51 protein-coding genes (1 of these 51 only partly in view) are annotated in these 57,671 nt (G+C 63.0%); 31 read left to right on the plus strand and 20 right to left on the minus strand.

Features of this window, described 5'->3' with window-relative positions; all coding sequences use genetic code 11:
• Positions 1–609: 609 nt before the first annotated feature.
• The gene (locus QMG25_RS09035; protein ID WP_283459441.1) at positions 610–1,137 is read right to left on the minus strand and encodes a DUF2127 domain-containing protein; all 528 of its coding nucleotides are present in this window, start codon (positions 1,135–1,137) and stop codon (positions 610–612) included.
• 40 nt (positions 1,138–1,177) lie between these two features.
• On the opposite strand from QMG25_RS09035, the gene QMG25_RS09040 reads away from it, so the two are divergent.
• Together QMG25_RS09040 and QMG25_RS09045 are read left to right on the plus strand one after the other, a co-directional pair.
• A complete protein-coding gene (locus QMG25_RS09040; protein ID WP_283459443.1) occupies positions 1,178–1,750 on the plus strand; it encodes a Chromate resistance protein ChrB in 573 nt (190 codons plus the stop codon).
• Positions 1,751–1,761: 11 nt separating this feature from the next.
• Positions 1,762–2,964 carry an MFS transporter gene (locus QMG25_RS09045; RefSeq protein WP_283459445.1) on the plus strand — a complete coding sequence of 401 codons (1,203 nt, stop codon included), beginning with the start codon at positions 1,762–1,764 and terminating at the stop codon, positions 2,962–2,964.
• Here the strand turns inward: QMG25_RS09045 and QMG25_RS20520 are convergent.
• Complete coding sequence (locus QMG25_RS20520) at positions 2,941–3,330, minus strand: cation transporter dimerization domain-containing protein (RefSeq protein WP_502866373.1); 390 nt, start codon at positions 3,328–3,330, stop codon at positions 2,941–2,943. The two genes, QMG25_RS09045 and QMG25_RS20520, sit on opposite strands and share 24 nt — an antisense overlap.
• Positions 3,331–3,608: 278 nt before the next feature.
• Between QMG25_RS20520 and QMG25_RS09050 the strand changes: the two genes are divergently transcribed.
• On the plus strand, positions 3,609–4,019 hold the full coding sequence (locus tag QMG25_RS09050) for a hypothetical protein (RefSeq protein ID WP_283459447.1): 411 nt from the start codon (positions 3,609–3,611) through the stop codon (positions 4,017–4,019).
• Positions 4,020–5,181: 1,162 nt separating this feature from the next.
• On the opposite strand, the gene QMG25_RS09055 is transcribed toward QMG25_RS09050, so the two are convergent.
• From QMG25_RS09055 to QMG25_RS09065, 3 genes are all read right to left on the minus strand, one after another.
• Complete coding sequence (locus tag QMG25_RS09055; protein WP_283459449.1) at positions 5,182–5,667, minus strand: Clp protease N-terminal domain-containing protein; 486 nt, start codon at positions 5,665–5,667, stop codon at positions 5,182–5,184.
• A gap of 349 nt (positions 5,668–6,016) precedes the next feature.
• Entirely contained in the window at positions 6,017–6,550 is a 534-nt protein-coding gene (locus tag QMG25_RS09060) for a cupin domain-containing protein (RefSeq protein WP_283459451.1), read from the minus strand.
• A 164-nt stretch (positions 6,551–6,714) separates the two neighbouring features.
• Positions 6,715–6,981, minus strand: coding sequence for a hypothetical protein (locus QMG25_RS09065; protein WP_283459454.1), 267 nt, complete (start codon positions 6,979–6,981; stop codon positions 6,715–6,717).
• A 565-nt stretch (positions 6,982–7,546) separates the two neighbouring features.
• On the opposite strand from QMG25_RS09065, the gene QMG25_RS09070 reads away from it, so the two are divergent.
• Together QMG25_RS09070 and QMG25_RS09075 are read left to right on the plus strand one after the other, a co-directional pair.
• Positions 7,547–7,771, plus strand: a complete 225-nt coding sequence (locus QMG25_RS09070) for a helix-turn-helix domain-containing protein (RefSeq protein WP_283459684.1) — start codon at positions 7,547–7,549, stop codon at positions 7,769–7,771.
• Positions 7,768–9,003: a type II toxin-antitoxin system HipA family toxin gene (locus QMG25_RS09075; protein WP_283459455.1), complete on the plus strand. Its 1,236-nt coding sequence runs from the start codon at positions 7,768–7,770 to the stop codon at positions 9,001–9,003. The genes QMG25_RS09070 and QMG25_RS09075 overlap by 4 nt, the downstream gene beginning before the upstream one ends.
• Positions 9,004–9,308: 305 nt before the next feature.
• On the opposite strand, the gene QMG25_RS09080 is transcribed toward QMG25_RS09075, so the two are convergent.
• The 4 genes from QMG25_RS09080 to QMG25_RS09095 all read right to left on the minus strand — a co-directional run bounded on the left by QMG25_RS09080 (position 9,309) and on the right by QMG25_RS09095 (position 13,222).
• A complete protein-coding gene (locus QMG25_RS09080; RefSeq protein WP_283459686.1) occupies positions 9,309–10,385 on the minus strand; it encodes a glycosyltransferase family 4 protein in 1,077 nt (358 codons plus the stop codon).
• Between the two features lie 17 nt (positions 10,386–10,402).
• Entirely contained in the window at positions 10,403–11,332 is a 930-nt protein-coding gene (locus QMG25_RS09085) for an alpha/beta fold hydrolase (protein ID WP_502866374.1), read from the minus strand.
• Between the two features lies 1 nt (position 11,333).
• Positions 11,334–12,167, minus strand: a complete 834-nt coding sequence (locus tag QMG25_RS09090) for an aldo/keto reductase (RefSeq protein ID WP_283459459.1) — start codon at positions 12,165–12,167, stop codon at positions 11,334–11,336.
• A 92-nt stretch (positions 12,168–12,259) separates the two neighbouring features.
• A complete protein-coding gene (locus QMG25_RS09095) occupies positions 12,260–13,222 on the minus strand; it encodes a sugar-binding transcriptional regulator (RefSeq protein WP_349307124.1) in 963 nt (320 codons plus the stop codon).
• A 224-nt stretch (positions 13,223–13,446) separates the two neighbouring features.
• Here QMG25_RS09095 and QMG25_RS09100 point away from each other — a divergent pair, with 224 nt between their 5' ends.
• The 8 genes from QMG25_RS09100 (at position 13,447) to holA (ending at position 25,461) form a co-directional block, all read left to right on the plus strand.
• Positions 13,447–15,165, plus strand: coding sequence for a glycerol-3-phosphate dehydrogenase/oxidase (locus QMG25_RS09100; RefSeq protein WP_283459463.1), 1,719 nt, complete (start codon positions 13,447–13,449; stop codon positions 15,163–15,165).
• An 80-nt stretch (positions 15,166–15,245) separates the two neighbouring features.
• Positions 15,246–15,986 (plus strand): MIP/aquaporin family protein, encoded by a 741-nt coding sequence (locus QMG25_RS09105; RefSeq protein ID WP_283459464.1) that lies wholly within the window; start codon positions 15,246–15,248, stop codon positions 15,984–15,986.
• A gap of 68 nt (positions 15,987–16,054) precedes the next feature.
• Positions 16,055–17,569 (plus strand): glycerol kinase GlpK, encoded by a 1,515-nt coding sequence (gene glpK / locus QMG25_RS09110; protein ID WP_283459465.1) that lies wholly within the window; start codon positions 16,055–16,057, stop codon positions 17,567–17,569.
• Positions 17,570–17,838: 269 nt separating this feature from the next.
• Positions 17,839–20,343 (plus strand): leucine--tRNA ligase, encoded by a 2,505-nt coding sequence (gene leuS, locus QMG25_RS09115; RefSeq protein ID WP_502866375.1) that lies wholly within the window; start codon positions 17,839–17,841, stop codon positions 20,341–20,343.
• A gap of 116 nt (positions 20,344–20,459) precedes the next feature.
• A complete protein-coding gene (locus QMG25_RS09120; protein ID WP_283459467.1) occupies positions 20,460–21,521 on the plus strand; it encodes a DegV family protein in 1,062 nt (353 codons plus the stop codon).
• 60 nt (positions 21,522–21,581) lie between these two features.
• A complete protein-coding gene (locus QMG25_RS09125) occupies positions 21,582–22,478 on the plus strand; it encodes a ComEA family DNA-binding protein (protein ID WP_283459468.1) in 897 nt (298 codons plus the stop codon).
• On the plus strand, positions 22,475–24,376 hold the full coding sequence (locus QMG25_RS09130) for a ComEC/Rec2 family competence protein (protein WP_283459469.1): 1,902 nt from the start codon (positions 22,475–22,477) through the stop codon (positions 24,374–24,376). The genes QMG25_RS09125 and QMG25_RS09130 overlap by 4 nt, the downstream gene beginning before the upstream one ends.
• A gap of 77 nt (positions 24,377–24,453) precedes the next feature.
• Positions 24,454–25,461, plus strand: a complete 1,008-nt coding sequence (holA, locus tag QMG25_RS09135; RefSeq protein ID WP_283459472.1) for a DNA polymerase III subunit delta — start codon at positions 24,454–24,456, stop codon at positions 25,459–25,461.
• A gap of 112 nt (positions 25,462–25,573) precedes the next feature.
• On the opposite strand, the gene rpsT is transcribed toward holA, so the two are convergent.
• Both rpsT and QMG25_RS09145 read right to left on the minus strand, forming a co-directional pair.
• On the minus strand, positions 25,574–25,834 hold the full coding sequence (rpsT, locus tag QMG25_RS09140; RefSeq protein ID WP_283459474.1) for a 30S ribosomal protein S20: 261 nt from the start codon (positions 25,832–25,834) through the stop codon (positions 25,574–25,576).
• 179 nt (positions 25,835–26,013) lie between these two features.
• Complete coding sequence (locus tag QMG25_RS09145; protein WP_283459476.1) at positions 26,014–26,589, minus strand: type II toxin-antitoxin system PemK/MazF family toxin; 576 nt, start codon at positions 26,587–26,589, stop codon at positions 26,014–26,016.
• 253 nt (positions 26,590–26,842) lie between these two features.
• Between QMG25_RS09145 and lepA the strand changes: the two genes are divergently transcribed.
• Entirely contained in the window at positions 26,843–28,699 is a 1,857-nt protein-coding gene (gene lepA / locus QMG25_RS09150) for a translation elongation factor 4 (RefSeq protein ID WP_283459478.1), read from the plus strand.
• Positions 28,696–29,925 (plus strand): radical SAM family heme chaperone HemW, encoded by a 1,230-nt coding sequence (gene hemW, locus QMG25_RS09155; RefSeq protein ID WP_283459480.1) that lies wholly within the window; start codon positions 28,696–28,698, stop codon positions 29,923–29,925. The genes lepA and hemW overlap by 4 nt, the downstream gene beginning before the upstream one ends.
• A gap of 175 nt (positions 29,926–30,100) precedes the next feature.
• On the opposite strand, the gene QMG25_RS09160 is transcribed toward hemW, so the two are convergent.
• Together QMG25_RS09160 and QMG25_RS09165 are read right to left on the minus strand one after the other, a co-directional pair.
• The gene (locus tag QMG25_RS09160) at positions 30,101–30,493 is read right to left on the minus strand and encodes a DUF4870 domain-containing protein (RefSeq protein WP_283459482.1); all 393 of its coding nucleotides are present in this window, start codon (positions 30,491–30,493) and stop codon (positions 30,101–30,103) included.
• A 51-nt stretch (positions 30,494–30,544) separates the two neighbouring features.
• Positions 30,545–31,393 carry a DUF3097 domain-containing protein gene (locus QMG25_RS09165; RefSeq protein WP_283459484.1) on the minus strand — a complete coding sequence of 283 codons (849 nt, stop codon included), beginning with the start codon at positions 31,391–31,393 and terminating at the stop codon, positions 30,545–30,547.
• Between the two features lie 227 nt (positions 31,394–31,620).
• Between QMG25_RS09165 and hrcA the strand changes: the two genes are divergently transcribed.
• From hrcA to QMG25_RS09180, 3 genes are read left to right on the plus strand one after another with little or no spacing between them, the layout of a single operon-like run.
• Positions 31,621–32,634 carry a heat-inducible transcriptional repressor HrcA gene (hrcA, locus tag QMG25_RS09170; RefSeq protein ID WP_283459487.1) on the plus strand — a complete coding sequence of 338 codons (1,014 nt, stop codon included), beginning with the start codon at positions 31,621–31,623 and terminating at the stop codon, positions 32,632–32,634.
• Positions 32,635–32,668: 34 nt separating this feature from the next.
• Positions 32,669–33,802 carry a molecular chaperone DnaJ gene (dnaJ, locus tag QMG25_RS09175; RefSeq protein ID WP_283459489.1) on the plus strand — a complete coding sequence of 378 codons (1,134 nt, stop codon included), beginning with the start codon at positions 32,669–32,671 and terminating at the stop codon, positions 33,800–33,802.
• Between the two features lie 4 nt (positions 33,803–33,806).
• The gene (locus QMG25_RS09180; RefSeq protein WP_283459490.1) at positions 33,807–34,610 is read left to right on the plus strand and encodes a 16S rRNA (uracil(1498)-N(3))-methyltransferase; all 804 of its coding nucleotides are present in this window, start codon (positions 33,807–33,809) and stop codon (positions 34,608–34,610) included.
• Between the two features lie 52 nt (positions 34,611–34,662).
• Here the strand turns inward: QMG25_RS09180 and QMG25_RS09185 are convergent, their stop codons facing one another.
• Complete coding sequence (locus QMG25_RS09185; protein WP_283459492.1) at positions 34,663–35,295, minus strand: hypothetical protein; 633 nt, start codon at positions 35,293–35,295, stop codon at positions 34,663–34,665.
• A gap of 135 nt (positions 35,296–35,430) precedes the next feature.
• Positions 35,431–36,348: a GerMN domain-containing protein gene (locus QMG25_RS09190; RefSeq protein WP_283459494.1), complete on the minus strand. Its 918-nt coding sequence runs from the start codon at positions 36,346–36,348 to the stop codon at positions 35,431–35,433.
• A gap of 433 nt (positions 36,349–36,781) precedes the next feature.
• On the opposite strand from QMG25_RS09190, the gene QMG25_RS09195 reads away from it, so the two are divergent.
• The 5 genes from QMG25_RS09195 (at position 36,782) to QMG25_RS09215 (ending at position 42,401) form a co-directional block, all read left to right on the plus strand.
• Positions 36,782–37,855, plus strand: coding sequence for a PhoH family protein (locus QMG25_RS09195; protein WP_283459496.1), 1,074 nt, complete (start codon positions 36,782–36,784; stop codon positions 37,853–37,855).
• Complete coding sequence (gene ybeY / locus QMG25_RS09200; protein WP_283459498.1) at positions 37,852–38,325, plus strand: rRNA maturation RNase YbeY; 474 nt, start codon at positions 37,852–37,854, stop codon at positions 38,323–38,325. The genes QMG25_RS09195 and ybeY overlap by 4 nt, the downstream gene beginning before the upstream one ends.
• Positions 38,322–39,707 (plus strand): hemolysin family protein, encoded by a 1,386-nt coding sequence (locus QMG25_RS09205; protein WP_283459501.1) that lies wholly within the window; start codon positions 38,322–38,324, stop codon positions 39,705–39,707. The genes ybeY and QMG25_RS09205 overlap by 4 nt, the downstream gene beginning before the upstream one ends.
• Positions 39,700–40,665 (plus strand): GTPase Era, encoded by a 966-nt coding sequence (era, locus tag QMG25_RS09210; RefSeq protein WP_283459503.1) that lies wholly within the window; start codon positions 39,700–39,702, stop codon positions 40,663–40,665. Before QMG25_RS09205 ends, era begins: the two co-directional genes overlap by 8 nt.
• Positions 40,666–40,796: 131 nt before the next feature.
• A complete protein-coding gene (locus tag QMG25_RS09215; protein WP_283459506.1) occupies positions 40,797–42,401 on the plus strand; it encodes an LCP family protein in 1,605 nt (534 codons plus the stop codon).
• Between the two features lie 178 nt (positions 42,402–42,579).
• Here QMG25_RS09215 and QMG25_RS09220 read toward each other — a convergent pair whose 3' ends face one another.
• Entirely contained in the window at positions 42,580–44,544 is a 1,965-nt protein-coding gene (locus tag QMG25_RS09220) for a M13 family metallopeptidase (RefSeq protein WP_283459508.1), read from the minus strand.
• 257 nt (positions 44,545–44,801) lie between these two features.
• Between QMG25_RS09220 and leuA the strand changes: the two genes are divergently transcribed.
• The 3 genes from leuA to QMG25_RS09235 all read left to right on the plus strand — a co-directional run bounded on the left by leuA (position 44,802) and on the right by QMG25_RS09235 (position 48,243).
• On the plus strand, positions 44,802–46,544 hold the full coding sequence (gene leuA, locus QMG25_RS09225) for a 2-isopropylmalate synthase (protein ID WP_283459510.1): 1,743 nt from the start codon (positions 44,802–44,804) through the stop codon (positions 46,542–46,544).
• Between the two features lie 93 nt (positions 46,545–46,637).
• Positions 46,638–47,390 (plus strand): DNA repair protein RecO, encoded by a 753-nt coding sequence (gene recO / locus QMG25_RS09230; RefSeq protein ID WP_283459512.1) that lies wholly within the window; start codon positions 46,638–46,640, stop codon positions 47,388–47,390.
• Positions 47,391–47,394: 4 nt separating this feature from the next.
• Positions 47,395–48,243: an isoprenyl transferase gene (locus tag QMG25_RS09235; protein ID WP_283459514.1), complete on the plus strand. Its 849-nt coding sequence runs from the start codon at positions 47,395–47,397 to the stop codon at positions 48,241–48,243.
• 112 nt (positions 48,244–48,355) lie between these two features.
• Here QMG25_RS09235 and QMG25_RS09240 read toward each other — a convergent pair whose 3' ends face one another.
• On the minus strand, positions 48,356–49,585 hold the full coding sequence (locus QMG25_RS09240) for an alpha/beta hydrolase (RefSeq protein WP_283459516.1): 1,230 nt from the start codon (positions 49,583–49,585) through the stop codon (positions 48,356–48,358).
• Positions 49,582–51,255 (minus strand): FAD-binding dehydrogenase, encoded by a 1,674-nt coding sequence (locus QMG25_RS09245; protein ID WP_283459518.1) that lies wholly within the window; start codon positions 51,253–51,255, stop codon positions 49,582–49,584. Before QMG25_RS09245 ends, QMG25_RS09240 begins: the two co-directional genes overlap by 4 nt.
• A 115-nt stretch (positions 51,256–51,370) precedes the next feature.
• On the opposite strand from QMG25_RS09245, the gene QMG25_RS09250 reads away from it, so the two are divergent.
• Positions 51,371–52,438, plus strand: coding sequence for a quinone-dependent dihydroorotate dehydrogenase (locus QMG25_RS09250; RefSeq protein WP_283459520.1), 1,068 nt, complete (start codon positions 51,371–51,373; stop codon positions 52,436–52,438).
• Positions 52,439–52,606: 168 nt separating this feature from the next.
• Here the strand turns inward: QMG25_RS09250 and QMG25_RS09255 are convergent, their stop codons facing one another.
• Together QMG25_RS09255 and QMG25_RS09260 are read right to left on the minus strand one after the other, a co-directional pair.
• Positions 52,607–53,611, minus strand: coding sequence for an aldo/keto reductase family protein (locus QMG25_RS09255; RefSeq protein ID WP_283459523.1), 1,005 nt, complete (start codon positions 53,609–53,611; stop codon positions 52,607–52,609).
• Positions 53,612–53,894: 283 nt separating this feature from the next.
• Positions 53,895–54,497, minus strand: coding sequence for a DUF3043 domain-containing protein (locus tag QMG25_RS09260; RefSeq protein WP_283459525.1), 603 nt, complete (start codon positions 54,495–54,497; stop codon positions 53,895–53,897).
• Between the two features lie 70 nt (positions 54,498–54,567).
• Between QMG25_RS09260 and QMG25_RS09265 the strand changes: the two genes are divergently transcribed.
• The 4 genes from QMG25_RS09265 to ctaD all read left to right on the plus strand — a co-directional run.
• Positions 54,568–56,022, plus strand: coding sequence for a dipeptidase (locus QMG25_RS09265; RefSeq protein WP_283459527.1), 1,455 nt, complete (start codon positions 54,568–54,570; stop codon positions 56,020–56,022).
• Positions 56,023–56,099: 77 nt separating this feature from the next.
• Positions 56,100–56,483: a HesB/IscA family protein gene (locus QMG25_RS09270; protein ID WP_283459529.1), complete on the plus strand. Its 384-nt coding sequence runs from the start codon at positions 56,100–56,102 to the stop codon at positions 56,481–56,483.
• Between the two features lie 183 nt (positions 56,484–56,666).
• Positions 56,667–57,539, plus strand: a complete 873-nt coding sequence (gene ctaC, locus QMG25_RS09275) for an aa3-type cytochrome oxidase subunit II (RefSeq protein WP_283459532.1) — start codon at positions 56,667–56,669, stop codon at positions 57,537–57,539.
• Between the two features lie 12 nt (positions 57,540–57,551).
• Positions 57,552–57,671: the start of an aa3-type cytochrome oxidase subunit I gene (ctaD, locus tag QMG25_RS09280; protein ID WP_283459534.1), read on the plus strand. It continues 1,590 nt past the right edge of the window; 120 of the gene's 1,710 nt are visible here — the first part of the coding sequence; its start codon is at positions 57,552–57,554; its stop codon lies beyond the right edge, outside the window.

A 57,671-nucleotide genomic window follows, 5' to 3' on the forward strand; every position in this document is an offset into this window, starting at 1 on the left:
AGGATTCACCGTGCCGCGGACTGCGCGCTCGAGGCCGTCGCGGCCCGGAATCAAGCACCGGCCAGGGGCCCCTGCGGGATCTCTAGCTCCGTATAGGAGCCCACGCTGACTGTCACCACAGAATCCTCCTGACCTGCGGTGATGCAACGGCCCAAGTCACGACAATTCTCCGTTTCGTGTCACTTTCCCTGCGCCCAGTATCATCTGTTGATGGAACTAGGCGCACCTGACCCGCTCAAGCTACCCTGGATCCGTTAGAGCACGGCAAGAACCGAGACAACGTGTCGATGGGTCATGGCGGGTCCCCACATGAGTTCGTCACCCGTCCCGTATGGGGCACAGGCACAGGACGGATCAACGGACGGGGCAAACGAAACGGTCAGCAGCCAGTGCTTGCAATGATGCAGGCCACACGTGGGCGTGTTCTGTCGAGGACCCGTCTTATGGGACGATTTTAAACGTCTATACGGGACACGCTTCAAGGACGCCGAATCTGCAGATTGTGCAACAAACTCGCACTGGCTGTCGGCTGTCGGACACGCAATCGCAGTGCAGACGACTTTGGACATGCAGTGCAGTCGTCTTCGGCAAACGACAAGCTCTCCGGTTTCACTGCTGGCCGGGTTGGGTTTGGGCGCTTCGGGTTTTGTGTGCACGGTATTCGTGGATGGTGAGGAAGACGATGAAGATGTCAAAAGCGGTTAGGAGCGCCATTCCGATGTTGAAGCCGACGACCAGCTGGTAGCCCTGGTAGGCGATGAAGACCAGCAGGAAGGCGACCATCCATGGGTAGGCCCAGACTTTGTCCTTGAGCACCGCCCAGACCAGCGCGATTTTCACGAGCCCGTGGAGGAGCAGGTATACGGCCCCGAACAGGGAGGCGGAAACGGTCAGGGTCCCGGCGTAGTGCACCAGCATATTGGCAATGAGGTCATGGGGGTCCTCGGAGAGCTCATGCTGGGTCAGGAACCGGGCCACAGAGCCGAGCTGGGCCGGGGAAACCAGCAACAACAGAATGCCACCAATCAATTCAAGGACCCCGTCCAGGCCCTTGAGGATAAGGCTGACCTGGAAGGTCTTATCGAGCAGGGCCCGGTCCCCGGTTGCCTCTTTCGGTGCATTGCTGATTTCTCGCATTACTTCACTTCCTAAAGTAACGGCTGTTACAATCCTTATTGTGGCACAGAATATTGAGTGGGTCCTGATTATTGTTCAGATACCGTCCGAGCCCTCGCGGCACCGGGTGGCCGTGTGGCGCCAACTGCGCAAGACCGGAGCCGTCCCGGTGTCTTCCGGCGTTTGGACGCTCCCGGCCGGCCCGGTGTTTCAGGCGGAGCTGGACCGAGCTGCAGAATTGAGCCGTAAAGGAGGTGGAACGTTCGCTGTGATCGATGCGGCCCCGCGGGATGAAGCCGCAAGGGCTTTGCTGCACGACACCTTCAAGGCTGCCCGCGTGGACGAATGGGCTGAATTTACCGCCGATTGCGGCAAGTTCGAGGCCGAGCTCGCCAAGGAGATCGCCAAGGAAAAATTCACCTTCGCGGAACTGGAGGAAGAAGAGCAAAGCATGGAGCGGTTGCGGCGCTGGTACCGGGACTTGAAGAAACGCGATGTCCTGGACCTCCCCGAGGCCCGGGACGCCGACCGGCACCTGCGCGTATGCAACAACGCTCTGGATGGGTACGCGGAACTGGTGTACCAAGCTGTCCACGGCACGGCGGAGGACACCGACCGAATCACCGGAGGGTGACGAACATGCCCATGCCGCCCCCTCAAGCCGGCATCGCGCCCATCAAAAACCACCGTCCTTCGGCACGGGGCCTGGCTCCGTTGTACGCGGCAGGATTCACCACAGCTTTCGGTGCACACAGCATTGCCGCCGGAATCGGCGCCGAGTCCCACAATCTCGGCATTGCTCTGTTGACCTTCGGGGTGCTGCTGGCCGCCTACGACCTGGCCGAGGTCATCCTCAAACCAGTCTTTGGTTCCCTCAGCGACCGGATCGGGGCCAAGCCAGTCATCATCGGTGGCCTGCTCGCCTTCGCGGTCTTCTCCCTTCTCGGGATCTTCGCAGCCACTCCCGCCGCGCTGGGCTTGGTCCGTTTGGGCCAGGGTGCCGCGGCGTCCGCGTTCTCCCCGGCCTCTTCTGCCGCCGTCGCCCGCTTGGCGGGTCCCGCTGCTGCCGGACGCTACTTCGGTAAGTACGGGTCTTGGAAGGGGCTCGGCTACGTGCTGGGGCCCGTGATTGGGGCAGTACTGATCCTGGTCGGTGGACTGCCTGCCCTGTTTCTGGCCCTGACTGCCATCTCCTGCGCTGCGGCACTGTGGACACAATTTGCGATGCCGGAACTTCCGGTGCTGCCACGCCCCCGCTACACCGTCATCGACCTCGCCCGACAGACCGGGCAGCGAGGATTTCTCATCCCGACCATGGTACTGGCCGGAGCCACCGGAGCCTTGGGAGTCGCCGTCGGCTTCCTGCCACTGCTCGGCACTTCCCTGCACCTGTCGCTCTTTGGAAGCATGTCCGTCGTGGCGCTTCTTGCCCTGTCCTCCACACTTATCCAGCCCTGGGTGGGTCGGCTCAGGGATGAAGGGGATGTTTCCACCGGGGCGGGAATGGCGGTCGGCCTGGCCCTGATCGCCGCCGCGCTCTGCACCTTGACGCTGGTGCCGGGCGTCGCCACCTTGTACCTGGCCGCCGTCGTCCTTGGTGCCGGGATCGGCATCACCACCCCGCTGGGATTTGCCCACTTGGCCGCCACCACGCCGCCCGAACGCATGGGACAGACCATGGGGACAGCGGAAATGGGACGTGAAATCGGCGATGCAGGCGGCCCGCTTCTGGTGGGCGGGATCGCCTCAGTTGCCAGCCTGGCCGCGGGATTGGGAACCCTCGCCATTGCACTGGCTGGCATGGCCGCGCTGTGTGCCGTCCTCCTACGCCAGCGGCCCAGCCGCTAATCGGGTGGCTGGCAGGGAAACCTGGCGAATACAGCCGTCATCGCACTGACTTGCCCTTCCGTCGGCCCTGCCCCTGGGCAGGCGGATTGTTGCGCAGTTCCAGGAGCACACAGTCCCTGCATCGGGCCGTTCACGGCAGCACTTCAGCTGCTTTTTACTGGGAAGGACTTCGGTGAGGCGGTGTTCGGCTTCATGGGCAATTGTCTCCGCGGCCGAGAGCGGCCCTTCGGCGACGACCAAGGTGGCTGCACCGTGGAGTCGACGGCCCACCCAGCGCAGCTGCAATCTCCCGACGCCGAGAACGCCAGGGGTATGCTCCAGCGCGGGCTCGGCTCGGTCGAGAAGTGAGGGCTCATTACCGTCCATGAATCGGCGGCCAAATGCTGCGCACGGTACCCCACAACAGGACCAGGATCGCCGCACACTCCGCAACGTAGAACACGACCACCAGAATGGACATGAAAACCCGGACCTTGAAGCGCCCGATCACTGACGGGTCGACAACCGACAACTGTTCCCGCAGAGCGTTGGGCTTGAGAAACTAGGGAAGTGCGCGAACTGGCCGGTGCCGACCCGCCTAGGGTCATGTCGTGTGAACCGGGATCCTCTGGAATCGACCAGCGTGTCACGGTAGTCTTTCGTGCATGCGCCCATTGATTCATGAAGATGATCTGAGCCCGGCTGAGGCTGTCGCCAAGCTGCTCGACGCCAAGGGAGACAGAATTACGTCGGTGATCCCGCCCGGCTACGAATCGTATGTGCGTATCCTCAATCCGATCGAGCTTCGAGACGGCTCCACTGTCTCCTGGACGGATGTCGAGAACAGGAACGGAGTCGAGCCTCGGGCATGGATGCAGTGGCCCGAGTTCGCGGCCATTAAAGGTGCTGTGCTTCCCGAGGGCTACTGGAGGGAACCCGATATGGGGAATCCACCCGTCAGTCTCGCAAAGCGACTCATCGAAGCACTTAATCCGGATCAGAGCACCCATTATTTCGCGTCCTGGGCCGGGTATGCCATGGAAATACTGCAACCGAAAGTGATGTTCTCCCCGTAGCAACGCGAGATGGTGCTCTACTCCGGAAGTTTGATCGATGAGCATCGCGCTCTACTCCTGCCGACCACGCCGACTGGGCGTGTCCCGATGTAGTGGTGGCTTTCGGATCTTCGCTGGTGCGTCGGTCAGGACATCTACGCGCGAAGCCTCTTCGTCGGATGCACCCGGAGCACAGCGCAAACGATCTTCGAGGATCCCGATCTTGATGCATATCCCATCAGCCGCTCAGATACCGTCCCCACCGAAGAGTTTTGACGGGACGGCATCGGTCAGATCGACACTCTCTTCCCAACTCGGCCGTCTCAAAACCTATAGGTCGCGAGACACCATTGATTTAGGCAGGTTTCCCGCAGAGCGTTCCTGCTCCAAAAAATCCCTCTCTTGCCTTGCATCTCTGCAGCAGCGAGCATGGACGCATGGTAATCGTGGAAGATATCTTGCTGGCGGCGAAGCCTGCGCTTGAGGAAATTCTGACTCCAGATGAGCTCGGCAAACCCGGGTGGACGTGGTGACGGCGAAAATGAGCCGGTCCTGCCAGCAGCGCCCCTCAGGGAGAACTTGCTTCTGAGAGTCATTGTGCACGATGAGCAACTATGAATCTGGCTATATCCCGCCGAAGACGCAATCGACTTCAAGGCCCGTCTCCGCAGCGATTTGCAGGATTTCGTTGCGGAGAGCGGCTTCGGCTGGGGAGAGCTTCGCGGGTGATGTCCGGTACGGGGTCCCCTGTGGGCGGGGGAACTGATGTGCTGACGACTTCTGACATTCTGTGCAGTCGCCTTCTGAAAACGACATACCTCTACAAGTGGACGGTACAGCCGGGGACGGGGGTACAGGTAGCTGGCAATATGTTGACGGCGACCAGGTGAGCATCGCATCTGGACAAACCAAGCACGCCTTCCCATTCAAGACGTGCAACGGCCTGGGCAGTGGTAGCTGGCTGTCTGAGATTCCCGGCGTCAATCAAGAGTTTGCCGACCTTGCCTGCGGGTAGTACCCTCGCCCCGACCACTGGCCCACGTCCCAGTGGAGGTGGGCCAGGTCCCGGACAGCTCGGCCAGTTCGGCGCTGGTATGCCGACCGGCGCGCCACAGCGGGCTGGAGTTAGGGCTGCCGACCGCGCAGCTGGCAACCTTCATCTCCGGGGCTCATCGTGATCAGGTTAGCCGGACGTGGGCGGGGGATCGTTGCCTGTCGCCCAGCCCTGACCAGCCGATCGCCCCTGCGTAAGCGCCGCCATTATCCGCGTTTGCGCACCGTCTCGATCCACACCCGCAGCGACCAGCGCCCGATCCAGGCGGTCGCCATGGACACTCAGCACCCCGAACAATAGGTGCTCGATCCCGACGTGATCGGAATGAAGCGCCCGCGCTGTGCGCTGCGCCGCCTCGAGGGCGTCCAGAGACCCGCGGGTGAACGGCAACGATTCTGAGGTGTCTTGCGGACCAGGGGAGGCGAAACTCATTATCGCAACACGCACCTCGTTCGACCGGACGCCCAGCGCCACATCCACCGCGTCCGGATCAGCGTGCAAAAGCCCCAAGAGAAGATGCTCGGGACCGATGAACGAGTCATGCATCATCCCCCTTGACTCTTCCTGAGCCAGGACCACCGCCCGCCGGGCATCGTCGGTGTAGTTCTCAAACATCTTCGAACCGCTCCTGCCCTTAAGCGTAGTCTTCGCGGCGCGCCAGCACCACGCGCGCGCCTCCCGATGCGCGCATGCGCGGAAGAGCGCACGTCCCGGCACGCGCCGTCATGAGCGTGGTCCGCCGGTGCGGTAGCTTGCAGGCGCCGCGGGACAACGACAGCGTGTCCATGAGGTTGGTGGAGTCGACCTGGGGCGCGGTGCCGGGATTGCTTTCGGTCCGTCTGCCGAGGCCGCTCGCCGAACCCTCCATACCGGTCCCTCGGCAACAAGCCTTCACGGTGATTGCCGTTAGGCGTGGATGGGCAGGAGCCAGGAGCCGGGAGCCCGGGATCCTGCTACCGCGGTATCAGTAACGGGTGACCGGCACCGATGCGATGTTGAACAGCTCGATCCCGTCCGCTGTCGGTCTGCGCCACCGGCCGTTGGGGCCGGCGAGGTGACGGCGGACGTCCTTCCAGTTCCAGCGGTGCAAGTGCTTCCACCACCGGATCACCCTGTGCCCTGCGACGTTCTCCGGTGAGCCCAGGGTGTGTTTGCAGACTGCCTGCCGGAAGTAGTTGGCCCAGTCGCGCCTGATCCGGCTGAGCCGGATCAGCATGTGGACTTCTCCCTCAGTGATCGGGCAGTGCTCCACACCCTGGGGAACGATAAAGAGCTGCCCTGGATTGAGGGTGACGTTCCCGTCGCGCAACTGGATCGTCAGCTCGCCGGCAACGACGAGGAGCAGCTCGTCGGTGTCCTGATGGGCGTGCCAGACGAACTCGCCTTCGAGCCTGACGACCTTGATCTCGTAGCCGTTGAGCCGCGTCAACGCCTTGGGCTGCCAATGCTCGAAAAACAAGGACAGCCTCTCGGCGATGTCCAACGCTTCGCTGGCCATGGTTCAATCCTCGCGCGTCTGAATACGCGTCGGCCAGTTCCAGCCCGCAAGCCGTTCCCAGTGACACACCAAACTTCTCCGCGTGGCTTTCCGGTTTTGGTCCTGAGCCCACGTCCGTAGGGGCCGGACCAGCAGAGAATTCCGGCTCGTTGTAGCGGTGGCGCCTATGGGGAAGGTCGCAACTCGACCTCCCCATTCAGAATGACAAGTTGCACCTCTGGACAAACGGGCCCGGCAACCACAACTTTCTGACCCGAAGCGAACTCGACGATGACGTCGCCCGGGGTACAGCCATAGCCGAGGATGCTGGCGCCGCCCCATGCTGACACTGTGACTTCTTCTTCGCCCGTTGAGACGGTCACGTCGACAGGGCTTTCATTGCTGATGGTGAGGTCGCCAGCGCTGCTACACGCCGTCAAGGTTGCTGCCATGGTCAAAATGACTAGCCCACTTCGTAGGAACCCGTTCCAGTTTCTCATCGAATCCTTCGCCAATGGTTGCCCAATCATTTCGTTGATGTTCATTCTATGGGGCCTCAAATCGTCAGAGGCACGATAGAAGCCATGCCCTTAGGCGAAGGAACGAAGACCGTTGAGCCTTCCCCTGCGAAACGGTGTGAACCGAGAGTCATTGCGTTTGGCGTTGCGACATTTATCGCTGCAAAGAATGTGTATTTGATTTGTTGGCTAAAACTCTGGCCTTCACCCATCCTGCACGGTGACGTCCAGCCTGGAAACCACTCGAATCCGCCCAATTCGAGTACGGGGCCAACGGTCGTCATTGTCGTTGCATAGTCAGTGGCCGCATATGACCAGCTGTGATACTGAACTGCAGAGGTGATGCGGCCAACTATAGTTCCCTGGCGTCGGAATTGATGCAAAAAACCATATCAACGACTATGATCTGAATCTTCGTATCACGGCATCGCCCGTGTTGATCGGGAGGCTCAACGTGTCGAAACAAATAGCGAAGATCCATTCACCGGCTGATCTGGGGATGGCTTTGCAGCAGGCGAGGCTGGCTACAGGGATGTCCCAGAGGGAGCTTTCCGCTCGGACGGGCGTCACCCAGAGCGCTATCAGCAATCTGGAGTCCGAGAGCTACACCCTCTACGCCGCAAGGCTTTTCAAGCTCTTGCGCGAATGCGGTGTGACCATTACTGCTGAGTGGGACGACTGCGCTGAGCCGGTTCGCAGCGCTGAGAGTGGGGGACCGCAATGAGACTTCACGTTGAGTTGAGTGGGCAGTTCATTGGAGAGCTGAACGGTGACGAGCGCACATTCGACTTCACACCGGCACGCGCCGCTATCGATCATTTCGGGTTGGGTAGCCGGGCATTATCCGTCGCTGTGCCATTGGTCGCGCGGCCGAACAGGGCGCATGCGTCGCGGCGGCGGAACTTCTTCGAGGAACTCCTGCCGGAAGGAGACCAGCTTGAGTTCATGCTGGCGATGGCCGGGTTGCGCAGGCGCGATACCTTGGCGTTCCTGGCCCGGTTCGGGCGCGACATCGCGGGCGCGCTTCAGCTCTGGGACGCTGACGATCCTGCGGAGCCACAGGCCCCACAAGCTCGACCGGTGTCGGAGGAGGATGTGCACGTTCTGCTGACTGAGCGCGCAGTGAACCCGCTCGCGAACTCCGGCGTTCAGAGCAAGACGTCGCTCGCCGGCGTGCAGCCGAAGATCGTTCTTGCCCAGCTGGACGGCGGGTGGCACCAAGTCTTCGGCGGTTTCCCGTCGACGCACATCGTGAAGCCGATGGTTTCAAGCCGGCCCACGGAAATATTCGACGAAGAGTACGGGGCGCGATTCACCCGTGCGCTTGGCGTTGCCAGCTTTGACACCCATCTTGCAAACTTTGGCAGAACCGACGCGCTCGTAATCCAACGGCTCGACCGCGATCTCGCAGTTCCCGGTGGGAGGGTTCACCAAGAAGACTTCAACCAGATCCTCGGAGCCGCCGGGAACCAGAAGTACCAGATGCATGGCGGCATCGTGAATCTGAAGCGCATCGCTGACGTGCTGAGAACTCATGGTGAGGCACACGATATGCGGCAGCTTGCCGTCATCACAACCCTCGGCGTCGCCATTTCAAACCTCGACATGCACGCGAAGAACTTGGGTCTCCTACATCATGCCGATGGGCACATTGCATTGGCGCCAGCGTATGACTTTGTTCCTCACGGTCTTCGCGAGGGGCTGGATGGGCAGCTGGCCCTCGCTGTGAACAAGAAGTACCTGCACGCGACCGTCACCAAGGATGATCTCGTCCGCGAGCTGAGTTCGTGGGGCCTCCGCGGCGCTAAAAACATCGTCAACGACACGCTCGAACAGGTGCAAGTCATTGCTGCCAGGGAGGGCCCTGTTGCCCAGGCTGCGGCAGGGTTGGCCGAGAACGCGAGTGCCACTGTGAAGAATCTGCTCGCCGGACGCGCAGCGGGGCAATGGGGATAGAGCAGCGACGACCAGCGACGACAGATGGATGCGTTAGCTCCAGCATGGCGTCTCGGACTTCCAGGCCTCGTTCTAGTTCCCGTGGGCCATGCCTCGAGTCTTGGCCTCCAGCACCTGGCCACCAAATAGCCGACCACGTGTCCCGGTTAGAAGATTGGACATACGGGTTGCGCTCGTGTCCCGGTAGAGGTTCCCTTTAAGGAGCAACCACTAGTTCTGTGCCGTCCGGTTCCTCGATGCGCGTGTGATGGACGGTGGTGACACGAAATCCGGATTGGTAACACGCCAGTGACATGAATTCCGGGTTAGTGACACGCAGCTCCGGGTCTTGCACTCCCCAGTTCCTGGGCAATCGACAGCAGTTCCCGTGCCGAGGCGTCCCAGCTGAAAGTTTCCGCCTGCGCCACGGACGCGGTCGAGCTGGCCGCCCACTTCTCCTGGGAATCCAAGGCGCGCACGGCCGCGGCAAAGTCGTGCGGGGAGTCGGCCGGCACGTAGTAAGCGGCCTCGCCGCCCACTTCGCGGAAGATCTCGGTGTCCGCCACCACCACGGGGGTGCCCAGCGCCATGGCCTCGACCAGTGGCAAGCCGTAGCCCTCGGCTTTGCTCAGCGTGACAAGGGCCGTGGTGCGCAGCAGCAGCTCGTCATACTCGGCGTCCGTGACGCCGTTGTGGAAGACCACTTTCGTCCCGATCGGGACCAGGGCTTCCAACTCCGCGCGCCGCTCGTCAGTGATGCGGCTGAGTAAATTCAGCGTGAAGTCCGGCAGCTCGGCCATGCCGCGGATCAGTGTTTCAACATTCTTGTACGGCATGAAAGAACCCATGTAGGCCAGCGACTTTTCCGGTGCAAGTGAAGGATCGCGCGGGGTGCGCTCGGTTTGGGGTGCGTTGCCAATGATCCTCACGGGGCGCTTGGTGAGCTTGTGCTTGCGCATCAGGGCCAAGGTGGTGTGGCTGATGGTGGCCACCACGTTGGCCCTGTTCAGCAGCACCCGCTGGGGCCAATAAGCCTTGTGATACAGGCGCCAAAGCACCCTGACGGGTGCCGGCAGGAAACCGGGAGGCGCGGGATGTTCATAGTAAATGAGGTCGTGCAGCGTTAGCACCAGCGGGTATTTCCGTCCCCAGCTGCCCATGGTCTGCATGGGACAAAACACCAGATCTGCGCCCAGCTTGTTCACATGCCGGGCAACGAACAGTTCCAGCGGCGACAGCGGGGAGTTGATCTTCACCCACGGCAACGCAGGCAGCAGGGCCAGCTGGCGTTCATCGTGGATCAGCATTGTCACCTCCGCATAGGGCGCGACGGCGGCCATGAGGGAAGCGCCGTAGCGGCTGATGCCGTCGTGGTGGTCCATTCTGGTGAAACGGGCATCCATGACGATCCTTGGCTTGCTCACGGGGCGGGATGCCTTTCCAGAAAGTCGATGATGGCGGCGGCGGCCGGTGCGGGAGTCTCGTAGTGGATCAGGTGGCCGACGTTGTCGATGACCACCAGCTCGGCGTCGGGCAACAGCTTCACCAAGGTGCGTTGGGTGGGGAGCGTGGCAATCTCGTCCAGCTCTCCGGCGATCATCAGTGTGGGCAGCGTGAGCCGGGCAGACACTTCACGTACCGTGCCGCCGGCGGAGGCCTGGAACGCTTCAAGGAGCATGTCCCGGTTGGCGAAGTCGCTGAAGTAGGCGTGGTGTTGGCCGTGGATGAAGGCCAGCAATTCCTTCTCGCGGGTCTTGGCCATGGTGACACTCATCAGGTGGACTATCAGCTTGTTGCGCAGCAGCGCATTGCCCAACGGGTCCGGTAGCTTGGCCGCGGCCCAATAATAGAAGACAGCCAGCTGGGTCATGACGCCCTTGGCGCCCTCCAAGGCGGGGGATGCGATGGGGTTGATGAGAATCAGCGGATGCACGCGGCCGGGGTGGGCGGCCACAAAATGACTGACGACGATTGAGCCGAAGGAATGGCCCAGCAAAACTGTGTCGGGGCCCAAGTGAAGGGCCTGCAGGAAGGCGTCAAGGAAAGCGGAGTAGCCGGAAACGTCGTGCCTGCCGCGGGCAAATGCCGGACTGGCGCCAAAGCCGGGCAGGTCGGCCATGATGATCCGGTAGTCAGGCAGCAGCTCAACCACCCGCTCAAGTCCGTGGTGGTCGCCGCGGAAACCATGCACCATGACAAGGGTGCGCGTGGCCGTTCGCCCGTCAGCCGGGGCATAGTTCCAGTAGTGCACGGCTGTGCCAGCAACCTCCAGGACGTGGGCGGAAATCCTCCCTGCCAGGTCAACGGCGAGGGGTGAGGGATCCGGCGTCGTGCTTCTCTTCACAGCCACCCTAGTTCACCTGGCTGGGGTGCGACCCCGCACGCCGGTCTTGGTCAAGGGCGTCGACCCGGGCCATCGCGGCGTCGTCGAGGGTGAAGGAAAAAACATCCAAATTCTCCCGGATGCGTTGCACGGAGCTGGCCTTCGGGATCACCAAGTGGCCCGACTGGACGTGCCAGCGCAGCACAATTTGGGCAACCGATCGCCCGTTCTCGGCTGCGAGCGCCTGCAGGACGGGGTCGTCGAAAATGGCGCCGCGGGCCAAGGGGCTCCAGGCTTGGGTGGCAATGCCCAGCTGCGCGTGCAGGGTGCGCAATTCGGTTTGCGCCAGCCACGGGTGAAGCTCAATCTGGTTGACGGCCGGAACAACCTCGCAGGCGTCCAGGAGCTGGTGGAGGTGAACAGGCTCGAAGTTGCTCACGCCAATGGCACGCACCCGCCCTTCCCTGTAGAGGGTTTCGAGGGCCTTGTAGGTGGGGATGAAAAGCCCCTGCTCGGGGCAGGGCCAGTGGATCAGGAACAAGTCGAGATAGTCCAGGCCCAGCTCTTCCATGCTGGCGTCAAAGGCCGCCAGGGTGGAGTCGTAGCCCTGCTCGGTGTTCCACACCTTGGAGGTGACGAACAGTTCCTCGCGTGACATTCCGCCGGCCACTGCGCGGTTCACCGCAGTGCCCACACCTGCCTCGTTGCCGTACAGGGCGGCGGTGTCCACGGTGCGGTAGCCGGTGTCCAGGGCGGTGGAGACAAGATCGGCGCAGTCTTCCGCGGGGACCTTGTAGACGCCGAAGCCAAGGACATCAATGTCGACACCGTTGTTGAGCGTGTGTTTGGGGGAGCGATGCATAGCTACGACTTTACCCACTGGCGCCGCGGGTGGCGCATTGCCGCGCGGCCGTCCGGGCTTGCAGCTCTGCCGGCCTGGCGACCCGGCCGGGCCTACAGGCCGTCAAGGCCGTGGAGCAGGCCGAAAATCGGGTCCGACGCGTGGCTGTCCTGTTCCACCAACTCCCGTGCCGTGGTTTCATCCAGGATCAGGTCGGTGGCCAGACCCGCCGCCAACGCGCCGCGCAAGCCCTTGATCTTCTGCCGCCCGGAGACCACGCAGATCCGACGCCGGACCTTGCGCAGGCTTTCCAGGCTGGGTCCGCTGGAGCGGTCGTTGAGCACAATGCCGTCGTCGGAGCCGTCGGCGCGGAAGAACACGGTGGCCACATCCCCGGCCACCCCGCTGGCTTCCAGGGAATCAAGGTCGGTGGAATCGAGGTAGCCGCCGGAGTACACGTGGCTGGGGATTTCAGCATCCATGGATCCCACGCCAAAAATGGCGGTGGTCATGCGCTCTTGCAAGTCGAGGATGCGCCGTACGCTGCGCTCCTGCCACATCAGGGTCTTGGTTTCGGCATGGTCAAAGAACGCTGGAACGGGAAACTGTTCCACCTTGGCCCCATAGGCGGTGCCGAAGCGGCGGATGATTTCCGAGGCGTAGGTGATGCCGGAGGTCTGCGTGTTGCCTGCTCCGTTGAGTTGGACAATGGTGCTGCCGTGGGTGGTCTTGCTTGTCAGGTGCCGGCTGACCGTGCTCAGGGTGGACCCCCACGCCACCCCAATGACCGCATTGGAGTCCACAAGCGGGCCAATGGTGCGTGCAGCCTGCATGCTGACCCGTTCGAGCACTTCGACTTCATTGAGCATGTCGGAGACGGGAACCACGTGCACATCCACGTGGTGGCGCGTGCGGATGACGCGCTCGAGCTCCGGTGCCCGGTCCGAGGGAGTCTTGATTTGTATCTGTACAAGACCGGTTTCGCGGGCTGCGGAAAGCAGCCGGGAAACGGTGGATCGGGAGGTGCGCAGCTCACGGGCAATGGCGTCCATTGTCTGGTCCTGCAAGTAGTACATTTGTGCAGCCCGGAGGGTGTCTTGCTGTTTTGTTCGGCGTGAAGACACAGTATCTCTTCCCTTTCTGCACATGCGTGCACCACTGTTGACTATATTTTCCATCTGTTCAAACAATAATGGGAACAGGCGCGGACAGCGCAATCAAACGGGACTCGAATGAGGTCGATGTGAGAATCATAGGCAACGCTGGCAATAATCATGATTCAACGAACCCGGTGCCTGCTGTGCGCGCACAACTGGAGGCACTCAAGGAACGCCCGCATGCACGGGTGTTGATCATTGGAGGTGGAATCAATGGCGTCGGCACGTTCCGCGACTTGGCCTTGCAGGGCATCGACGTGGCCCTGGTGGAACGCGGGGACTACTGCCAAGGCGCATCGGGTGCATCGTCGCACATGATCCACGGCGGCATCCGCTACCTGGAAAACGGCGAGTTCCGGCTCGTGAAGGAATCCGTGGAAGAACGCAACGGGCTGCTGAAGATCGCACCCCATTATGTCAAGCCGCTGCAGACCACCATTCCCATCTTCAGCACCTTTTCCGGGATACTCAGCGCCCCCATCCGTTTCCTGACACACAAGCAGGGCAAGCCCCAGGAGCGCGGCGCGTTCTTGATCAAGGTGGGCCTGACCCTGTACGACTTCTTCTCCCGCGACGGCGGCACCGTGCCCCGCCACGATTTCAAGTCCCGCAAAAAAGCGCTGGCCGAGCTGCCCCAGCTGCCTGCCGACCTGAAGTACGCAGCCACCTACTACGACGCCTCGGTGCACAACCCGGAGCGGCTCACCCTCGACGTGCTCCAAGACGGTGAGAAGGCCGGCGGAACCACGGCGGGCACCGGACAGGCCCGCCCCAGCAACTACGTTGCCGTCACCGCTGTGAAGGACGACGGCGTCGAACTCACCGACCAGCTCACGGGCGAATCGTTCATGTTCACCGCCGACGTCATCGTAAACACCACGGGCGCCTGGGTCGACATGACGAACTTGGCCATGGGGTCGGAGACAAAGTTCATGGGCGGCACAAAGGGCTCCCACATCGTCCTTGACCACCCGGGCCTGCTGGCTGCGTGCAACGGGCGGGAAATCTTCTTTGAGCACACCGACGGACGCATTGTGCTGATCTACCCGATGGGGGACAGGGTTCTGGTGGGCACCACCGACGTCAATGCCGACATGGCCGCGGACGCCGTGTGCACCGAAGCCGAGATCGACTACTTCTTCGACCTGATCGGTCACGTCTTCCCCAACGTGTTGGTGACCCGGGAGGAGATTGTGTACAGCTTCGCCGGTGTCCGTCCGCTGCCCAGGCACGATGAAACAGCTCCCGGTTTCGTCTCCCGCGACTACCGCATCGAGCGCGCTGACAACACCATTGCCGGGGCCAGTGTTCCCGTACTGAGCCTTGTCGGCGGAAAATGGACCACTTTCCGGGCACTGTCAGAGCACATGAGCAACGACGTCCTGTCGATTCTCGGGGAACAGCGTAAAATCTCCACCGCAAAGTTGGCCATTGGCGGCGGCGTGAACTTCCCCGCAACAAGCGCCGACGTGGAATCCTGGATTGCATCCCACACCAGCGAGTCCGTGGACGCCACGCGTGCCGGGGTTCTTCTCACCCGGTACGGAACACGCGCCGAGGACGTCATTGTCCATCTGTTGGCAGGCAAGGACACGGTGTTTGACTCGACCGGAGAACTCAGCGACCGGGAAGTGGTGTTCATGGTGGAGAACGAGCAGGTGGGGCATCTCATCGACGTCATGATCCGCCGCACCTCACTGGCCTTCCGCGGCCTCGTCACCAGCGAACTGCTTGCCGAAACCGCTGCTGCGCTGGCCGGTCCGCTGGGCTGGAACGAAGCCCGCGTGGCCGATGAAATCAGCCACAGCATTGACATTCTGGCCCGATTCCACGGTGTCCAGGTACAAAGCTTGATTGCCTAAGGCCCCTAGGGCACAGGGGCCTCAAGAAGGCTGCACACAGGTGCGCCTTTCCACGCAGTACCAATCAATGGGAGTCAAAGATGTCTCTTGGAATAGTGTTCGCATCCGAAGTGATGGGAACAATGATGCTCACCCTGCTGGGTTGCGGTGTCGTCGCCAACGTTGCACTGAAAGGAACCAAGGGTAATTCCGGCGGCTTCCTTCTAGTCAACTGGGGCTGGGGTTTGGCCGTTTTCTCAGGTGTTTTCGTCGCCGCGAAGTCGGGTGCCCACCTCAACCCCGCTGTAACTGTCGGAATTCTGGCCAACGGCCAGGCTGAATACGCCCCGGGTGTGGCAGTAACCTTCGCCTCCACCATGACCTACTTCGGAGGTGAAATGGTCGGTGCGATTATCGGTGCAGTGTTCTGCTGGGTTGCCTACAAGCAACACTTCGACGCAGAGCCGGATCCCGCCGCGAAGTTGGGCGTGTTCTCCACCGGCCCTGCCATTCGCAGCTACGGATGGAACGTTGCCACCGAAGTCATCGGCACCTTTGTCCTGGTGTTTGTCATCCTGCACATCTCCAACGGCCCGGCCGAACTCGGCGCGTTGCCCGTTGCGTTGCTGGTTGTTGGAATCGGCGCCTCCCTCGGTGGTCCCACCGGTTACGCCATCAACCCGGCCCGTGACCTGGGCCCGCGCATTGCCCACGCCCTGCTTCCCATCAAGGGCAAGGGCTCCAGCGACTGGAGCTACTCCTGGGTGCCTGTTGTGGGTCCTCTGGTAGGTGGCGCCTTGGGCGGTCTTGGCGCAGCCTGGCTGCCCCTGGTGGTCGGCTAGACCGCGTACCCGAAGAACAAGCAAGTGCTTAGCGTTTTTAATGTGAATCACAAGCAAAGGAAACAATGATGTCTCAGTATGTAATCGCCATTGACCAAGGCACCACGAGCAGCCGTGCCATTGTGTTTGACCACGACGGCAATATCGTCTCCAGTGGCCAGCTTGAGCATGAGCAGATCTTCCCGAAGGCCGGCTGGGTGGAGCACAACGCCACCGAGATTTGGAACAACCTCCGCGAGGTGATTGGCACGGCCCTTGCGCAGGCAAACCTGACCCGCCACGACATTGTCGCCGTTGGCATCACCAACCAGCGCGAAACCGCCGTCGTTTGGGACAAGAATACCGGTGTCCCCGTCTACAACGCCATCGTGTGGCAGGACACCCGCACCCAGAGCATTGTCGATGAACTGGCGGCCGACGGCGGCGTCGAGCGTTTCAAGGCCAAGGTGGGCCTGCCACTGGCCACCTACTTCTCCGGCACCAAGATCAAATGGATCCTTGACAACGTTGACGGGGCCCGTGAAAAGGCTGAGGCCGGGGACCTCTTGTTCGGCAACACCGACAGCTGGGTCACCTGGAACTTGACCGGCGGCACCGACGGCGGTGTGCACATCACCGACGTCACCAACGCCTCCCGCACACTGTTCATGGATCTGGAAACCCTGCAGTGGGATGACGAGATCCTTGGCATCTTCGGGGTTCCGAAGTCCATGATGCCCACCATCAAGTCCTCCTCCGAGGTCTACGGGACCGTCCACGGCAGCCAGTTGCTGCGCGAGGTCCCCGTGGCTGGCATCCTGGGAGACCAGCAGGCAGCAACGTTTGGCCAGGCCGCGTTCGAGAAGGGCGGCGCCAAGAACACCTATGGCACCGGCAACTTCCTGATCGTCAACACCGGCGAAGAAATCATCCATTCCAAGAACGGTCTGCTGACCACTGTCTGCTACCAGCTCGGGGACGCGAAGCCCGTCTACGCCCTGGAGGGGTCCATCGCGGTGACCGGCTCACTGATCCAGTGGCTGCGCGACAACTTGGGCATGATCAAATCCGCACCCGAGGTGGAAGAGCTGGCCAAGACGGTCGAAGACAACGGCGGGGTGTACATCGTGCCTGCCTTCTCCGGCCTGTTCGCACCGTATTGGCGTCCCGATGCCCGCGGAGCCATCGTGGGCCTGACCCGATTCGTCAACAAGGGCCACGTTGCCCGCGCGGCCCTTGAAGCGACGGCGTTCCAGACCCGCGAGGTGCTCGACGCCGCCAACGCAGATTCAGGCGTCGACATGGAAGACCTGAGGGTCGACGGCGGCATGGTCGCCAACGACGCGCTCATGCAGTTCCAGGCCGACATCCTGGGCATTCCCGTCATCCGTCCGAAGGTCACCGAGACGACAGCCCTGGGTGCAGCCTATGCAGCCGGACTGGCAGTCGGTTTCTGGAAGGACACCGACGAACTGGCCACCAACTGGTCCGAAGACAAGCGTTGGGAACCGAAGATGGACCCGGCCGAGCGCGACCGCCAGATGCGCCTGTGGAAGAAGGCCGTCACCAAGTCCATGGACTGGGTCGACGACGACGTGAAGTAGCACGCACACCAGCGGTACGTGCCGCAGCCTACGTCGAGAAGGGGCCCCGCCCGCTACGCGGACGCCCGAAGCCGCACCCGGGCCCCTTCTCGACTGCGGCTGCAACACGGCCCCAGTCCCAGTGCGCTAAAGTGGAGGGGTGCACAACTTTCTTCGCCTTAGCTAACCGCAAACATGATTGCGGTATGCCCCTTGCCTGGTCGAGGGGCTTTTGTGTGTGACGGGCAGGAAGGTGCAAGAAGCCATTGATGAACGAAGAGGCAGGGTACGTGAGCGTGCAGTCCCAGACTGAAGAGAACAGCGAAGAGGGCGTCTACAGTTTCGCCTCGATGGAAGCCAAATGGCCTGCCGTCTGGGATGAACTGAACGTTTTTGCACCACTTGACGACGGGTCAAAGGAGCGCCGCTACGTTCTTGACATGTTCCCGTACCCCTCGGGAGACCTGCACATGGGCCACGCCGAGGCCTTCGCCATGGGCGATGTTGTTTCCCGCTATTGGCGCCAGCTCGGCTACGACGTGCTGCACCCGATCGGCTGGGACTCCTTCGGCCTGCCCGCGGAGAACGCCGCCATCAAGCGCAACGCCCACCCCAGCGAGTGGACATACGCCAACATTGACACGCAGGCGGAGTCGTTCAAGCGCTACGCCGTCTCCGTCGACTGGTCCCGCCGCCTGCAGACCTCCGACCCGGAGTACTACCAGTGGACGCAGTGGCTGTTCAAGCGCTTTTACGAGCGAGGGCTGGCCTACCGGAAGAACTCGCCCGTCAACTGGTGCCCCACGGACCAGACCGTCTTGGCCAACGAACAAGTGGTCAACGGTGCCTGTGAGCGCTGCGGCACGATTGTCACGAAGAAATCGCTGAACCAGTGGTACTTCAAGATCACCGACTACGCAGACCGCCTCCTTGATGACATGGACGCGCTGAAGGGCCACTGGCCCGACCGTGTGCTGGCCATGCAAAAGAACTGGATTGGGCGTTCCGAAGGCGCCCACGTCACGTTCGTGATCGAGGCCGCCGGTGCGCAAAAGCCGGAGCAGGAACTGACCGTTTTCACCACCCGCCCCGACACGCTGTACGGCGCCACGTTCTTCGTGGTGGCAGCCGACGCCCCGCTGGCGCTTGACCTTGTCACGGCCGAAAACGCAGAGGCCCTGAGCGAGTACCGCGAGCAGGTCAAGGCCCTCAGCGACATTGAGCGCCAGTCCACCGAACGGCCCAAGTCCGGCGTGTTCACGGGCCGCTACGCCATCAACCCGCTGACGGGTGAAAAACTGCCCGTCTGGGCTGCCGACTACGTCCTGGCCGACTACGGCACGGGTGCCATCATGGCCGTTCCCGCCCACGACCAGCGCGACCTTGACTTCGCCCAAGCCTTCAACCTGCCGGTTCGTGCCGTGCTGGATACCGGCATGGACGACCCCGCCGAAAGCGGCATCGCCAGCACCGGTGAAGGCAGCTTGATGAACTCCGGAGCGCTGAACGGGCTCTCCAAGGCCGACGGCATCCCCGCCGCCATTGAGATCCTGGACAAGTTGGGCACCGGCGAGAAGTTCGTGAACTTCCGCCTGCGTGACTGGCTGCTGTCCCGCCAACGCTTCTGGGGCACCCCGATCCCCATCATCCACTGTGCCGACTGTGGCGAGGTGCCGGTTCCCGACGAGCAGCTGCCCGTCCGCCTGCCGGAGAACCTGCGCGGCGCGGACCTCTCGCCCAAGGGCACGTCCCCGCTGGCTGCGGTTGAAGCATGGGTCAATGTGCCCTGCCCGAAGTGCGGCGGTGCAGCCAAGCGCGACACCGACACCATGGACACGTTCGTGGACTCCTCCTGGTACTTCCTGCGTTTCGTTTCCCCGGAGTACACCGAAGGCCCCTTCGACCCGGCCAAGGTCAACGACTGGATGCCGGTGGGCCAGTACGTGGGCGGCGTTGAACACGCCATTTTGCACCTGCTCTACGCCCGCTTCTTCACCAAGGTCATCCACGACATGGGCATGATTGAGGCCACCGAACCCTTCAGTGCACTGCTGAACCAGGGCCAGGTGCTCAACGGGGGCAAGGCCATGAGCAAGTCACTGGGCAACGGCGTGGATTTGGGCGAGCAACTGGACAAGTACGGGGTGGATGCCATCAGGCTCACCATGGTCTTTGCAGGTCCCCCGGAGGACGACGTCGACTGGGCGGATGTTTCGCCGTCGGGCTCGGCCAAGTTCCTGGCCCGCGCTTGGCGCCTGGGCAACGACGTGGACAGCGAACCCGGCATCGATGCGGCAGCCGGCGACGCAGCACTGCGCTCACTGACGCACCGCACCGTCCACGAGGCCAAGGCGCTGCTGGAAGGGCACAAGTTCAACGTGGTCGTCGCGAAACTCATGGAGCTCGTCAATGCCACCCGCAAGGTGATTGACTCCGGTGCCGGCGCGCAGGATCCTGCCGTGCGTGAAGCGGCCGAAGCCGTGGCCATCGTGCTGAGCCTCTTTTGCCCGTACACGGCCGAGGACATGTGGAATGCCCTGGGCCACCCGGCCTCCGTGGCAAATGCAGGGTTCCCGGCCGTGGACCAGGCGCTCCTGGTGGAGCAAAGCGTCACCGCGATTGTGCAGATCCAGGGCAAGCTCAAGGACCGCCTCGAGGTGTCCCCGGACATCACCGAGGCCGACTTGCGCGAGCTTGCACTGGCCTCGGACGTGGTCCGAAAGGCATTGGACGGCCGTGGCATCCGCACAGTGATCGTCAAGGCGCCTAAGCTGGTCAATATCGTTCCTGCCTAGGCAGCGCAAGGCCACGGCGTTCAAGTGCCTTCCCCGCCACAGGGCAGGGAAGGCACTTTTGGTTTGCAGGACACGTGGCGGCGGGGTAGCAGGACCGCCCCGGGAAAGGGGGAGTCGTGACGGACACGGCAGCAACGGCGCGGGCATGGCTGCTCCATCAGGTCCAGCGCCTGCGCCCGAAGACTGGCGCTGAAGTTGCCGGTGCGGAGCCTCCGCCGTCTCCTCGGATCGCCATCGTCACCGACTCGGCTGCGGCGCTTCCGGCGGAATGGGTCAGTGAGTTCGTCCAGCACGGCCTGCTGACGGTGGTGCCGATCCCCGTGATCATTGGCGACGACGTCTATTCAGATGACGACGCCGAACTTGAGGCCCACATTTCGCTCGCCTTGGCTTCGGGTACCTCGGTAAAAACTTCACGCCCTTCCCCGGCGCAGTTTGAGCGCGCCTACAAAAGTGCCGCCGAGGCCGGCTTTGACGCCGTTGTCTCGCTCCATATTTCCAGCAAGCTCTCAGGCACGTGCGAGGCGGCAAGAATGGCCGCGGAACGCGCCGGCATTGCGGTCCACGTCATGGATTCAGGCACGGTGGGCATGGGCCAGGGCCGGGGGGTGCAAGCGGCCATTGCCTCCTCCGTCCTGGGCGGCGGTGCCAAGGCGGCAAGGGCGGCTGCGAGCACTGCCCTGGAGGCCACCGCCATTTACTTTTATGTGCCCAGCCTGGAACAATTGCGCCGCGGCGGTCGGATCAGCCTTGCCTCGTCTTGGCTGGGCACAGTGCGTGACATCAAGCCCATCCTGGGCATCAAGGATGGAAAAGTGGTGCCGCTGGAAAAGGTGCGCTCCGCCTCGAAGGCCATCGCCCGCCTGGAAGCCCTCGTTGCCGCTGAGATTGCCGGCCGCGGCGCAAGGGACACGCAAATCAGCGTCCATTACTTTGGCAACGAAGCGCAGGCACGCACACTGGGCGAATCGATTGAAACGGGCAGCCCGGGGTTGGCGGCGGCAACTCTGACGCGCCTGCCAGCCGTGCTGGCCGCGCATGCCGGCCTGGGTGTTTTGGTGGTGGTCGTGGCGGATGTGTTGGCTCCGCAGAACATCGTTCCCCAACCGGAGGTTCCGTCCCCGTCCGAGGGCATGCCACACCGAGATGTTCCCCCACAGCAGGGACCCCGGAACTAGTTGCCCACATCCTGACCAGCGGCCATGCGCCGCTGGTCTTTCCGTGCCTAGCCTTGGGAGATGAACGATCCAGGTGAAGCCGATGTAGACGATGTGGAAAATGCCTGGGCACCGAGCAGGTCCACAACAACAGCACGCGGTGAAGCGGCGGGGCAAGTGCATGGGCCCCGGTGGCTTGTGTCGCTGCGCGCGCTTGTGGTGGCCTTGGCCATGATGGCCGCGGCGTTGGGCGTCATGTGGCTGGAATCGGCGGGCGTCCAGGAAGCCTCCGCGCAATTGGCCACGGACGGCGCCGGCCAGGTTGCCGTGCCGCCGTTGGACGGTTCGGTCACACCAACAGCCGGCGTGGAGGGCACACGCAGTGAGGCGGGAGGAGACCCGTCGCTTCCCGCAGGGCAGCTTCCTTCCTCCTTTGCCCTGCCTGCCCCTGCGCCCCTGTCGTCGGCCGGTCTGCGGCCTTCCGCCGGGAAGCTCCCGGACCGCGGCCTGGTGGTTCATGTTGCCGGGGCGGTGAAAAGTCCCGGAGTGTTCATCTTGAACCCCAACAGTCGCGTCTTTCAAGCCGTGGAGGCCGCCGGCGGCGCGTTGCCCACGGCTGAACTGGCAGCGTTGAACCTGGCCGCACCTGTGAGCGACGGGCTGCAGATTTTGGTTCCCACAAAGGAACAGGCCGCGGCCATGCCGGCGAATCCAGGCATGGGCGGACAGGCTCCGGGACCCGCAGAAAAGGCGGTGCCGGGAAGCGGGCAGGACGGGGCTGCGCACCCGCTGAACCTGAACACGGCCACTGCGGTGGAACTGGAAACTCTGCCGGGGGTGGGTCCTGTACTGGCGGAGCGAATCGTGGTGTGGCGGACCGATCATGGGCCGTATCCTTCCGTGGACGCGTTGGATGCCGTCACCGGGATTGGTGCAAAGCTGTTGGCGGGCCTGCGCGACCTTGTGGTGGTGCAGTGAGGCTCCGTGAACCCCGTTGGGCGCAATTTGCCAAGGCTGCCGTCGGTGACACCGCCCCCGGCCCAGCGCCGCGACGTGGCGGGCGGTTGCGCCGGCAGGCCGGTGATGTTCGACGCCGCCTGGCAACAGCCCGGCAGGACCAGCGGGACAGCACTGGACACCACCGGCCGGACATCAGGCTGTTGCCATCCGTCGTTGCCGTCTGGGCCATGGCAGCTGCCGCCATTGCCTGGTCTGCAGGAACGGTTTTCGCCGTGCTGGTGCTGGTGGGCGGGGGAGGGCTCGGGACCGCTGCCTGCACCTTGTTACGGCGCCGTCCAATACTGTTCCCGCTAACACTTCCGGGCTCGGCGCTGCGAAAGAAGGCGGCACGCGTGCAGCCTGCAGTGTCGACCGCCGTGCCCTTGAAGCGAACCGGTGTGCGTACTTTTCAGGTCCCTGCCGGAACTGGTCCCACAGTGTTGCTGGCGTGTGTGTGCTTGTTGGGCGTGTTGTTGGCCGTGGCGCTGCGCCACCCCGGCGGAGCATCCTCGGAACTTGAACTGGCCGCGTCCCAGGGGGAGGAGCTGGCGCTGACGCTGGAGATGGCGACGGTGCCGCGACGGCTGGAGAGCGGCCACGGTCCGCCGCAGCTCGTCTTTGATGCGTTCGTCATTCACGCCACATCCCGGGGCAGGGCACTGACCGGAAGAATGCCGGTCAGGGTGGTGGCCGCGGCGGCTTGGGCCGGGTTGCAGCCGGGAGACCAGGCGTGGACGGCCGGCAGGATCGGCGCTGCCGGGGCCAGGGACAGCGTGGCGGGCGTTCTTCATCCAGGATCAGCCCCCACGGCGGTGAAGGCGGGAAAAGGTGGTGTGCAAGCGGTCGTGGTGTCCATGCGGCAAGCCTGGAAGGATCGCGTTGACAGTGTCTGGGCCGGCCGCTCCCCGGATACGGCAGGGCTGTTGCCCGGGATGGTCATGGGCGACCGCCAAGGCATGGGCGGTGACCTCAACGACGCCATGAAAACTGTGGGCTTGACGCACCTGACGGCTGTCAGCGGGGCCAACTGCACCCTTGTCCTGGCTTCCCTGGTGCTGGTCCTGCGTTCCATGCACACCCCGCGGCTGGCGGCCTTTGCCGTTTCGGGTGCCGGGCTGGTGGGATTTGTGGTGCTGGTGGGTCCGGACCCCAGCGTCCTGCGGGCCGCGGTCATGGGGGCCATCGGAGCCATGGCAATGCTGGGTGGCCGTCCCAAGCGCACCGGCGCCCTGTTGTCGGTGTCCATCATTGTTTTGCTGGTGGCCGATCCGTGGCTTGCCGTGGACTATGCGTTCATCCTGTCGGTCCTGGCCACCGCTGGATTGCACCTTGTGGGGCGTCGTTGCGCGGGGTGGCTGTCAGCGTTGCTGCCGCTGTGGCTGGCACAGGCGGTGGCCATACCCTTGGCTGCCCAATTGTTTTGTGCCCCCGTCATAGTGCTGCTGCAGGCCAGGCTGACGCCGTATGCCATTGTCGCCAACATGGCGGCTGCCCCCGTCGTTGCCCTCGTGACGACCGTGGGCACCCTGGGCCTGCTGGCAGCCAATGTGCTGCCAGCTTTGGCTGAGCTGTGTGCAGCGGTCAGCGGAGCCGGTGCATGGTGGGTGGGCGCCGTGGCGCGGTGGATGTCCAGTCTTCCCGCGGCAAGCCTGCCGTGGCCCGGAGGCGTCCAAGGCGTGGTGCTGATGGCCGGCCTGAATGCGGCGGTGCTGGGCGGCCTCTACGCCGTTGTCGAGCGCGATCGAACGGCGGGCGCCGCAGCCGCAGCGCTGGGGTGGGTGCCGCCGTGGTGGCGCCGACGTTTTGGATTCACGACGGCTGCCGCCCTTGCCGCCGTCGTTGCCGGGTGGTGGACTGCGGCAGTCCTGCGCTTGTGAGGTGCCACGGGTTGTGGGAATGGGTCGTCGGGGTGGCACAGTAGAGCTGTGAAGAATGAGTGGACAGGAATGAACCAGTGACACCCGCGGCCAGAACCGCCCCAGGGAGTGCCGGAGGAGCCGATTGGCGCGATGTGCCGTTGGCCCCTGTTGTGCTGTTCTTCGGTCCCGAAGACTTCATTGCCAGCCGCGCCACCGATGATGTCCGCAGGAAACTGCGTGCCCAAAACCCCGAGCTTGAAATAACAACCCTCGACGCCGGCCACTACACGGCTGGCCGGCTGGCCATGGTGGCCAGCCCGTCGCTGTTCAGCGAGCCGAAGTTGATAGAAGCGACGGCACTGGCCGCCATGAGCGACGACTTCCTGCAGGATGTGCTGGCCTATATCAAGGATCCGGCGCCCGACGTCACCCTGCTGCTGGTCCATGCCGGCGGCACGCGCGGCAAGAAGCTTCTTGACGCGCTCAAAGCTCTCGGCGCCCCGCGCGTGGAATGTCAGCCGCTTAAAAAAGACAACGAAAAAATGCAATTCGTGAGCACCGAATTTTCCCTTGCGAGGCGAAGAATCGACAACCAGGCAGTGCGTGCGCTGGTGGCGGCAGTGGGGGCAAGCCTGTCCGAGCTGGCCGCCGCCTGTTCCCAACTGATCTCCGACACCACCGGCATGGTCGGCAGCGACGAGGTCGACAAATATTATGGCGGCAGGGTCGAGGCCACAGCCTTCCGTGTGGCGGATGCCGCCTTGGCCGGCAATGCGCCGGTTGCCCTTTCCACCCTCCGGCACGCACTGGCCACGGGGGTGGATCCCGTTCCCCTGGTCGGCGCCCTGGCCATGAAGGTCCGCCAGGTGGCAAAGGTCCACTCAGCGCGTGGCAGCTCGGCGCAACTGGCCCGGGACCTGGGCATGAGTCCCTGGCAGGTGGATTCGGCCCGGCGCGACGCAGGGCACTGGAGCGCGCCGTCCCTGGCCATCGCCATCAAGGTCCTCGCCGAGGCCGACGCCCAGGTCAAGGGCGAAGCCAAGGACCCCGTGTACGCGGTGGAACATGCCGTCATGGTGATCGCGACCGAAGCCAAGCGCTAGGCCACACCCGATAGAAGTCAAGAGTTGGTCGCGGCAGCGGACGTTAACGCCGAAGGACCCCCGCCAATCGGCGGGGGTCCTTCGATAAAGTTGCGAAGCGGATCAGCTTCCCCTAGAGGGCGTTAACCTTCTTGGAGATGGCCGACTTGCGGTTGGCAGCGTTGTTGGCGTGCAAGACGCCCTTGCTGACAGCCTTGTCCAGCTTGCGGCCTGCATTCACCAATGCAACCGTTGCTGCATCCTTGTCAGCCTTGGCCACTGCCGTCTGTACTGCACGGATAGCGGTCTTGACTTCGGACCGTACAGCGAGGTTGCGCTGGCGCGACTTCTCGTTGGTCAGGATGCGCTTCTTCTGGGACTTGATATTAGCCACGTTGTATAACTCTCTTTTGATACGTAAATTCGGTCGTAGAGGGCGTAGCTTGACCGTTGACAGCGGCGTGGGGATGCTCGAAATGTGGTGAACGTCAGGCCAAGCTGTTGTGACCGCCGACCTGCACGGACACACACTCAGAAGAGTTTAGCAGATTTGTTTGGACTCCAATGGCGGCCCTACTTCCATCCGTGTCGCTGTTTGAGCCCCTTGGCCACCACTTTGAATCGCTTGGCATCGAGGATGGCACCTTCCCGGCGCATGTCGGCGGGGGAGACCTGCAAAATCCTGTCCAGTTTCACTTCGCTGGGCCGCCCCTGCCTGTCCCATGAGCCGGTGCCAATGTCGATGTAGTCGTTGTCGCCGCGGCTGTCATTGCTGTGTTCCTTGCTTGTCAGCATGAGGGCCAACAGCCGCTGGCCGGAGCGTCCCACCACCAACACGGGGCGGTCCTTGCCCTGGCTGTAGTCCTCTTCGTAGGGCACCCACGTCCAAACAATTTCCCCCGGGTCGGCGCTGCCGTTGAGTTCGGGGGCGTATTTGACCGTGGAGCTTCCATGGAAGTCCCCCGGGTAGGGGGAGCTGAGACCGGTAAAGACCCCGTTCGACGACGGGGCCCCGATCCGGTGCGGAGCCCGCCTTGAGGTGGGCTTGGCCCCGGAACGGGTGCGTGGCGGGGATGTTTTGGCGGGGCGCAACAATGTCCCCGCCAGTGCGCGCAGGAACTTGCTGATGCGCTCTGATGTGGATGGCATGGAATCCACACTAGCGAAAGTCTGCTCCTGCCCGGGGTCGCTGCCGGGATGCGAGTGTTGGGCGTGCCAACGGGCTGTGGTTGGAGACGCGGCTGCAAGGGTGTGGATTTGGTCCGTCGGTGCTGTGCCGGGGTCCCAAACGTGGGACACTGGTTGGCAATGAGTGTCCGGCGTCAGGCGTGCGGACACAACTTCTGCACGGTTCGGCGACTCAACCGCTATCCGTGCGTCCATGCAACAGTAAGGAACCCTAGTGTCACCCATGGCCCGCACTGCCCCGGTGCCCGCCGCCACCGAGCCGGCGATCATCAGGAACTTCTGCATCATCGCGCACATCGACCACGGAAAATCGACCCTGGCCGATCGGATGCTCCAGCTCACCGGAGTGGTTCAGCAGCGTGACATGAAGGCGCAATATCTTGATCGCATGGACATTGAGCGTGAACGCGGCATCACGATCAAGTCACAGGCCGTGCGCATCCCTTGGGAAGTCGACGGCATCTCCTACTGCCTGAACATGATTGACACCCCCGGCCACGTGGACTTCACCTACGAGGTTTCGCGTTCGCTTGCGGCGTGCGAAGGCGCCATCCTGCTCGTCGACGCAGCCCAGGGCATAGAGGCCCAGACGCTGGCGAACCTGTACCTGGCCATGGAAAACAACCTGACCATCATCCCGGTGCTGAACAAGATTGACCTGCCGTCGGCCCAGCCGGAAAAGTACGCGGCGGAACTGGCCAACCTCATTGGTGGCAAGCCCGAGGACGTCTTGATGGTCTCGGGAAAGACAGGGGCGGGCGTGGAAGGCCTGCTGGATCAGATTGTGCGGGATCTGCCCCCTCCGGTGGGTGATCCGGATGCTCCGGCCCGTGCCATGATCTTCGACTCCGTCTACGACACCTACCGTGGCGTGGTCACCTATGTCCGTGTTATCGACGGCAGCCTGAGTCCGCGCGAGAAAATCCAGATGATGTCCACCCGTGCCACCCACGAACTTTTGGAAATCGGCGTCAGCTCGCCTGAGCCCACGCCGTCCAAAGGCTTGGGAGTTGGCGAGGTCGGCTATCTGATCACCGGTGTGAAGGACGTCCGCCAATCCAAGGTCGGCGACACTGTCACCACCTTCCACAAACCGGCAGTCGAGTCGCTGGGCGGCTATCAGGAAGCCAAGCCCATGGTGTTCTCGGGCCTGTACCCGCTGGACGGCGCCGACTACCCGGTGCTGCGCGACGCCCTTGAAAAACTCATGCTCAACGACGCCGCCCTGGTGTACGAGCCCGAGTCCTCCGCTGCGCTGGGCTTCGGCTTCCGCGTCGGCTTCCTTGGCCTGCTGCACCTGGAAATCACCCGCGAGCGGTTGGAACGCGAGCACAAGCTCGATTTGATTTCCACCGCCCCGAACGTGGAGTACGAGGTCACGCTCGAGGACAAGACCGTCGTCCACGTCACCAACCCCAGCGAGTACCCGTCCGGGAAACTCGCCGAGGTTCGCGAACCCATGGTCTCGGCCACGATTCTGGCCCCGTCGGAGTTCGTCGGCGCCATTATGGAACTGTGCCAGACCCGCCGCGGCATCCTCGGCGGCATGGACTACCTCTCCGAGGACCGCGTGGAGATCCGCTACCGCCTGCCCCTGGCCGAGATCGTCTTTGACTTCTTTGACATCCTCAAGTCCAAGACGCGCGGCTACGGCTCGCTGGACTGGAAGGCCGACGGCGACCAGGTCGCCGACCTTGTGAAGGTGGACATCCTGCTCCAAGGCGAGCAGGTCGATGCCTTCAGTGCCATCACCCACCGTGACAAGGCCTACGCCTACGGCGTCATGATGACCGGCAAGTTGCGAAATCTCATCCCGCGCCAGCAGTTCGAGGTGCCCATTCAGGCAGCCATCGGCGCACGCATCATCGCCCGCGAGAGCATCAGGGCCATCCGCAAGGATGTGCTTGCCAAGTGCTACGGCGGCGATATTTCGCGCAAGCGCAAGTTGCTGGAAAAGCAGAAGGAGGGCAAGAAGCGCATGAAGATGGTGGGCCGCGTGGAGGTTCCCCAGGAAGCGTTCATCGCCGCCCTGACCACCGACGAATCCTCCAAGGACAAGTCAAAGAAGTGACACCCAGCGTTTTGCCCCTGGGCGATCCGGCCCCGGCCGACGGCATCCTGCCCGCGCAGGCTGCCGTCGGTGCGGAGAGCCGAAAATTCAGCCTGTATGCCCACATCCCGTTTTGTGCGGTGCGCTGCGGCTACTGCGACTTCAACACGTACACGGCCACCGAGCTGGGCGGCGGGGCATCCCAGGATGCGTATGCCGCAACCGCCGTGCGCGAGGTGGAATTTGCCGCCCGCGCCATGGAGGCGTCGGGTCTGCCGGTCCGCAAGCTCAGCACTGTGTTCTTTGGCGGCGGCACGCCCACGCTGCTGCCCGCCGGCGACCTCACCCGGATACTGGGTGCCGCCGTCGAACAGTGGGGGCTGGAAGACGGCGCAGAGGTCACCACCGAAGCCAACCCCGACTCCGTCACCCTGAAGTCGCTGCAGGAACTGGCCGACGGCGGCTTCACCCGCGTGTCCTTCGGCATGCAGTCGGCAGTGCCGCACGTGCTGAAGGTCCTGGACCGCACGCACAACCCCGAACGCGTCCCGCAGGCTGTGGCCTGGGCGCGCGAAGCGGGCCTCAACGTGAGCGTTGACTTGATCTACGGCACACCGGGGGAGTCAGTGGCCGACTGGGAAACGTCGGTGCGCACAGCGCTGAAATACGAACCCGACCATATTTCCGCCTACTCGCTGATCGTCGAAGAGGGCACCAAATTGGCAGCCCAAATCCGTCGCGGACAGGTGCCGAACATCGACGACGACGACCACGCCGTCAAATACGAGCTGGCCGACGCGCTGTTCGAAGCCGGCGGCCTGTCCTGGTACGAGGTCAGCAACTTCTCCCGCACTCCGGCGGACGCTTGCCAGCACAACCTCGCCTACTGGCGCGGCGACGACTGGTGGGGGATTGGCCCCGGGGCACACTCCCACATGGGAGGGGTGCGCTGGTGGAACGTCAAGCACCCCACGGCCTACGCCAATCGGCTCGACAAGGAAGAGTCCCCTGCTGCCGGACGGGAAACCCTCGACGCGGACACCCGCGAGCTTGAACGCATCATGCTGGTGTCGAGGTTGTCGGAAGGCTTGGCCATCAGCACCCTGGCACCTGCCGGGCGGCAGGCCGTGGCAGGACTCATCGCCGCAGAGCTCATCGACCCGGTCAAGGCCTTCGCCGGCACGCTTGTGCTCACCCTGAAGGGGCGCCTGCTCGGCGACGCCGTCACCAGGGCGCTGCTGCCTTAACCTGCCCGACATCAACCGGCCCGAGTCATGCTCTCCCACTTGCACGCCGGCGCATGGTTAGTCTGAGATCTGGCGCCACTGCCAGAGTGGAGGCACATCCACGCCTAATGGTGCGCAGGCGTCACAGTCGTCGAGCCAGCCCGCTGGTCGAGCATTGCCGGATCCGGAGCCGGCGCTACTTGATCAGGCGCAGGTTCAGGGCATAGCGATATGGCTGGCCCCGGTTGACGCGGACCGCGGCGATGACGGAGAAAACCGTCAGGATCGCCCAGACGAACAGCGCCAGCATGGAAAAGATGGTTCCCATTTCCGGGCTGAAGAAGGCACACACGAACGCAACGATGTTCAGCACCACGGCAGCAATGGTCGGGGGCAGCGTGAAGTTCAGTGCTTCCAGCGACTCCTGGGCGGTGAACCGGCCGCGGGGGCCCATAAACTTGTGCACCAGAAAAGCGGGAATGCAGCCAAGGATGCCTCCGCAATGGGAGATGAATGCCCACTGCCTGTCTTCCGACGGGGTGAGCGGCGGCTGCTGGGCACCGTTCCTTTGGTTTACCGGATGACTCAATGAGGGGCCTTTCAACAAGCGACACGAGGGGCGGAGCGAAGCCAGCCCTCTCTAGGATACGGGTGCCGTGAGGAAATCGATGACTTCTTCGACGCGCCCCAGCAATGAAGGTTCAAGGTCGGCGTAGGAATTCACTCGCGACAGCAAACGCTGCCAGCCAAGTCCAATATCTTCGGCGGTGGAGTGCGGCCAGCCGAAGGCCTGCAGGATTCCCTGTTTCCACTCGATGGAGCGCGGCACGGTGGGCCACGCCAGTATCCCCAGCGTGGCGGGTTTGATGGCTTGCCACACGTCGACGTAGGGGTGGCCCACCACCAGCACGTGGTTGCGCAGGCCAGCGGACTTCATGAGATTGGCCACAATCCGCGTTTCCTTCGAACCCGGCACCAGGTGGTCCACAAGAATGCCCAGCCTGCGGTAGGGGCCGGGGGAGAAGTCGGCCACTGCGGCGGTGAGGTCGTCAATGCCGCGCAGCGGTTCAACCACGATCCCTTCCACGCGCAAGTCGTCTCCCCATACCTTCTCAACCAATTCGGCGTCGTGCTTGCCCTCAACCCAGATGCGGCTGGCCTTGGCCACCCTGGCCCTGGTGTCGGCCACCTTGACTGAACCGGACGCGGTGCGCACGGCCTTGCGAACGGCAGTGGCGACGGGGGCGATGAGCTCCACCGGTTCCCCGTCAATCAGGAAGCCGGGGCCCAGCGGGAAGGCGCGCACCTTCTCACGCCGGTCGGCAAGCTCCACAATGTGCATGCCGCCGGACTTTTCAAGCCGGACGACGGCGCCCACCCACCCGGTCTGGACGTCCTCCGCGACGACACCGGCCAGGGCCTCGACCTTGGGCAGGATCCTTTTGGGAGGCGCGCTGAGATCCTGCGGGCCCCATTGGTTGAAATGCACGTTTTAACCTGACTTTTGTTGCTTGCGGCAACGCTCTGGGCGAACGCTGCAGGGTGAAAACCCATGTTATCCGGTGTAGCGGCGTGTCCTGCGGCATTGCGTCGTGGGGTGCTCATGGGAGCGTCGATGAAAAGGTATTAGACTTGGCACTTGATTGGGTAGAGTGCCAACGGTTGAATCGTCGCGGGCCCATGCACAGCGAGTGGGAATGACAGGAGGTGTTGGACATGAGTGAACCGAGGAAGTTGGAAGTTCTTCGAGCCATCGTTGAAGACTACGTCCATACCCGCGAACCCGTGGGCTCAAAGGCCCTTGTCGACCGTCACCACCTGGGTGTGTCAAGTGCCACGATCCGCAATGACATGGCGGCATTGGAGGAAGAGGGGCTCATCATGGCCCCGCACACCAGTTCCGGGCGGATCCCCACCGACAAGGGCTACCGGATTTTTGTCGACCAGCTGTCCTCGGTGAAACCCCTCTCGGCTGCCGAACGCCGCGCCATCTCTGCGTTGCTTGAAGGTTCCTCCGACCTGGATGACATTCTGGAACGCACTGTGCGGGCACTGGCACATCTGACCAACCAGGTGGCCGTTGTGCAGTATCCGCGCTCCGCGTCTGCCACAGTGCGCCATATTGAGTTTGTTTCGCTGGCCGCACGCCAAGTCCTTGTGGTGCTGATCCTGGCCTCGGGCAAGGTTGAGCAGAACGTCATTGACATTGGCACGGCTGTGGACGACATCACCCTGGCCGGGCTGCGGCAGGAATTTCTGACGGCCCTGAACGGGCTGGCAGTGGCCACCTTGCCGGAAGCGGCAGCCAAGGTGCCTCCCACCGTCCCGCCGTCCTGGCAGGGCCCGGCGTCCCGGCTGGCACAAGGGTTGGCGCTGCTGGCCGGCAACGCCCGCGAAGACAGGATCGTCATGGCGGGCACGGCCAATTTGGCCAGGTCCAACAATGACTTTCCGCTGAGCATCGGACCCGTCCTTGACGCCCTTGAGGAACAGGTGGTGCTGTTGCGGCTACTGGAAGCCATGGCACAGGATTCGCTGGGGATGGCCGTGGTCATTGGCCGCGAAAATCCGCACGACTCCCTGGCCGAGGCTTCAGTTGTGGCCTCCGGCTACGGCCCCGGTGCCAGCGCCAAGCTGGGCATAGTGGGCCCAACCCGCATGGACTATCCCAACACCATGTCAAGTGTGCGCGCAGTGGCACAGTACCTTTCCAGAATTTTGGCCGGCTAACCGGCCACCGTTTCCACGTAAAGAGAGCAACATTTTGAGCAACCACTACGACGCATTGGGCGTCTCCCGCGACGCGACAGCCGAGGAAATCAAGAAGGCCTACCGCAAGCTCGCCCGCAAGCTCCATCCGGACGTCAATGAGGCCCCGGACGCACAAGACCGCTTCAAAGCTGTCACGCACGCCTACGAGATCCTCTCGGACCCGCAAAAGCGCCGCGTGTACGACACCACAGGCAATGAAAACGGCAATGACAACGGTGCCGGAAACTTTGATGGCCAGGGCTTCGCCTTCCAGGACATTTTCGAGACGTTCTTCGGCGGTGGTGGCGGGGGAGGCGGCGGCCGCGGCCCGGCGTCGCGCACGCGCCGCGGCCAGGACGCACTCATCACGGTCCGCATCGACTTGAGCGAAGCGGTTTTTGGCGTGAACAAGAAGCTGGAAATCGACACCGCCATCGCGTGCCCCACCTGCGATGGCAGCTGCTGCCGTCCGGGAACCTCGCCCACCACGTGCGACGTCTGCCACGGCAGCGGCCAGATCCAGCGCCCCATGCGTTCCATCCTGGGCAATGTCATGACCTTGGCCACGTGCAACTCCTGCCAAGGCTTTGGCACCATGATTGTGGACCCCTGCAACGAGTGCATGGGCGACGGACGCATTCGCAACCGGCGTTCCTTCACCATCAAGGTCCCCGCCGGCGTCAGCACCGGAACCCGCATCCAGCTCGGCGGGCAAGGCGAGGCCGGCCCTGCCGGTGGCCCGGCCGGTGACCTGTATGTGGAGATGAAGGTCAACAACGACCCAGCCTTCCTGCGCGAGGGCGACGACCTGCACGCCACCCTGAGCGTGCCCATGACGGCTGCGGCACTGGGAACCGAACTGACGTTTGAGACCTTCGACGGCGAACAGCCCATCAGCATCAAGCCGGGCACCCAGGCAGGGGAAATCATCAACCTGCGCGGCTTGGGCGTCACACACCTGCGCGGCTACGGCCGTGGCGACCTCAAGGTGCACGTCCACGTCGAAACACCCACCAAGCCCGACGCCGCCCAGGAAGAACTGCTCAAGCAGCTGGCGGCCCTCCGCGGGGAAAACTATACCGAAGGCAAGCTCGTCAGCAGCGGCGGCATGTTCGCCAAGCTGCGCGACAAGCTCGGCAACTTCTAGGCGCATGAGCAATCCCGTCTTCTACGCAGCACCCCGGCAGCTGGCCGGGCTGGGCCCCGGTGCGCTGCTTTCCCTTGACGGTGCTGAAGGACGCCACGCCACCACCGTGAAGCGGCTGGCGGTCGGCGAACCGGTTGACGTGTGCGACGGCGCAGGCTTGCGTCTTGTGTGCACCGTCACCGGCGCCGACAAGGGTGTGTTGACGGTGCAGGTGGAGGCTGTGCAGCCGGAACCGGCCCCTGCCGTCTCTTTCACCCTGGTTCAGGCACTGGCCAAGGGCGACAGGGATGAGTTGGCCATTGAAACGGCCACCGAGCTTGGGATAGACGCCGTCGTGCCGTGGCAGGCGGAACGCTCCATTGTGCGCTGGAAGATGGACAAGGCCCTCAAGGGCCCGGAAAAATGGCGCCAAGTTGTGGCCGCCGCCGCCAAACAGGCGCGGCGGTCCACGGTGCCGCAGGTGGGTGCCTTGGCGGGGACGGCACAGTTGTGCGAGCTCATTGCAGATGCCGGTCTGGCGCTGATTCTGCATGAAAGCGCCACCGACAGCCTGGCCGATGTTGCCCGCGACTGGCTGGCCGCCCAAACCGGGGCGCAGGATGCCGGGCAGGATGGTGTTCAGGCAGGCTTGCCCGCGGGAAACGTCGTGATGATTGTGGGCCCGGAAGGCGGCATGAGCGCTGCTGAAGTTGACGCGTTTGTCTCCGCCGGAGCGCGGATGGCACTCTTGGGCCACCATGTGCTGCGCTCGTCAACTGCCGGGCCGGCCGCCGTCGTGCTTCTCAGCCACGAGTTGGGACGCTGGTAACGCAACCGCCCCGGCGTAGTGATTTCGCCTCCGCGGTGATCGCTGACCCGGATCAGTCCTCCGACGTGCCGGCCAGAAACCGACCCGTCCGCCGAAATTCACGGATCAATTGGGCTATCGCGACCATGAAACCAACCAAGACGACCGCCATGACCCACCCAAAAGGGTCCCCACGCATCACCCAGTTCAACGTTTGCGAAGCAAACACAAGCAAGTAGGCCGGCGTCAAGAGTAGTTGCGTGGCAAGACTCTTTCGCATTTGCACGGCGCCGGCACGGGCAACACAAAGACGCTCTTGAACGATGGCCGCCTTCCCCATGATCTGGCGTTGGATCTGTTGACGTTCGCCGCTGTCCAGCGGAATCAGCACCTCGGTTTTGTTCAGCTGTGCTGCAGGCGCCACTTTCTTGGCATTGTAGACAAGCCCGCCAACGACCGCGCCAACAGCGGCAAGCAAAAGCCCGACGGACAAAGCCAACCCCCAGTCATCAAGGGGGTCTGTGAAACCCAGCAGCGCGGCTGCAGCTCCGGCCGCTGTCAAGACCAGCACGCCAACAGGAAAATACCGCGTGTAATAGGTTTTCACGGCCGGACCCAGGCCGATGTCTTCGACGCCACGGGCATTTCTCATTGCCCGTGACCAACGGTCGTTGGACTCCGCCAAGAGATCGTCAATGCCGGTCATCGTCTTCTCCCCACGAATCCAGTTCGCCCCACGAATTCAGCCAAGAGCTGCCCGGCTGCGAGTCCGGCCGTGGAAGCCATTGAAGCAGTGTTCACATCCTGACCTACTTTCGCCAGCAAGCCAATGAGCGGGCTGCTACTTCTTGCTGCGCTCGGAGACGGTGACGGTCTTCGTATCAAGGCCGATCTTTTTGCCCGGGTCCGACGGATCGGTGACGTACACGGACAATTGGTATTTGCCGGGAGGGGGTACAAGGCTGAAGCTGAACTCGCCCAATTCGTTGGGTCCCTCGGGGATGGAAACCGTGCCGGAGGAATACTGTTGTCCCACGGCGCCGTCAATGACCGGGGACACCGACCAGGCCAGGTTGCCGGTGGAAGAGATGCCTTGCCCCATGACCTTCAGAGGCAGTTTGTTGATCGTGGAGTCATTGGCCGGGTCAATGATCCAGACAGGCGGCATAAATGCGGCATCGCGCGTCAGCGGCTTGTCCAAGGGGATAAGGCCAAAGGCGTTGTAGCCGGTGTGTCCGTCCACGAGGATGGAGACTTGGATGGTGGAGCGGGTGTCGACAAGTCCTGCCATGGCTGCTGCAGCCGTGGCCGTGTACACCAGCTGGTCGATGGAACGCTCGGCTATGCCTTGGTCCACTTTTTGCCCAAAGGCGTCGGCGGAAACGTCAATAGTGATGACGTTCTTGGCGGACACCGAGGCCCCGAGCCGGGTTGGACTGTTCCACAGCGAAAAGTAGTCCGGGTCGTTCGGTCTGGTGCCCATCATGGTGCGCAGTGAAGTGGTGATGGGGTCGTCGGTGGAATCGGCCGGGAAGAACTCGCGGTACAGGAAAACGTCGCCACTGCTGCGACCCAGCCAATACACCGGCAGGGTCTCCGACGCCATGGCGGTTTCCAAGGGGGCGCTTGTCACAAGGCCCCCGCTCGTGATGGCGCTCGTGGTGGGCATTGTGGTGTCGCCGCCGTCAATGCCTTGCGCCGTGCATCCTACAAGGGCAAGCGAAAGGGAGAGGCCAATAATCGCAATTTTGTCCACCATGCGCTGGAGTTTGCGTGCGCGAAGTGCCCGGCAGGCCACATCAGCATAGACGCCGGAGCGTCCCGAGGGTGCGGGGAGGAAGGCAGGCATGGAAGGGGATGCGCTCGCTCATCTGGATAGTGGTTTAGTGCACGGTAGATTCCACTGCACTTTTGCAAGGATTGTTCCAAGCATCCCCACAAGACTTTGAACTCATCAAGCTTGGCACAGCAGGACCTGAAGCACCCCGAAAAAAGGGCTCGATGGCAGAACTGAAACCGTATCGAAACACTTCTTCTTTCGCTGCGGGCAAAGATGCGCCCACAGCGAAACGCCCCTCATGAGCGCGGGTGCAGGCAGGTGGACTAGAATCAAGAGCAAGCAGCAAAGTCAAGAATCCGGTGGCTGCCACCGGCAACCCGAGGAGAGATTTCAGGCCGGAACGGCCGAACTTATGACAGAGACAACAGCGCACCGCCACGATTCATATCCCGACCAGGGACCTGGGCGGCATTTCCCGCATTCCGTCGATGGCACGCGCACCGAGGTGGTCCAGTTTCTCTCCACGGATCAAATGGTGGCGACCTTGGGTGCCGAGGACGAAGGCCTGCGCATTGTTGAAGAGTTGTACCCCGGCGTGGATTTTCTGGCCCGAGGCAACGTTTTGACCATTACCGGCCCCGCTTCCGTGGTGCCACGCATCATGCACCTCATGGAGGAAGCCCGCGGCATGGTGGCCCGCAACAGCACCATGAACGCCGATGTGTGGGAGCAGTTGGTTGCCATGCTCAAGAACCACGCCGACGCCTCCGTGGCGGAAGTCCTCAGCCATGACATCCTTTCCAGCCGGGGCAGGACCATCCGTCCCAAGACCGCCAACCAAAAGGACTACGTCGACTCCATCGACCGCAACACGGTGGTGTTTGGCATTGGTCCGGCCGGCACGGGAAAAACCTATTTGGCCATGGCCAAGGCCATCCAAGCGCTGCAGCAGAAGGAAGTCAGCAGGATTATTCTGACCCGTCCCGCCGTGGAGGCGGGCGAACGGCTGGGGTTCCTGCCCGGGACACTCAGCGACAAGATAGATCCCTACCTTCGCCCCCTCTACGACGCGCTGCACGAGATGCTGGATCCGGAAACCATCCCGAGACTCATTGCGGCCGGCACCATCGAGGTCGCTCCGCTGGCCTACATGCGCGGCCGAACCCTCAATGACGCGTTCATCATCCTTGACGAGGCGCAAAACACCACCCCTCAACAAATGAAGATGTTCCTGACACGATTGGGCTTTGGCTCAAAAATCGTGGTGACCGGCGACGTCACCCAGATCGACCTGCCCACGGGAACCAAATCCGGGCTCCGGGTGGTCAGGGAGATTTTGCAAGATGTGGACGACATCCACTTTGCCATCCTGGACGCCACCGATGTGGTCCGCCACCGCCTCGTCGGAGCCATCGTCAGCGCCTACAACAATTGGGACGACTCCCATCCCGCTCCCACCATCCCCAAGGAAAGCACCTCCCGATGAGCATCGAAATCAACAACGAATCAGGCGTGGAGGTGCGCCAGGAAGAGCTTGTCAGGCTCATTAAGCACATCCTCTCGGCCATGTTCGTCCACCCGCAGACCGAAGTATCCGTGATCCTCTCGGACGTGGAGACCATGGAAAAACTGCATGTCGAGTGGATGGACGAGCCCGGACCCACCGACGTGCTCTCCTTCCCCATGGACGAGCTTCGCCCGGGCACAGCCGCCATGCCAACGGCCGCGGGCCTGTTGGGAGACATTGTGCTGTGTCCTGTCGTTGCACAGGAACAAGCTGCTGCTGCAGGGCACTCCATGGAAGAAGAACTGTTGCTGCTGACCACCCATGGCATGCTGCACCTGATGGGCTACGACCATGGTGAACCGGAGGAAAAGGAAGAGATGTTCGGCATTCAGCGCGAGCTCCTCTCCAGCTTCCTGGGCAAGGAAGCCCCGCGGGAGACAATGCAGTGACGCTTGTTGCACTGCCGGTCGTGGGAGTTCTCTTCACGACCATGGCAGCCTTCATGGCCGCACTGGAATCAGCGCTGAGCTTCTTTCCCCGCCATGACGCCGAGAAAATCACTGCCCGCGGCCGCGGCGGATCACTGGCGAAGATCCTGGCCGAGCCGGCGAGGCACCTGAATGCGCTGCGTTTTTGGCGCGTGTGGTCGGAGATGGCGGCCGCCGTCGCCGTCGCCCTTTTCCTCGTGGGCCTGCTGGGCAACGAGTGGATCGCAGGACTCATTGCCACCGTCGTGATGGCCCTGCTGGGCTTCATGCTGGTGGGAGTGTCCCCGCGCCGCCTGGGCCGGCTCCACGCAGGAGCATTGGTGGGCCGCACGGCGTGGGTCGTGCACTTTTCGTGCCGCATCCTCGGGCCCGTTCCGGAATGGCTGATCCGGCTTGGTTCGGTGGTGGCCAAGGACGCCCCTGCAGGGGACGAGACGTTCGTCAGCGAAGGGGAATTCCGCGAGTTTGTTGACCGCGCCAGCGAATCGGACATGATCGAGGACAACGAGGCTGAACTCATCCACAGCGTCTTTGACCTGGGCGAGACCATGGTGCGCGCCGTCATGGTCCCGCGCACGGACATCGTCACCATTGACCAGATCTTCACCCTTGACGAAGCACTGGAAGTGTTTCTCGCCTCGGGGTATTCACGCATTCCGGTCATTGGCGGCAGCAGCGACCACATCCTGGGCATCCTGTACCTGAAGGACGTCGTGGCCACCCTGCACAGGCTGTCCGACGACGAAGAGCAGCCCCCCGCCGCGCAGCTGGCCCGCAACGTCCGGTACGTGCCGGAATCCAAGCCCGTGGACGACCTGCTGAAGGAGTTGCAGCTCGAATCCACGCACATGGCCATTGTCGTGGACGAGTACGGTGGCACGGCCGGGCTTGTCACCCTTGAGGACTTGATTGAGGAAATCGTCGGTGAAATCGCCGACGAGTACGACCTTGTCGCCCCGGACGTGCAGGACCTTGGCGACGGCCGCTACAGGATCCGCTCCCGCATGGCCGTGGGCGAGCTGGGCGAACTCTTCGGCAAGGACCTTGACGACGATGAGGTGGACACCGTGGGCGGCTTCATGGCCAAACACCTGGGCAAGATTCCCGCACTCGGCAACAGCGTCGAGGTCAACGGCATCCTGCTGCTGGCCGAAAGGATGGATGCCTCCCGCAACCGTGTCAGCCACGTCATTGCCAGCGCCGTGGAACCGGCAGAGAATGGCAGCACGGAGTTGCACGCCTTGGATGCAGGAACCAGCAGAATTAACGTTAACAAGAACGACGGCGGCACGCCGGCAGCCGCCAACCCCACCGAACAGCACCACAGGAGCAATCATGAGTAAGTCAAAAGCCAAGCCAGGCCTGGTTGAAGCCAAGGGTGAGGGGTTCCGTGCCGGCTTCGCTGTTCTGGCCGGCCGGCCCAACGCCGGCAAGTCGACGCTGACCAATGCGCTGGTGGGCCAAAAAGTCGCCATCACCTCGGCCAAGCCGCAAACCACCCGGCACACCATTCGTGGCATCGTCCACCGGGATACCTTCCAACTTGTCCTGGTGGACACGCCAGGGCTGCACAGGCCCCGCACCTTGTTGGGCAAGCGCCTGAACGACCTCGTGGCAGACACCCTCTCCGAAGTCGACATCATCGGTTTCTGCCTGCCCGCCAACGAAAAAATCGGCCCTGGGGACCGCTACATCGCCACGCAGCTGGGCCAGGTGGGCAACAAGCCTGTCGTGGCCATTGTCACCAAGACGGACACGGTGGACCGCCAGGCAGTGACGGACCAGCTGATCGCAGTCGAGGCGCTGGGACGGGAGGTCATCGGCGAAAGGGGGTTCGCCGCCGTCGTACCTGTCTCCGCTGTGGAGGACTTTCAGGTGGAAACCTTGGCCAAAGTCTTTGCCGACTACCTGCCACTGTCCCCGGCCCTGTACCCGGATGGCGAACTGACGGACGAACCCGAGGCTGTCATGGTGGCCGAGCTCGTTCGAGAAGCCGCCCTTGAGGGGGTCCGCGACGAACTTCCGCACTCCCTGGCCGTTGTGGTGGAGGAGATTGTGCCCAGGGAAGGCCGCACGGAGGAGAGTCCGCTGCTTGACGTGCGCGTGAACCTGTACGTGGAACGGCCCTCGCAAAAGGCCATCATCATTGGCAAGGGCGGTGCCCGGCTGCGCGAGGTCGGCACCAACGCCCGCAAGGGGATCGAAGCGCTTTTAGGCACGAAGATCTATTTGGACTTGCACGTCAAGGTGGCCAAGGACTGGCAACGGGATCCCAAACAGCTCGTCAAACTGGGTTTTTAGGCGCTGGAGGCCCGTGCGGGCCGCCAGCTTCGTGCCAAAGTTCCTGGGGCTTGGGTGTGCGGCGTGCGGGTCCTTCCCAGTCTTCGCCGCTACACTTCTGAGGGTCATTATTCACTGCGAAAGGTTTGTCCATGGGGCGCCGCCGTGCCGAAACGGGGAAAACCGGCTCTTCGCCCACCCCGCCCACCGAGCCCCAGGGCCTCGACCCCACCGAGCCCCAGGGCCTCGACGAGCCGGTCGGACGGCATTTCAAGCCGACCCGCAAGGCGCCCCTGTGGCTGCGCATTGCAGCGCTGACCGTATCCGCTGCTCTGGTGCTGGGAATTGGCACAGCCGGATTGTTGTTCTTCAAGCTGCAAAACAATGTCACCACCTCGCCGCTGAACGCCGGGGTGGGGAACGAATCCTCGAAGAAGCAGCTTGAAGACACCGGCTCGCTGCAGATCCTCATTCTGGGAACAGACACCCGTGCAGGAAAAAACAGCGAGTACGGCACGGCCGACGACTCCGCCGGTGAAGGCAAATCGGATGTCATGCTCCTGATGGACATTTCGGCGGACAACAGCCGTGTCTCGGTGACGAGTTTTCCACGGGACCTGATGGTGCCGGTTCCGGACTGCAAGTCCTCGACCACCGGTGAAGTCATCGCCGGTTCGAGCAGCGGCCAGCTCAACGCGGCCCTTGGGGCCGGACCGGGCTGCACTGTTGCTGCCATCAACGACATCACCGGACTGACGATCGACCACTTCATGCTGGCCGACTTCACCGCCGTAAAGGAACTCTCCAACGCCCTGGGCGGTGTTGAAGTGTGCGTTGACCACGCCATGTACGACGTCGACGGGTCGTTCCTGAAACTGCCGAAGGGCAAGAGCCTGGTAAAGGGCGAACAAGCGCTGGCTTTCCTGCGCACCCGGCATTCCTTTGGCGACTCCAGCGACCTGGACCGGATCCAGGCCCAGCAGTACTTCCTGGGCTCCATGGTCCGCAAGGTCAAGAGTGAGGGAACCCTGACCAATCTGCCCAAGCTGTACAACCTGGCAGACGTTGTTACCAAAAACCTCACTATTGACGACGGACTGGCCAACATTCCATCCATGATCGGCATTGCCAACCGGTTGGCCAAGATTGACCTGGCGCAGATTTCCTTTGTCACCGTGCCGCATGAGCCGTACACGGCGGACCCCAACAGGGTGCAGCTCAAGGAACCCCAGGCGGGCCAGTTTTTCGCTGCGCTGCGCACCGACAAGTCCCTGACGGCATCACCCACGGCTTCGCCCAGCGCCCCAAAAAGTACGGCCTCCAGCAGCGGGGCGGCCACGACGGAGTCCCAGAGCACCGCTGCGGCAGCACCGGCCTATGACAAGTCGATCCAACCGATCAGCGTTTCCAACGCCTCGGCGGTGGTGGGGCGCAGCCTCGGACTCATTCAAACTCTCGCAAGCGCAGGCTACACCTCGGCGTGGCAGTTGGGTGATCTTCCTGCGGCTGCTGAAACGAAGGTGCTGTACGGCACGGACATGGCCGACGTGGCTGCCGACGTGGCCGCCTTGTTCAAGATTCCTGCAGCCGCGGTAACATCGGATCCCACCATCAACGGCGTGAGCATTGTGGTGGGATCCGATTGGGCCTCGGGAACCGAGTTTGGCAAGATCACGGTGCCTGAAGACATTGTGGCCAGCACGGCCGACCAGGGCGGGGAATGCCTGAGCGTCAATCCGCTCTACTACGCCAAGTAACATCAGGGCTGCCAGGCGTGTGGGCCTTAATTCTGGACGGACTGAACACTTGAGGCCTTAAACGCCCCGGGGCGCTTGAGGCCTTAAACGCCCCGGGGCGTAGAGGCCTTAAACGCCCCGGGGCGCTTGAGGCCTTAAACGCCCCGGGGCGTAGACGTTGGGTGTGTTGGCGGTTGGGTTACCAGATGCCCACGCGCTCCGCGGGATCACGCCACATGGCATCGCCGGCGGTGGTGGCAAAAGCCTCGTGGAAGGCATCAAGATTGCTGGCCACGGCATTGCAACGCAGCTCCGACGGGGAGTGCGGGTCAATGGCAAGTCGGCGAAGGGCTTCCTCCGGGCGAATCTTTGTCCGCCAGCATTCCGCCCACGAGAAGAAGAAGCGTTGCGCACCGCTGAGCCCCTCAAGCATGGGAGACTGCCCGCCGTCGAGGCTGAGCTGGTAGGCCTTGAACCCGATGGCCAGCCCGCCCAAATCGCCAATGTTCTCACCCAAGGTCAACTCTCCGTTGACAAACTCCCCGGGAGCCTCCTTGGGGGAGAGTACCTTGTACTGGTCCACCAGCTTGGCCGTGAGCTTGTCAAAGGCTGACCTGTCGGCATCGCTCCACCAATTGCGCAGAGCCCCCGTCCCGTCGAACTGCGAGCCCTGGTCGTCGAAGCCGTGCCCAATCTCGTGCCCGATGACGGCACCGATTCCACCGTAGTTTGCGGCGTCGTCGGCCTCGGCGTCAAAGAACGGCGGCTGCAGGATCGCCGCCGGGAACACCACTTCGTTCATGGTGGGGTTGTAGTAGGCATTGACGGTTTGCGGAGTCATGAGCCATTCCTCGCGGTCAACGGGAGCGCCGATCTTCGCCAGTTGCCGGGCCAGCTCAAAGGCGTTGCTGCGTTCAATGTTGCCCAGCAGCTCGCCGGGGACAATGTTCAGGGCGGAGTAGTCGCGCCAGGTGGAGGGGTAGCCGATCTTCGGGGTGAAAGCGGCAAGCTTTTCCAGTGCCTTCTCCTTGGTCCCCAGGCTCATCCAGCCCAGCCCGGCAATGCTGCTGCGGTAGGCCTCGATGAGATTGGCAACCAGGCTCTCCATGTGGGCCTTGTGCGACTCGGGGAAATGCTCGGCCACGTAGAGCTGGCCAACTGCCTCGCCCAGGGCGCCTTCGACCAAGGCGACGCCGCGCTTCCAACGGTCCCGGATGGCAGGGGTGCCGCTGAGCGTGGTGCCGTAGAACGCAAAGTTCGTGTCGACGAAGTCCTTGGACAGGTAGGGGGCAAGGCTGGCGATGGTGCGCATGGCGAGCCACGCCTGCCAGTCTGCGCAGCGTTCCTGCGTCAGGAGTGCTTGCTGGCCCGTGAAGAATCCGGGGGTCGCCACCACCATTTCAGCACGCTGTTCGCTTGTGAGCCCCAGTGCATCGAGCCACATCCCCACTTCGGGCAGCAGCGCCGTCGTCTGCTGCGACGTCATCAAGTTGTACGTCTTTTGCGGATCGCGCAATGACACCTTGTCCAAGTGCGTGGCGGCAATCGCGGTCTCCAGTGCCATGATGCGCGGAGCCTTGGCCGCAGCGTCCGCAACTCCGGCGAGCCCAAGCATGGCCTGGACATGATCAACATAGGCGGCCCGGACCGAGGCGAATTTGTCCTCGCGGTAGTACGACTCGTCGGGCAGACCCAGTCCTGCTTGGAAAAGATGCAGCAGCGAGCGGTCCGGGTTTCCGGCGTCGTTGCTTACATAGGCGCCAAACAAGGCACTGCCGCCGGTGCGGTCCAACTCGCCCATGAGCTGCACAAGCGCCGGGATGGAGTCGGCGGCTTCGACGGCGGCGAGCCTTTCCGCCAAGGGCTCGGCACCGGCTGCCTCAATGGCTGCTTCATCCATGAAGTCGGCGTAGAGCGCACCGATCTTCGCGGAAAGCTGGGGATTGGCGGCGTCGGGGTTGCCCGCCTCGGTCCCGGCGTGCTCAATGATGGCCCGTACGGCAGCTTCGGAATTGTCCCGCAAGGTGGTGAAGGATCCGCTCAGTGCCCGGTCGGCCGGAATCACCTCCGCGGCCATCCAGCCGCCGTTGACGTGCTCAAACAAGTCGTCCTGGGGCCGGGTGTTCGGGTCGATGTGATTGAGATTGATGCCGGAATGCGTCAAGTGAATCGGTTCCCCTTCAGTGGGTCTGGTGTTTCCTGCACCTTGCGAAGAGCCGCCAAGGTGAGTTGGTTCACCATCATCCTACGTGCCGTGCTAATGTAAAAAATGTGCGCACTGGAATGCTTCTTCTTCTTAGCTGCCGCGGCGAGGCCTCGAACCGCTTGAATTGATCAACGCGGACTATGGCCACCCTCGCTGCGGTGTTTGTGTTGCTCGGCCGGCCTCTCTTTCGTTGAACAATATTAAGGTCATCTGCAATGCGAAATGCGCAAAAAACATCCGGCATGCCCGTCCACCGCTACCTGCCATTCCAGGATCAAATTTCCGTCAGCCTGCCCGACCGCAGCTGGCCGGACAAGGTCATCACGAAGGCCCCGCGCTGGTGCGCCGTGGACCTGCGCGACGGCAATCAGGCGCTGATCGACCCGATGAGCCCGGGCCGGAAGATGAAGATGTTCCAGCTGCTTGTCAAGATGGGCTACAAGGAAATTGAGGTGGGCTTCCCGTCGGCCTCGCAAACGGACTTTGACTTCGTTCGCCAGCTCATTGAAGGCGGGAACATCCCCGAGGACGTCACCATCCAGGTCCTGACCCAGGCACGCGAACACCTCATCGAACGGACTTATGAGTCCTTGGTCGGGGCAAAGCAGGCCATTGTTCACCTGTACAACTCCACGTCCGTGTTGCAGCGCCGCGTCGTGTTCAACCAGGACGAGGACGGCATCCTCGACATCGCCTTGCAGGGTGCGCGGCTGTGCAAGAAGTTCGAAGAGTCCCTCGGGGACACGCACATCACCTACGAGTACTCGCCCGAGTCCTTCACCGGGACCGAGCCCGAGTACGCATTGCGCGTGTGCAACGCCGTTGCGGACATCTTTGCGGCCTCCGCCGACAACCAGGTCATTATCAACCTGCCGGCCACAGTGGAAATGGCCACCCCCAACGTGTACGCCGACTCCATTGAATGGATGAGCCGCAACCTGCATCCGCGCGAGGGCATCATCTTGTCGCTGCACCCGCACAACGACCGCGGCACCGGTGTTGCCGCTGCCGAGCTGGGCTACCTGGCCGGTGCAGACCGCATTGAAGGTTGCCTGTTCGGCAACGGCGAACGCACAGGCAACGTAGACCTGGTGATCCTGGGCCTGAACTTGTTCACCCAGGGCATCGACCCCATGATCGACTTCTCCGACATTGACGACGTTCGCCGCACAGTTGAATACTGCAACCAGCTGCCGGTCGCCGAACGTTCACCCTACGGTGGCGACCTCGTCTTCACTGCCTTCTCCGGCTCCCACCAGGACGCCATCAAGAAGGGACTGGAGGCCATGGAAGTGGATGCGGCCGCGGCCGGTGTCGCCACTGACCAGCACACCTGGAACGTGCCTTACCTGCCAGTGGACCCGAAGGACCTGGGGCGCAGCTACGAGGCTGTTATCCGGGTCAACTCGCAGTCGGGCAAGGGCGGTGTGGCTTACCTGCTCAAAAACGAGCACAGCCTGGATCTGCCGCGGCGTGCCCAAATCGAATTCTCCGGCGTCATTCAAAAACGGACCGACACCGTGGGCGGGGAAGTCAGCGCAGCGGAGCTGTGGACTGTCTTCAAGGACGAGTACCTGCCGGCCGAAGGCGCCGGGTCGCAGTGGGGCAAGTACCGCATCGGTTCCTTCACCACCTCCACCGACGACGAGGGCGAGATGTCCCTCACCGCCCAGCTGGCCATCGACGGGGTGTCCCACAGCCGCACGGGAACAGGCAACGGGCCCATAGCAGCGCTGCTGGCCATCCTGGCGGAAGACGGCATGGACGTGCGAGTCCTGGACTACTCCGAGCACTCCCTCTCCGAGGGCGGCGACGCTCGTGCCGCAGCGTTCGTGGAATGCACTGTGGGGGAGCGCGTGCTGTGGGGCGTGGGCATAGACGCAAACACCTCCACCGCCTCGCTGAAGGCTGTCATCTCAGCTGTGAACCGCGCCATCCGGGACGTCCGCGCAGCGTAGTGTTTCCGTGCCTGCAGCCCATGGCTGCAGGCGCGGAAAAGACGCCCATCTGCCCTTCGTTCATTGGCGACGCAATGATGGGACAATAAAGGGGTGTCCAATCAATCCTTTGCCGCCCGCACCTACCGGGACGACGCCGTAGTGCTGCGCACCCACAAGTTGGGCGAGGCGGACAGGATCATCACGCTGCTCACGCACCACCACGGCCAATTGCGTGCCGTGGCCAAGGGCGTTCGGCGGACCACCAGCAAGTTTGGTGCCCGGCTGGAACCGTTCATGGTCGCCGACCTGCAATTGGTCAAGGGGCGAAGCCTGGACATTGTCACCCAAGCAGTGGCAAGGTACAGCTACGGAGACGCCATTGCCGCCAACTACGATCGTTATGTCGTTGCAGCCGCCATGGCTGAAACTGCCGAACGCCTCACGGACGTTGATGGGGAGACTTCCTCGGCCCACTACATGTTGCTGGTTGGTGCGCTGGGAGCGCTCAGCAGGGGGGCGCACGCCCCGGAGCTGGTTCTGGATTCATATCTTTTGCGGGCTGTCTCCATTGCCGGCTGGGCCCCGAGTTTCAGTATCTGCGCCCGCTGTGGAGAGCCCGGACCCCATGGTGCCTTCAGTGCGGCGCTCGGAGGGGCAGTGTGCCACGAGTGCAGGCCCCCGGGCTCACCGGCCCCTGCACCTGAAACCATGGTTTTGCTGGGCCAGCTGCTCAGCGCGGACTGGCCGGGCGCGGATGCGTCGGCCGCCCAGCACCGTCGCGAGGCGGCGGGGCTTGTGGCCGGATATGTGCAATGGCATTTGGAACGCACTGTGCGTTCCCTGAGACTTGTGGAGCGTGTATAGAAACATGGCAGGACACCACCGCAGCAGTACCAGCAGCAAGGGCAAGAGCAGCACCCGCAGCAAGTCCAAGCCACCCGTAGTGGCGCCCTGGGGCCATGCCTCAGGGGCGCAGCCACCAGCCATTCCGGCAGAGTTTGTCCCCCGGCACGTGGCCATCGTGATGGATGGCAACGGCCGTTGGGCCAACCAGCGCGGCTTGCCTCGGATCGAGGGGCACAAGGCCGGCGAACCGGCTCTCCTTGATGTGATGGCCGGTGCCATTGAAATGGGCATCAAGCACATCAGCGTCTATGCTTTTTCCACGGAAAACTGGAAGCGCTCACCCGAGGAAATTCGCTTCTTGATGGGATTTAATAAGGATGTATTAAGACGTCAGCGAGATCAACTGGATGCCTGGGGTGTGCGCATTCGTTGGGCTGGGCGCAAACCCAAGCTCTGGGGCTCCGTCATTAAAGAGCTTGAGGAAGCCCAGGAACACACCAAGGACAACGACGTCATCACCTTGACCATGTGTGTTAACTACGGCGGTCGAGCTGAAATTGCCGACGCCGTTTCGGCCTTGGCTGCTGATGTTGCGGCAGGCAAACTGAGCCCCCGTGCTGTCAATGAAAAGACCGTGCAGAAGTATCTCTACGTCCCTGAGGCTCCCGATGTGGACCTTTTTCTGCGCTCCAGCGGGGAACAGCGGCTCTCCAACTTCCTGCTCTGGCAGTCCGCCTACGCCGAGTTTGTCTTCATGGACACGCTGTGGCCGGATGTGGATCGCAGGACCTTGTGGGCCGCCGTGGACGAATACGCTCGACGCGACCGGCGCTATGGTGGTGCCGTCGACGCGGCAGCCGCCCAGGGCTAGCCAAGTTTTTCAGCACGCATGTATTAAATCCACTTGTGCCACGAACGGCTGGGCGGCTCCCAGCGCACGCACCCAGCCAGCTCACGGCCCCTGGCCAAGCCAGTGAGTTGGGTTAGTCCACATAACCGCGCAGCCAACGTGCCAAACGTGTGTAACCGTCTGCGCGCACCGGTTCGCGGGAGAGAAAAACTTCATGGAGTGCGCCGTCGATCCGTTCAAGGGTCACGCTATTGCCCAGCGACAGGGTCCGCAGTGCCAGCGAGCGTACGTCGAGCACCACGTCCGCCATCAGCATTTGATCGTTCCAAACAGGTCCAAGCAGGCTCCGCGAAGAAAGCAGGACCAGGACGGGCATGGGAAGCTTCAGCCCGCCGGCCACTTCCTGCTGGGCCGCCAGAATGGCTCTCATCCACCCTGCCCTGACGGGAAATGCGTGGGGTGGGCGCAGCTTTTTATCCACAGCCCATTCCCCATATGCCTCGCGGCTGATGCCCCTCCAGTAGAAGGACCGTTCGGGAACACGCATGCGCATGAGGGGACGAAAATCGGCCAATTGCACCAACGGGCTGGCAGCTCGGCGGATGGCCGGGCCGCCCTGAATTTCCAGCCAGGGGCTGTTGAGTATCAGGTGGCTGACAAGTCCGGGATGGTGGTGGGCCCACAGGGCAGCTATCAAGCCTCCGGTGGAATGGCCCATCAGGATCAGTGGGCGAGAAATGCCTGCCGCGGCCTCGGAAAACTCCTTCTCCGCGGACCCTGTCTCTGCACACTCTCGCTCGGCGGCCTCGACTTCTGCGGAGATGATGGCGTGGGCGGCAAGGATCTCCGCGTCGTAGTCTGCCAGGTCCGCCACATAGCCGCCCAACTCGGGAGAGTCGAGACTGCGGCCGTGATTGTGCAGGTCAAGGGCATAGAAGGTGAATCCATGCGATGTAAAAAACTCCGCCAAGCCCGTGTTGAAGAAGTAGTCGCTCCAGCCGTGGATAAACAGCACGGCGGGACCTGTCCCGTCCGCAGGCTGGCGTTTCTCGGCCGCGGGCATGGCAGCTTCCTGGATCCCGCTGTGCAGCGGCTTGTGCCGCACCAGGGTCGCCCGGTAGAACGTGGCCGAAGCAGGCCGGCCACCTTCACCATCTACTTCAGAACCTCCAGAACCTCCAGAACGTCGGGAACCACCGGAACCACCGGATCGGGAGACGGGGGCGCCTCCATTGGCCCTGGCAGGAACCACGAGGGACATCGACTGGTAGTCCGGCCCCAGCAGGTCCCCATGCCACTGCGGTGCGCCCTCGCGGGGGTTGTGTCTGTCAACGTTCCCGCTGTCCATGTGTTCCGGGCTCATGCCTCGGTGGCGCCTGCCGCGTGGCGTCCGGCAGTCCGCCCGGAGAGCAGGCAACCGCCCAGAAATGTTCCCTCGAGGGAGCGGTAGCCGTGCATGCCGCCGCCGCCAAAGCCCGCCGCTTCCCCCGCAGCATACAGCCCCGCAATGGGAGTGCCGGCGGTTGAAAGGACCCGGCTGGACAAGTCGGTGGTCAACCCGCCGAGGCTCTTGCGCGTGAGCGTGGTGAGGCGGACGGCGAAGAGCGGTCCGTGCTCCGGGGCCAGGATGGGATGCGGGGGAACCACCCGCATCAACTTGTCGGTGGCAAAGCGGCGGGCTTCCCGGACGGCGTTGAGTTGGGTGTCCTTGCCCAGACCGCTGGCCACCTGCCGGTCCCGGGCCACAAGTGTTTCGTGCAGTCCGGGCGGATCAATCAAATCCTGGCCAATCAAGGTGTTCATTTTCACGGCAAGTTCCTCCGCCGAGTCCGCCTGGACAAAGTCCACGCCGTAGTCGATGAATTTTTGCAGGGGGCCGGTGGCCCCGGGCAGTGCCCGCTTGGCCAGCAGGAACATGTCCTTGTCTGTCAAGTCCGGGTTCTGTTCCGAGCCGGAGAGCGCAAATTCCTTGCTGATGATGCTCTTGTTCAGCACAAACCAGGAATGTTCGTGTCCTGTGGTCTCCAAATGCCGCAGTGTGCCGAGTGAATCGAATCCAGGAAACAGCGGCACCGGAAGGCGGTGGCCCGTGGCATCCAGCCACAGCGGGGAGGGGCCGGAAAGGATGCGGATGCCGTGATTGGGCCAGACCGGCTCGGGGTTGTGGATGCCTTCGGGGTAGTGCCACATGCGGTCGGTGTTGATCAGTGCCCCGCCGGCCTGTGCCACGGCCTGCTGGAACAGCCCGTCAACCGAGGCGGGAACACCGGTCAACATGTAGTCGGGGCCCTGTCCGTTGGGCCACTGTTCGCGAACCATGGCGTGGTTGCCGCCGATTCCGCCGGTGGAAACAATCACGGCCCCGGCACTGACAGTGAAGTCTCCCGCCACTTCGCGGCTGCTGGCCTCGCCTCGTTCCACCCCGGAAGGCGCCAAGACCTGGCCGCGCACCCCGGTGACGGTTCCGGCGTCGAACACCAGCTCGGTGGCCCGGTGCCGGTGGGCTATCTGCACACGGCCCGCCTCCACGCCTTCCTGCACCTTCGCCAGGAAAGGAGCCAGTATTCCCGGGCCCGTGCCCCACACCACGTGAAAGCGGGGGACCGAATTGCCGTGGCCCTGGGCGTCGTAGCCGCCGCGCTCGGCCCACTGGACAAGGGGGAAGAAGCGCACACCCAACGCATGCAACCAGGCACGTTTCTCTCCGGCGGCGAACTCCACATAGGCTTCGGCCCAGCGGCGGGGCCAGAGGTCCTCGGGGCGGTCGAACGCGGCCGATCCCATCCAGTCGGACAGGGCCAACTCGGGCGAATCCTTCACGCCCAGCCGCCGCTGTTCGGGGGAGTCCACCAGAAACAGTCCGCCAAAGGACCAGTGGGCCTGCCCGCCGAGCGACGCCTCGGGCTCCTGATCCAGGATCAGTACCCGGCGTCCGGCGTTGTAGGCCTCGGCGGCACTGACCAATCCGGCGAGCCCGGCCCCCACCACCACAACGTCCGCCTGCTGCCATGTTGCACCGCCATTGGTATCCATGTGCATATGCTAACGCCCTTTCCCGAACAGAATGCGGCAGCGTTGCGGTCCTGTGCCGGGGCGAATTAGGCGGCGACGTTTTGCAGTTGCGCCGTAGAACCGGAAAACTAGGGGTATGCGTATTTATCCCACATTTTTCCGGCTCTGTTTCTCCTGGATGGACGCCGAAAAGGCGCACAAGATCGGTTTCACCCTGATCAAGGCCGCCCAGACAGTGGGAGCCGGTGCCGTGATGCGGCGCATGTTCACACCCCCGGCATCGCTGCAAACGGAGGCTCTGGGATTGACTTTTCCCACGCCGTTTGGGCTGGCCGCCGGATTCGACAAGGAAGGCAAGGGCATCAACGCCCTGGCCAACTTGGGCTTCGGCCACATCGAGGTCGGCACCATCACCGGGCAGCCGCAGCCGGGGAACCCGCAGCCGCGCCTGTTTCGCCTCGTGGAGGACCGTGCCGTCATCAACCGCATGGGTTTCAACAACGACGGCGCGGCTGCCGTTGCGCCGCGGCTGAAGCAGGCGCTTGCGGGCTTGGCCAAAACATACTCTGGCGTGCGGCCCGTGGTGGGCGTGAACATTGGCAAAACCAAGGTGGTGGAATTGGATGATGCGCTGGGGGACTACCTGATTGGTGCCCGCACCCTGGCTCCTTCCGCCGACTATTTGGTGGTCAATGTCAGCTCACCCAACACCCCGGGCCTGCGCCTGCTCCAAGACGTGGAAACATTGCGCCCGTTGCTTGCGGGCGTCGGCCGGACTGCCGATGAGTCCGCCGGACGGCACGTGCCGTTGCTGGTGAAGATTGCCCCGGATTTGGCTGACGAAGATGTAGCAGAGGTGGCCGCACTGGCCCTCGAGCTGAAGCTTGACGGCATCATTTGCAGCAACACCACCATCAGCCGCGACGATTTGCGCAGCCCCGGCGCCATGGTGGAGGAGAAGGGAGCCGGCGGCCTTTCCGGCGCACCCCTGAAGGCGCGTTCGCTCGCAGTGCTCCGCCAGCTGAAGTCCATTGTGGGCGATTCGCTGACACTCGTTTCGGTGGGCGGTGTTGAAACAGGGGCGGAAGTGCAAGAGCGTCTGGATGCCGGAGCGTCACTGGTCCAGGGCTACACGGCGTTCCTGTATGAAGGGCCGTTTTGGGCGGCCCGGATCAACAAGGAACTGGCGGCCCTGCGGAAGTAGCAGTAAGTAGCCGCGCGAACACAAAAGGCACGAAAGCACCCGGCCTGGAGCTGGGGTCCCGGAGCGAGGATGGATTTTGCACGCGAGGAACGAGCGGGAAAATCTTACTGCGAGCGAGGGTCCCCGGCGCAGGGCCGGGCTCTTTGTGCCTGTTGCGCCGAGTGGCGGCTAAGCCACGCGCGTGGGCGGGCTGACCGTCAACGCGGGGTCCTTGATGATGCTGGGGGCCAGTGCAGTGTCAATGGCGGCCATGAGCTCGGCCGGGATCTTCACTCCCGAGGCCTTGACGTTCTCCGTGACCTGTTCGGGGCGGGACGCGCCCACCAGGGCAGTGGCCACGTTCTCATTTTGCAGCACCCACGCAATCGCCAGCTGGGACATTTTCAACCCCAGCTCATCGGCGATGGGCCGAAGTTTTTGCACATTGGACAGGATGTCCTCGTCGAGGTAGTCCTTGATGGTGTTTTTGCCACCGTGCTCGTCCGTGGCACGCGAATCCGCCGGCAGCGGCTGACCCGGCAGGTACTTGCCTGACAGCACGCCCTGCGCCATGGGAGACCACACCACCTGGGACATGCCGAGTTCGAGGGAGGCTGGAACCACTTCGGGCTCGATCACACGCCACAGCGCCGAGTACTGCGGCTGGTTGGAGACGAGGGAGAAACCGGCCTCGCGTGCCAGGGCCTGTCCGTCGCGCAGCTGCTGGGCGTTCCACTCTGAAACACCAATGTAGAGCGCCTTTCCCGAGCGCACCACGTCGGCGAAGGCTGAGATGGTTTCCTCCAACGGCGTCTCGTGGTCGTAGCGGTGTGCCTGGTACAAGTCCACATAGTCCATGTTCAAGCGGCGCAACGAACCATTGATGCCCTCCATGATGTGCTTGCGCGACAACCCGGTGTCGTTGGGACCCTTTGGCCCGACCGGCCAGTACACCTTCGTGAAGATTTCAAGGGATTCCCGGCGCTCCGAGGCCAGGGCAGCACCGAGGACTTCTTCCGCGGCACCGTTGGCATAGGCGTCGGCGGTGTCAAACGTGGTGATGCCGGCGTCGAGGGCGGCACGCACACAGCTCGTAGCGACGTCGTTTTCGACCTGTGAACCGTGCGTGAGCCAGTTGCCGTAGGTGATTTCAGTGATTTTCAGGCCAGAGCGGCCAAGGTATCTGTATTCCATAAAGCCAGCTTAACCACTTAGCCGACCGTGGCGCATCCTTTGGCCCAACTGATTAACGCACGACGCCGGCCGCTTCCCTTGGGAAGACGACCGGCGTCGAGTACGCAGGAGTGGTTGGGCCCACCACAGTGGTCCGTTGGGCCCACACGCCCGCGGGCCCCTGATTGCTGACGCGGCACCGGCTTGCAGCCAAGGTGCGGTTGCTTGGGCCCACTTGGGCCCACGACCGCGCGGCCCCTGGTTGCTGACGCGTCAGCGGCTGCAATCAGGGAGCGGTTGGGGACTAGGTGGGCCACTCGCCGCGGGCCACCATGGGCTTGGGAAGGCGCATGCGGCGAAACTGCAGGGAGCGCATGCAGCAGTACCAAATGACGCCCTGGTCCACGGAACCGTACTTGGCGATGAGGCGCTGCTTGACCTTGCGACCCATCAGCCAGGTGTCGATGACCACGTAGGCCACCATGACCCAGAAGACACCAAAGAGAATGATGGAGGCGTTGCTTGTCGGGGGCAGCACCACTGTCAGCAGCACGATCGCCAGGGCGGCAAACATGACAAATTCGCCCAAGCTGAAGCGTGCGTCGACGTAGTCGCGGGCATAGCGTTTCTGCGGCCCCTTGTCACGGAGGGGCAGGAACCGCTCTTCACCGGTGTCAAGTGCCCGGCGGGTCCGGGCCTGCTGTTCGCGGCGCGCATCGCGGTTGGCCACCTTGGCGGCGGCCCGGTCGTTGGGCACGAGCGGGCGTTTGCGCGCCTCCTCCTGCGCCTTGCGCGAGGGAGTGGGCACGCCCTTGGCTGATCGGGGGTCCTTGGACCGGCCGAACTGCTCGTCATGGGCAGGCAGCGACTGCGGGGCGGGGGATTGATCTTTCTTACGTCCAAACACCCGTACAGGATACCCTGAACCGGGCGGCGACCTTGACCGGGCCGACTTCTTCGGCGGTAGTCTGGGGATTATGACCACTGCAGAGAACACAGCCTCCCCGCTCGACGCCCTTCCCGCCGCGGCATTGCAAGCAGCCGCCCTGCGCGAAAGCGTGGACACCCATTTCGCTGCCACTGTCGCAGAGCTCGTGGACCTGGTGGCGATTCCCGGCATTGCCTGGGACGCCTTTGACCCGGCAGCACTGGAGCGCAGCTGCGAGGCCGTGGCAACCCTCATCCGCTCCACCGTCCTGGACGACGTTCGCATTCTGCGCGTGCCCAAGGACGACGGCGGGCAGGGAGGTCCCGCCGTCGTGGCCAGGAAAGTTGCTGCGCCGGGAATGCCAACGGTGGTGCTCTACGCCCACCACGACGTGCAGCCGCCGGGGGACGAGTCCTTGTGGGACAGTGAGCCCTTCGCGGCCCAGGAGCGCAACGGGCGTTTGTACGGTCGCGGCGCAGCGGACGACAAGGCCGGGATCATGGCCCACATCGCGTCCTTCCGGGCCGTCATGGACACGCTGGGCGACGACTTTGGTGTTGGCGTGACGTTCTTCATTGAAGGGGAGGAGGAGGCAGGCTCGCCCACCTTTGCCGCTTTCCTTGCCGAACACCGCGAGTTGTTGGCCGGGGACGTCATTGTTGTTGCCGACTCCGCGAACTGGAAGGTGGGCGTTCCGGCGCTCACCACGAGCCTGCGGGGGCTGGTGGACGGCATCGTGGAGGTCAGGGTCGCAAGCCATGCAGTGCACTCGGGCATGTTTGGCGGTCCGCTGCTTGACGCTCCCACCATTCTGGCCAGGCTCATCGCCACCTTCCACGACGAGCAGGGCAGCGTGGCCATCAAGGGCCTGCATGCCAGCGACGCTGCGGCCGTGGATTATGCGGAGGAGGCCTTTCGCGCCGATGCCGGGGTGCTCGACGGCGTACGGCTCGCCGGCAGTGGCAGCCTCACCTCCCGGCTGTGGAACAAACCAGCCTTGTCGATCATTGGCATGGACGTCCCCACAGTGGAGTTGAGTTCCAACACGCTCCTGCCGACGGCCCGGGCCAAGATCAGCCTGCGGCTGGCACCGGGCCAGGATCCGGCGTCGGCCTTGGCGGCACTGGAGGACCATGTTCTGGCCAATGCCCCCTTTGGGGCGCAGGCCACTTTCACCCGCGGGGAAGCCGGGCAGCCGTTTGCCACCGACACGTCGGCCCCGGCTGCCCAGGCAGCGCTGTGGGCCATGGGGCAGGCCTGGGGTGTCCCGGCCGTGGAAACCGGCATGGGCGGATCCATCCCCTTTATCGCCGACCTGTTGGAATGCTTCCCGGCCGCACAAATCCTTGTGACGGGTGTGGAGGATCCGGACTCCCGGGCACACAGTGCCAACGAGTCCCTTCACCTGGGCGACTTTGCCAAGGCGATCGTCTCCCAAGCACTCCTGCTGGCTGCCATCAACGCAGGGGCATTGGGGGAACAGGGCTGGGAACAGAAAGACTGACCCGGCGGTTGCCATAAGTTAGCGCCCGTGCCGGGCTCGACGTAGCATGTAGTAGTACCCCCACGTTAGGAAATGCCATGACAGCAAATGTCCACGAAGAAACCTCAGCAGACGCCGTCCAGGCCGAGCTGCCCACCCACGGCGTGTTGATCAGCGATGTTGCCGCTGGCAAGGTGCGCAGCCTGCTTGAGCAGGAAGGCCGCACGGACTTGCGCTTGCGCGTGGCAGTCCAGCCCGGCGGGTGCTCGGGGCTGATCTACCAGCTTTACTTTGACGAACGTGTGCTTGACGGAGACGCCGTGCGCGACTTTGACGGCGTCGAAGTCGTCATTGACAAAATGAGTGTGCCGTACCTGGCTGGTGCCAGCATTGACTTCGAAGACACCATCTCAAAGCAGGGTTTCACCATTGACAACCCCAACGCCGGAGGCTCTTGCGCCTGCGGTGATTCATTCCACTAAACAAACACTGCTGCTCGAAATGGGTCTGTCGAAGAAATATTCTTTTGCGACTTCCGACGCACGGAGGGTTTTGTGCGATTTTTGCTTGCCATAGCGGTAAGCTCTACATCGAGTAGTAAAACCCATTCCGCTCCGACGGGCCCAATCCGTCGCAGAGCGCAGCAACAAGAGGAAGGGCCGTCTGTGAGTTCGCAGGACCGAACCGGCAGCCGACGCGCAAAAGTCATCCCCATCGCGGGGCTGGCGATTGCCGGAGCGTTAGCTTTGTCAGGATGCACGGCAGAGAATAAGAACGGCTGGATGCCAGCCGAGCGTGACACCACCAATCACACGGCGGGGGTCATTGACCTGTGGGTCAATACGTGGATCACCGTCTTGATCATCGGGCTCATCACCTGGGGACTGATTATCTGGTGCATCATCGCGTACCGGCGCCGCAAGGGTGCCACGGGCTTCCCGCGCCAGACTAGTTACAACCTCCCCCTGGAGGTTTTTTATGTGTTGGTGCCATTGTTCATGGTGCTGGTGTTCTTCCACTTCACCAGTGTGGAGACGCAGTCCATCAACGCCCGCGACGACAATCCCGATGTGACGATTGACGTCCGCGCCAAACAGTGGTCTTGGGACTTCAACTACCTGAGCGGCAACGACGTCAAGGAGTCCGTGTACTCTGTTGGCGTCCAGGCCGAGCTTGATGGAAAACCGTTCGACAAGTCGACGCTGCCCACGCTGTATTTGCCGGTGAACCGTTCGGTTGAGCTTCAGTTGAACGCCCGCGACGTGATCCACTCGTTCTGGGTGCCGGCATTCCTGGACAAGAAGGACATCCTTCCCGGCAAGACCAACTACATGACCCTGACGCCGACGGCGTTGGGCGAGTACGACGGAAAGTGTGCAGAACTTTGTGGTGAATACCACTCCGAGATGCTCTTCAACGTCAAGGTGGTTACGCAGGCCGAATTTGACGCACACCTGGCGTCGTTGAAGGCCAAGGGCCAGACCGGCGAGCTGACCGAAAAGTACGACCGTAATCCTAACGCTGTGAATCAGAAGTAGGGGGAGAGGAAAGTGTCTACGCTCGAGTATTCGGCAACCGAAGTGAATTCGGCTGCTCCTAAGGTCGTTCCGGTATCCAAGGGACGCATCGTCGTCAATTGGATCACCTCAACCGACCACAAGACCATCGGG

The organism is Arthrobacter sp. H35-D1 (genome assembly GCF_030063185.1).
Lineage (GTDB): Bacteria > Actinomycetota > Actinomycetes > Actinomycetales > Micrococcaceae > Specibacter.

Excerpts from the sequence above, each read along its gene's own strand:
- QMG25_RS09035 (WP_283459441.1), bottom strand. The coding sequence starts at position 1,137 with ATGCGAGAAATCAGCAATGCACCGAAAGAGGCAACCGGGGACCGGGCC.
- QMG25_RS09045 (WP_283459445.1), top strand. The coding sequence starts at position 1,762 with ATGCCGCCCCCTCAAGCCGGCATCGCGCCCATCAAAAACCACCGTCCT.
- QMG25_RS20520 (WP_502866373.1), bottom strand. The coding sequence starts at position 3,330 with ATGGACGGTAATGAGCCCTCACTTCTCGACCGAGCCGAGCCCGCGCTG.
- QMG25_RS09050 (WP_283459447.1), top strand. The coding sequence starts at position 3,609 with ATGCGCCCATTGATTCATGAAGATGATCTGAGCCCGGCTGAGGCTGTC.
- QMG25_RS09055 (WP_283459449.1), bottom strand. The coding sequence starts at position 5,667 with ATGTTTGAGAACTACACCGACGATGCCCGGCGGGCGGTGGTCCTGGCT.
- QMG25_RS09060 (WP_283459451.1), bottom strand. The coding sequence starts at position 6,550 with ATGGCCAGCGAAGCGTTGGACATCGCCGAGAGGCTGTCCTTGTTTTTC.
- QMG25_RS09065 (WP_283459454.1), bottom strand. The coding sequence starts at position 6,981 with ATGGCAGCAACCTTGACGGCGTGTAGCAGCGCTGGCGACCTCACCATC.
- QMG25_RS09070 (WP_283459684.1), top strand. The coding sequence starts at position 7,547 with ATGGCTTTGCAGCAGGCGAGGCTGGCTACAGGGATGTCCCAGAGGGAG.
- QMG25_RS09075 (WP_283459455.1), top strand. The coding sequence starts at position 7,768 with ATGAGACTTCACGTTGAGTTGAGTGGGCAGTTCATTGGAGAGCTGAAC.
- QMG25_RS09080 (WP_283459686.1), bottom strand. The coding sequence starts at position 10,385 with ATGGATGCCCGTTTCACCAGAATGGACCACCACGACGGCATCAGCCGC.
- QMG25_RS09090 (WP_283459459.1), bottom strand. The coding sequence starts at position 12,167 with ATGCATCGCTCCCCCAAACACACGCTCAACAACGGTGTCGACATTGAT.
- QMG25_RS09095 (WP_349307124.1), bottom strand. The coding sequence starts at position 13,222 with ATGTACTACTTGCAGGACCAGACAATGGACGCCATTGCCCGTGAGCTG.
- QMG25_RS09105 (WP_283459464.1), top strand. The coding sequence starts at position 15,246 with ATGTCTCTTGGAATAGTGTTCGCATCCGAAGTGATGGGAACAATGATG.
- glpK (WP_283459465.1), top strand. The coding sequence starts at position 16,055 with ATGTCTCAGTATGTAATCGCCATTGACCAAGGCACCACGAGCAGCCGT.
- QMG25_RS09125 (WP_283459468.1), top strand. The coding sequence starts at position 21,582 with ATGAACGATCCAGGTGAAGCCGATGTAGACGATGTGGAAAATGCCTGG.
- QMG25_RS09145 (WP_283459476.1), bottom strand. The coding sequence starts at position 26,589 with ATGCCATCCACATCAGAGCGCATCAGCAAGTTCCTGCGCGCACTGGCG.
- hrcA (WP_283459487.1), top strand. The coding sequence starts at position 31,621 with ATGAGTGAACCGAGGAAGTTGGAAGTTCTTCGAGCCATCGTTGAAGAC.
- QMG25_RS09180 (WP_283459490.1), top strand. The coding sequence starts at position 33,807 with ATGAGCAATCCCGTCTTCTACGCAGCACCCCGGCAGCTGGCCGGGCTG.
- QMG25_RS09185 (WP_283459492.1), bottom strand. The coding sequence starts at position 35,295 with ATGACCGGCATTGACGATCTCTTGGCGGAGTCCAACGACCGTTGGTCA.
- QMG25_RS09190 (WP_283459494.1), bottom strand. The coding sequence starts at position 36,348 with ATGGTGGACAAAATTGCGATTATTGGCCTCTCCCTTTCGCTTGCCCTT.
- QMG25_RS09195 (WP_283459496.1), top strand. The coding sequence starts at position 36,782 with ATGACAGAGACAACAGCGCACCGCCACGATTCATATCCCGACCAGGGA.
- ybeY (WP_283459498.1), top strand. The coding sequence starts at position 37,852 with ATGAGCATCGAAATCAACAACGAATCAGGCGTGGAGGTGCGCCAGGAA.
- era (WP_283459503.1), top strand. The coding sequence starts at position 39,700 with ATGAGTAAGTCAAAAGCCAAGCCAGGCCTGGTTGAAGCCAAGGGTGAG.
- QMG25_RS09215 (WP_283459506.1), top strand. The coding sequence starts at position 40,797 with ATGGGGCGCCGCCGTGCCGAAACGGGGAAAACCGGCTCTTCGCCCACC.
- leuA (WP_283459510.1), top strand. The coding sequence starts at position 44,802 with ATGCGAAATGCGCAAAAAACATCCGGCATGCCCGTCCACCGCTACCTG.
- QMG25_RS09235 (WP_283459514.1), top strand. The coding sequence starts at position 47,395 with ATGGCAGGACACCACCGCAGCAGTACCAGCAGCAAGGGCAAGAGCAGC.
- QMG25_RS09240 (WP_283459516.1), bottom strand. The coding sequence starts at position 49,585 with ATGAGCCCGGAACACATGGACAGCGGGAACGTTGACAGACACAACCCC.
- QMG25_RS09245 (WP_283459518.1), bottom strand. The coding sequence starts at position 51,255 with ATGGATACCAATGGCGGTGCAACATGGCAGCAGGCGGACGTTGTGGTG.
- QMG25_RS09250 (WP_283459520.1), top strand. The coding sequence starts at position 51,371 with ATGCGTATTTATCCCACATTTTTCCGGCTCTGTTTCTCCTGGATGGAC.
- QMG25_RS09255 (WP_283459523.1), bottom strand. The coding sequence starts at position 53,611 with ATGGAATACAGATACCTTGGCCGCTCTGGCCTGAAAATCACTGAAATC.
- QMG25_RS09265 (WP_283459527.1), top strand. The coding sequence starts at position 54,568 with ATGACCACTGCAGAGAACACAGCCTCCCCGCTCGACGCCCTTCCCGCC.
- QMG25_RS09270 (WP_283459529.1), top strand. The coding sequence starts at position 56,100 with ATGACAGCAAATGTCCACGAAGAAACCTCAGCAGACGCCGTCCAGGCC.